The organism is uncultured Thiothrix sp. (assembly GCF_937876535.1).
GTDB lineage: Bacteria > Pseudomonadota > Gammaproteobacteria > Thiotrichales > Thiotrichaceae > Thiolinea.
In genome coordinates this window covers 403,699-461,369 of record NZ_CALFHZ010000020.1, presented here as the reverse complement: position 1 = coordinate 461,369, position 57,671 = coordinate 403,699, and the positions used below count along the sequence as shown (strand labels likewise).

Sequence of the window (57,671 nt, the reverse complement as noted above, 5' to 3'; positions counted from 1 at the left end):
AGCCGCCAATAGCCCCACATACTCACCTTCTGCAGCCGCGCCTTGCCAATCACTATGCCCATTCACGCTACCCGCCACATAACGATGGGGTTTATCGCAAGCAGGCATAAAGGCTTGATAATCTTTTGAGAACCAAGGCTTAGACCCCGTATGGCAATCTAAATGTACTAAGGGACTAAAACCACCGGAGCAAGCAATTAAGTCGCAAGCAATCGTTTCCGGAGCATCACCCACGACCCAGCCGTGACTATCGCTATACGCCGTCTTAGCAATCAACGCGCGCTCAACACTCGTACGCCCTTCAGCTTTAACAATCGTGTAGCCTTGCTTAACAAGCACACCCAGTTTAGTTAAATCACTGGCATCATAACCCATGCGGCAATCCACCACCGTGGGGCGCGTACCTGCTTTCACTAAATCACGAGCCACCTCATAAATACTATCGTTATTACCAACGACTAGTGGCTTACTGCCGCACAGTACCGAATACTCATACTGATAACGGCTCACTGCACTCGCAAGCATCACGCCGGGCAAGTCATTATTGGCAAACATTAAAGGACGTTCGTGGCTGCCGGTAGCCAACACGACTTTATTCGCCCGAATCCGATGTAAACGCTGCCGAGATTGATGCGGATTACGTGCACCTATCGTCACATGATCTTGGCGGCGCTCTAAAGCTAACACTAAGTTGTAATCGTGCAGTGCATAGGCCGTGGTGCGTACCAGAATTTTCACATTCGCATGTGCTTCTAAAGCAGCATAAGTTTGATTAAACCATGCTTGTGCAGCAGGATCGCGCCCTGCATCCACAACTAATTCGCCACCTAACTGCGCACGCTCATCCAACAATAAGACTTTCGAGCCGGCATTGGCCGCTGCTAATGCCGCCGCTAAACCCGCAGCACCGCCACCAATCACCGCCACATCGGTATGCTGGTTATAATGATCATAAGTTTCCGCATCAGGCTTATTCGGTGCAGTCGCAAAGCCTGCTAATTTACGCAGTTGCTCTTCGTATTTCGGCCATAATAAAGCAGGGGACATGAAGGTTTTATAATAAAAACCTGCTGCCATAAAACGATGAAAAGGCTTGAGCCAAGCACGCAAATCCTCATTAATGGAGGGAATACCACTAGCTGCTTTAGCTACTAGATCAGGGTAAATTTCAACTTCGGTGGCACGTGCATTCGGCACATGGTAGCCCGTCTCCGGCTCGAGAATGACTAAAGCATTCGGCTCTTCCACACCCGCCGCCATAATCCCACGTTGACGACCGTATTTAAAACTCCGCCCTACCAACTTCACCCCATTGGCTAATAAGGCTGAAGCTAAGGTATCGCCTGCATAGCCGGTGTAATGCGCACCTTGCCAAGAGAAATGGATTTCTTTCGAGCGGTCAATGCGCTCATTAGCTTGTTTATATAAGCGCTTCATGCTTGCTCCTTGTAGGATTCAAAGGTGCGCACAGCGTAAATCTCATTCGTCACATTATTGCGCTCAACCACAAATAACTTACGGCAACCAGCAGCATGCGCCCATTGCTCTACCGTTTTACCTTTAGGATTGGTGCGATTAAATACATAATCCCCCCATTGCTCATCCGTACAATCTAGGCTAGGGCGTTGAATAAATGCCTCCCCCGCATAGCGATATTCCTGTTCATCACGCAGCTCGCCACAATAGGGGCAATGAATTAAAAACATAAAAAGCCTCCTTAGTGTGCAACGCCTGCAGCGCCATGCTCGTCGATCAAAGCGCCGGTAGTGAAACGATCAATGTGGAAAGGTAAAGCCAAAGGATGCGGCTGATCTTGACCAATCGTATGCGCAAATACATTGCCAGAACCTGGTGTTGCCTTGAAGCCACCCGTACCCCAACCACAATTGAAATACAAACCCTTCACTTGTGGAATCGGACTAATAATCGGGCAAGCATCGGGGCAAACATCTACAATCCCGCCCCATTGGCGATTCAAACGCACTCTGGAGAAAATCGGGAACAGCTCAATCATGGCCGAAGCACAATGATCGAGTAAATGCGGGCTACCGCGCTGTGAGTAGCCTGTATAGGAATCAATCCCCGCACCAATCACCAAATCACCTTTATCGGATTGACTGACATAGCCATGCACTGCATTTGACATGACGACAGTGTGCAGGACGGGTTTCATCGGCTCTGAAACGAAGGCTTGTAATGGATGACTTTCAACTGGCAAACGAATACCCGCCATTGCAGCCAACACAGAGGAATGTCCTGCAGTCACACAGCCCACCCGATCCGCTTTAATATAACCGCGTGAAGTCTGTAAGCCTTTAATCCGCCCTGCTTCAATGTCCATCGCTTGCACTTCACAGTTTTGGATAATATCCACGCCATGTTTAGCAGCCGCACGTGCAAAGCCCCAAGCCACCGCATCATGGCGCGCCACACCCGCACGCGGTTGGCAAGAAGCACCCATCACTGGATAACGCACATGCTTACCTGTTTCTAGAATAGGAATTCGCTCTTTTAATTCAGCCGCACTAACGACTTCGGCATCAACACCATTCAGCATATTCGCATTCACGCGCCGCTCAATGTCGCGCATGTCTTGGAGGGTATGGCCTAAGTTATACACGCCACGTTGACTAAACATCACATTGAAGTTCAGGTCAGCGCTTAAACCTTCCCATAATTTCAGAGAATGCTCATATAGATTGGTCGCTTCGTCCCATAGGTAATTAGAACGCACAATCGTGGTATTCCGCCCCGTGTTCCCGCCACCAATCCAACCCTTTTCCACCACCGCAACTCGCGTACCCGGAAAGTCACGCGCCAAATAATAAGCCGTTGCTAAGCCATGTCCGCCACCGCCAACGATGACCACATCGTAAGCTGCTTTAGGACTCACTTCCGGCCAAGCTGCTGGCCATTGTTTTTGTCCGCTGAGGCCAGCTTTAAAGACCTCCAGCCAAGAATACTTCATGAATGCCACTCCGATTCGTGCGAATGAGCTAGATTAGAGCTGATTGACTGGTCAGTCAATTGTGCTTTATCAAACATATTGAGGAAAAAAACTCAACCGCTTGGATATTTTGTTTCTCTACCTAAGTTTTTACTGTATTAAGCTAATTTTATCCCCAGCTATTTTCGTAGAAACTCGATGAATAATTCAAACACTATTAAAAATATTTGCGTTTATTGTGGCTCCAGTTTTGGTCGCCAAGCTATTTATACTGAAACTGCTCAAGCCCTCGGTGAACTACTCGCGGAGCGTGGGATACGCTTGATTTACGGTGGGGCAAAAGTCGGCTTAATGGGGGTGGTTGCCGATGCGGCTTTAAGTAAAGGGGGCGAAGTCATTGGCGTAATCCCTGATTCTTTAGTCACGCACGAAGTTGCGCACGGAGGTCTTACTGATTTAATCGTTACCGACTCTATGCACACCCGTAAAATGCGCATGGCTGAGCTTGCGGATGCTTTTATTGCTTTACCCGGTGGCTGGGGCACTTTAGATGAAATGTTTGAAGTACTCACTTGGGCGCAATTAGGCTTTCATAAAAAACCTTGTGGGCTCTTAAATGTAGCTGGCTATTACGAGGGACTTAAACAATTTTTCAAACATACCGTCGACGAAGCCTTTGTGCGTAGCTCTAACTACGACCTATTATTAATTGAAACTGAGCCAAAAATGCTGCTAGATCGGTTGTTACAGCATGAAAGCACACATACATCTAAATGGATTAAGCCTGCTGAAGAGCTTTAAAACCAAACCGTATCACCGTTCAATCTAGCAGTATTTTCCTCAATGCTTGGCCTGCGCTATTCTGAGTTAATTTAGGTTTTGAATTCCATGCAAAGCAAAGACTCAGAAAGTACAGGTCTACATCGTATTGTGATTGTAGGCGGCGGTGCAGGTGGCTTAGAGTTAGCCACCCTGCTTGGCGATAAGCTAGGTAAACAGAAACTCGCACAGATCACGCTGATTGATAAAAATCGCACCCATATCTGGAAGCCGATGCTGCATGAAATTGCTTCAGGTAGTATGGATTACACCTTGCACGAAATTGACTATCTAGCCCAAGCTCATTGGCATCATTTCCGCTATCGGATTGGGGCGATGACCGGTATTGATCGAGCACAGCGCCGTGTGCATATTGATGCATATAGGGATAATGAAGGCGAGCTGGTCACTCCGCAACGGAGTATTCCTTATGACACTTTAGTACTGGCGCTTGGTAGTCGCACTAATGACTTTAATATCCCTGGTGTCGCTGAACATGCCATCGAAATGGATACTGCCGCTCAAGCTGAGCATTTCCATCAGAAGTTGGTAAACGCTTGCATTCGTGCCCATGCGCAAACTGAAGCCTTGCAGCCTTATCAATTGCAAGTAGCGATTATTGGTGCTGGGGCAACTGGCGTGGAATTAGCCGCTGAGCTACATAAAAGCATTCGTACTCTCGTCAAATACGGCTTAGACAGTATTGAAGCTGATCGCGATGTGACTTTAACCTTAATTGAAGCAGCACCACGTATTCTGCCCGGCTTACCCGAGCGTATTTCTAAGGATGCAGCCAGGATTCTTGCGCGCCTTAAAGTCAATACTCGGACTAATGCACGGGTAGCAGCAGTACATGAACATAGTGTAGAACTAAGCACGGGCGAACAGATTCCAGCCGAGTTAATTGTTTGGGCTGCAGGCATTCGTGCCCCTGAGGTACTCAAAACCTTGGATGGTTTGGAAACCAATAACATCAATCAACTGCTGGTGAAAACCACCTTACAAACCACTTATGATGAAACTATTTTCGCCTTTGGTGATTGCGCTTCAGCCGATTGGCTTGAACATGAGCCACCTACTAAAGTTCCACCACGCGCCCAAGCCGCCCATCAACAAGCGGTACATTTAGCTAAACAACTGCAAAGACGTTTGGAAGGAAAAAGCGTGGAAGCCTTTCATTATCAAGATTTTGGCTCTTTAGTTTCACTTGGAGAAAATTGGGCAGTTGGCGGCTTGATGGGTAATATTGCGCGGGGTACTTTGTTTGTGGAAGGTTATCTCGCCCGCTTTATGTACAATATGCTGTATAAAAAGCATCAATTAAGCTTACACGGTTTTTGGAAAACCGCAGTAGAAACCGTTTCAGGTATTTTAAGACGCACGACAACACCGAGTATTAAATTGCATTAAGCGCCGTAAGAAATTTGCCTACTTTAATTAACTAAGTAGGCAAATCTAGAGAATTTAAGACTTAAAATAATACATTTGGTATTACTTATTGCTACTTAGCATAATTAAACTTGGTTATTGGAACTGCTGTCCTTAGTCTTGGTCTATGCTTGATCAAGTTTATAACAAGGAAGCTATTCTAATGCTAACAACTGCCTCAGTAACTAACCCTAGCAACCCTTATCCGGGTCTGCGCCCTTATCAACCCACTGAACAAACTAAATTCTATGGGCGCGATGCAGACACCCAAGCTTTACTCACTAAAATTCTCAACCAGCGTTTAACTTTATTATTTGCCGCAACCGGCGTCGGTAAAAGCTCTTTATTACAAGCCTCGATTCTGCCGCAATTGAGCGCTAAAGACGGTTTGAACCTCGATGTAATTTATTATAATGACTGGGTTGCGCCACCGATTAAAGGCATCCAACAAGCTGTGCGCCAAGCTTTGGCTAAACATTATGGCAATATCCCAGCTGACCCACAAAACCTTAGTTTAGAAGCCTTTTTTCGCCTGATTACCCCTAACACTAGCCAGCCTTTAGTGCTCATTTTGGATCAATTTGAAGAATTTTTCCGGTATCGTTTTATTCATCATGCAGCTGACTTTCAGCCTTTCATTGATCAATTAGCTGAAGTAATTTTAGCGCCTGAGTTGAATATCTCTTTGGTCTTTTCCATGCGTGAAGACTTTGCTTTAGAGTTAAATGCTTTCAAGCCGCATTTACCTAACCCTTTATTTAGCAATTACTATCGCTTAGAAAAATTAGGCATTGAGGCCGCTAAAGCTGCGATCACTGAACCATTAATTCAAGCAGAGTATCACTACGAACCAGGATTATTAGATGAACTCCTGAAAGATTTATTAAGTCGTGATCTAACTCGCGATGCTTCGAGCTTGGCTAAAGGCACCCAAGCGGATAGTGTGGAACCACCCTATTTGCAGATCGTGTGCTCACAACTATGGGAATTAGATAAAAATGATTCAGCTAAAACCTTACGTTTAGCCACTTACCGCAAAGCCGGTGGGGCGAAAGGTTTATTAGAAAACTATGTCAATTATGTCCTAAAAAGCTTTTCAGATAGCGAAAAACAAGTCACCTCCAAAGCCTTCGATCATTTGATTAGTCGCCGTGGCACTAAGATGGCGCATACCCCCGAAGACTTAGCAGAACTAGTCAATCTTAAGCCTTCGGAGCTGGCGAATGTGATGGATAAGCTTGAAAAAGCTCGTATTCTACGTCGCCAACAACGCGATCAACAGGTGTGGTATGAACTTTATCACGATATGTTTTCCGGCGGGATTGAAGCTTGGAATACCGCTTGGAAAAACCATATGCGGGTACGGCGCACACTACTAGCTACTGCTGCTTCCTTAGCAGCTTTAGCAGCGATTTACTTTGGAGTAGTCGGCTATTTACAAGCCACTAGCAAGCATTTGCGTTTAGGTAATAGCACTAATGACCGAGTGGAAATTTATACAGGCTCTAGCAAATTTCCTGACCCCTTTGGCCAGCAACATTATCTGAGTGAAACAGGCGTCGAACGTAGCCAGTTGGAATTAGATAAGCGCTACCCTAAGCGGGATATTCCTGATTATCCACTAGTTGTGCGTGATTTAATTGCCAGTCAACCGCTTCAAAGTCGTATTAATACTTATATTGGCAATGGTGAATTCTGCCAGTTTTCTGATTTACTCACCCAAGTTTTCCCTGTAGAAAAACCTGTACCTGGTTGCAAACTACCTACGACACGCCTACATCCTGCACAGGCTAACTCCCAAGCGACTGACTCTAAAGCCCCCACTTTTGGCACTAATCTAGAAATGGATGGGATGATGCAGGTTATGTTGCAGCAATTGGGTAACATGAAAACTGCTTGGTCTTTTGAACAAACAAACACGATTACAAAGCTGTTTGAAAACAACCCAAATGGCATGCCAGTTCCCACGACTGGCCCTTTTTATACTCAACCCTTGCAGTACACGTCTGAGGAACTACTTAATCAAGGGTTTGTGCAAAGAGTATTTGACTTTTTTGATCCACGTTACTCAGAAGCTATTATAAATTGGGCACTTAACCCTGAACAAAGTCAGGTCGAAGCACCTGCGCGCCCTACCGAAATAGTAAATATGTTGGTGGAAAATGGTAATCCAGAAATGAATGCCATCCTCACCAATGTGATCCAAGCAATGCAGCTGAAACCCCGTTTATTAGCAGCTCTCAGTGATGAGAACCCGCAAGTTCGAGAAGTAGCAGCTATCTTAATCGGCCAAACTAAAGATGCTAATTTCGCTAGTGCTCTCAGCAAGCTCTTGCTAGATAAGACCCCTAGTATTCGTCAAGTAGCTCTGAAAAGCTTATTCCAGATTGATTTTGACCAAGCCTTATCGGTAGCGGCAGAACTAATCACTGCCCGGAATCAGCCTTTGGAAACACGGATGCTGCTGATTAATTACTTAGGCAACAGCAACTCACTTAAGGCAGCTCCATTGTTAATTGCGCGCTTCCAAGACCCAAATGAACGCGAGGAAATCCGCCAGATGACTGCCTACGCTTTAGGCAACTTAGGTGCTACTGAGGCTATCCCTGTTTTTCGCGCCGTACTGAATGATCAAACTGAGCGTACTGAAGCACGTACTGGTGCGATTGAAGGGCTTAAATCTTTAAATGACATGGCTAGTATTGATCTGCTACTCAGTCATCTACAAGACTCTGAGGAACGCAGCGATGTACGCAGTAGTTGCGCTATGGCTTTAGGTTTATTGTCTGCCAATCAAGCCGTCCCGCTGTTATTGAAGCTAATTGAGGATCCTTATACTGATAGAACGCTTAAAGATGTCTCTTTGAATGCTTTAGAAAATTTAGAAGATCCCAGCATTATTCCTCGACTAAGCGCTTATTTGAAAACACTATCAACCGGAACTAGCCTAGCTATTCAAGTCACCATTACTTTAGGGAATATCCAACCAATAGATAATGCCAAGAGTTTAGCAGTCTCATCCTTCATGACTGCTACTAACCCTGAATTGCTCAGCGGCTTTAGTACAGAGTCATCCATACCTACCTATCTACCTATACATGCGTCTACCCCTGGGATAGACCCTAATTTGAATAGCCTTGTGTTAGGTAGTTATGCACAACGCCAAGCCTTGCTAACAGCCTTGAATCTGAGTGATGACAATCGTAACCCTGCTTTACTGCGGCTTGCTGTAGATACCAGTATGAGTACGAGTATTCGGATACAAGCACTGGCTGCTATGCAAGCTGCCAAGCAAAACCAAGCCATCGGTCAAGCTTTAGTGCCGCTCACTAAAGACTCTGCCAAGCCTATTCGCAAGCAAAGCATTGATACCCTTTTAAAAATCTTAGAAGGTGAGGATTTATTGCCTTGGTTGAAAACCAAAGATATTCCTTCTATAAGTCTAGCCAATGGCTTAAGTCGCTATGTTGCAACTAGCCCACGCCCTAAAGCAATTGCTACCTTGTTAGCATTGGCTCAAGATGACCAAAGCCCCCTACAAGCTTCAGCTTATAAGCTGTTAGCTGAACTAAAAGCCACTGAGGCCTTAACTTTAGTTACCCGCAATTTAGAACGCTTAGAGGAGGAATATCGGCAATGGCGCAAACTACGTGACCAACAACCTGCCGATTTAAGCGATCTCACTGCGTATAAACAATGGCAAACCAGCTTTGAAGCCGCTAAACCTAAACATGCTTATTTGGCAATCTACTATGGCTATGTTTTGGCACAAATGGGCTTTGAACAAGCGCTCACTGCCTTGAATCATGATTTAGCGGATGTGCGCTTAGGTGCTAGTTTTAGCTTAGGCAAATACGCTAGCGCTAAAGACCTACAAGCTTTAGCTCAAGAACGGACTAAACATACGACTGAGCCACTCTTTCAACAAGCGAGCTATATGGCGCTTAATCAAGGTTTGCTGCGTTTAGAACTAACGACTGATCCAGAGCAAATCCAAGCCTTAAAAACTTGGCAAACTCAGACTAAAACGCAAACCACTGATCCAGTGGTTCAGCGTTTAGACTGGACTTTAACTCTAATCAAACACTATCAAAGCATTGATCAAGAGTTTGCAGCGAAATATCAATTGAAGCGCAAGTTATAAAATCTTGCGCTAACTTCAAGCCTGCTGAGTTTAAGACTGAGTAGGCTTTAAACCACTGGCGACTTTAAAATCTTTCGCGGTGTAATAGATTTCCTCATCCGCCATCCGCTGATCCAAATCAATGCTAATCGAGCTAGGAAAACCATAACTTGGATCGTAAGTCACCTTGACACTAGCAGCGGGTCGATTGATAGCATCACGAATCACTTTAAATAAATCGTCGACCGTTTTAGCATCTGCTTTACGGTCGGCAGGTAATGGCTTGTTCGAACTGACTAAATCAGCTTGCTGCACTACCCCTTTAAACACCCGAATCGCAATCGGTTGGGTATATTCCGGCGGGCAGAAACAACTAGGCTGTAATTGATAAGCATAATGCTCGGGGCGCTTCTGTTTCCAAAGCGCTTCAGCTGCATCTAAAGCGGCTAAAGCTTTCAAATCTTTCTTTGGCGTTTGGATAGAATTTGCAGCTTCCTGTACAGCACTTAAAGCTGGCTGTGAGCCTTTGATTTCGTATTGCGCAGGGAAGGATTCCATCACTTTTAGGACTTTGAGTTGTCCAGCTACCTCTAATTCACGAATTTTAGTCTCAACAGGATCAGGTTGCTGGGTGGTGCCGGTAATATTTAAAACAGTCCAGGTAGACTGCTCAACACTCGGTTTGGCTTTAGGAGCTTGGACAGATTCAGAGGCTGTGGTACAAGCCACTAAACTGGCTAATAAGAGCGTGGGCAATAGCAATACTTTCATAAAACTTATCCTCTTAGTTGTTAATACAATGTCAGCTTTAGCTTGATAACCCTTTGACCACAGAGTCTCCTATCTGCTGCATTCTCTTGTTAAAATAATATAAACCTAATAACACCCGATGAGGAACAAAACCACTACCGCAATGCAGCAAAACTAAGCTTGTCTGAGCCAGTCGGTATATACTCTCAACACAAAATAACAGCGAATCCTTAAGGTCAAATCATGAAAATTGCAGTTGCTGGCACTGGTTATGTAGGTTTATCGAATGCCCTACTCTTAGCTCAACATCACGAAGTCATCGCTCTGGATATCGTCCCTGAAAAAGTTGCCTTATTAAATCAAGGTCAAGCGCCGATCATTGATACCGAAGTCGAAGCTTTTTTAAAACGCTCTGACTTAAACTTTCGTGCCACCTTGAATAAGGAAGAGGCTTATCTGAATGCAGATTTTGTGATTATCGCGACGCCCACGGATTACGATACTCAAACTAACTACTTCAACACCCGCTCAGTTGAAGCAGTGGTTAAAGATGTAATGGCGTTGAATCCCACTGCGGTGATGGTGATCAAATCGACTATTCCTGTTGGTTATACAGAGCGCTTACGGCAAGAAACGGGTAGCCCCAATCTCATCTTCTCCCCCGAGTTTTTACGTGAAGGCAAAGCACTTTATGACAATCTTTACCCCTCACGGATTGTGGTGGGTGAACGCTCTGAGCGTGCTGAAAGATTTGCTAAATTATTACAAGAAGGCGCGCGCAAAGAGAATATTCCGGTGCTTTTCACTGACTCTACTGAAGCGGAAGCGATTAAATTATTTGCCAATACGTATCTAGCCATGCGAGTCGCTTATTTCAATGAATTAGATACTTATGCGGCTACACATGGGTTAGATACGCGCCAGATTATTGAAGGGGTGTGTTTAGATCCACGCATTGGTGCACATTACAATAACCCCTCGTTCGGCTATGGCGGTTACTGTTTACCGAAAGATACTAAACAGTTACTTGCCAATTACAACCAAGTACCACAAAACTTGATTCAAGCCATCGTGGCCTCTAACTCCACGCGCAAAGACTTTGTGGCCGATAGCATTATTCAGCAACAGCCTAAAGTGGTAGGTGTATACCGCCTCATTATGAAAGCTGGCTCAGACAATTTCCGCGCCTCCTCGATTCAAGGGATTATGAAGCGCATTAAGGCTAAAGGGATTCAAGTAGTTTTGTATGAACCTGAATTGCATGAAGCTAGCTTTTTTAATTCAAAAGTGATTCATGACTTAAATGAATTCAAAGCTTTAAGTGATGTAATTATTGCTAATCGGATGCACCCTGATTTGCAGGAAGTAGAGACTAAAGTGTATACACGCGATCTGTTTGGTAGTGATTAGTACCGTCCAAATTTTAGATTAATGGTAGGGCAGTTGCTCTTGACAGAACTGCCCTGCTCCCACTACGCTAATACTCCTTATCAACCTAACTATGGAGACCCAATACATGCTCGTTCAATCCACCAATGGAAATTCAATGCAATTCTAGTCTCCCGCATTTCGCCGGGAGACTGCTCAAGCGGTTATCCGGCCAAGTGCGACACCATGGTGTTGGCATGTATTCAAAAACCCGGATGACGCAAGTCTCCGGGTTTTTTTATGCCCGGACGTTTTAAGCTAAAGGATATTTATGCCTATTAAGTTAGTCCTCAATAAGGGCACAGTTCCAGTCAAAGTTTTTACTGAAGATATCGATCAAGGTTCGATCAATCAGCTCGGCAATATGGCGCAGCTGCCCTTCATTCACTCCCATATTGCGGCAATGCCTGATGTGCATCATGGGATTGGAGCCACGGTTGGCTCGGTGATCCCGAGCAAAGGGGCGATTATTCCTGCTGCAGTAGGAGTGGATATTGGCTGTGGGATGAATGCGATTCGCTTGTCCTTAAAGGCCAGTAACCTACCCGATAATCTGCATGCTGTACGTAGTGCAATTGAAAAACGAGTGCCAGTTGGTTTTGAAGAACATGCTCAAGCCACCGTACAAGGCGCCACTTTAAATAATATCGGTAAGCATCTGAAAGTCATTACTGATAAGCACCCTGGTCTAATCAAAATGCAACGTAATTTTGAGCGTACTTGGGGTAAGCAACTGGGTAGCTTGGGTGGTGGTAATCACTTTATCGAACTTTGCCTTGATGAAGCGGACGATGTGTGGGTAATGCTGCACTCCGGTAGTCGTGGAATTGGTAATGTGATTGGACGCTACTTCATTGAAAAAGCGAAGAAAGATGTCGGTAAAACTTTGGGACAATTACCCGACAAAGATCTCGCGTATTTTACCGAAGGTGCTCAGCATTTCGATGATTATGTACAAGCGGTGAGCTGGGCGCAGGATTACGCGATGCTCAATCGGCGCGAAATGATGCGTTTAGTTTTAGAGGCTTTGCAGAGCCAATTCAAACCTTTCACTACTACCCGTGAAGCTATCAATTGCCATCACAACTATGTACGAAAAGAAACGCATTTTGGTGCAGAAGTCTATCTCACGCGCAAAGGTGCGATTAGTGCCTATGAGGGTGAATTAGGCATTATCCCGGGCAGTATGGGCGCAAAATCTTATATTGTGCGTGGTTTAGGCAATGCCCAATCCTTCTGCTCTTGCTCGCATGGCGCAGGACGACGCATGAGTCGCACTGAAGCCAAACGGCGCTTTAATACTCGGGATTTAGCCGAACAAACCACTGGTATTGAATGTCGTAAAGACAAAGGGGTGGTGGATGAAATTCCTGGCGCTTACAAAGATATTGATGTGGTTATGCAAAACCAAAGTGATTTAGTCGAAGTCGTGCACACTTTAAAACAAGTCGTTTGCATTAAAGGCTAAACCCCAGTTAATTCATTTAGGAGAATTGATCATGAAAACTCAAAAGTTTACCTCGTATCGGGGCGCTCAGCCCCGAAGTCAACAATCGATAGTGCATCCTTGTGATGTGCTTGACCAATCTGATGACCACTCGCCAAAAGCTAGTTCTTTTGGCTTATTACGAGGATATTTTCATGGAGCTAACTCAACTTGAAGAAATTTTGAGTTGTCTAAAAGGTGAACGTACTCTGTTCCGTTATTCACGCGATACTTATGCACTGCAACTCTTGCGTGACTATATCGGTGCAGGAATGAAGCCTGCAGAACTACGCCAATCACCTTATGCGAACTTATTGCACAAGCCTTTGGTAAAATCGGTTTTAGCACTAGCTGGTAAAGGAGCGTTGAAGCCACAGCATTTAGATTGGATTGAAGCTGAGCAGACCGCTTTAAACTTTGTACTGACTTTGGATCAATGGGGCACTGAACGGAATAGTCAGCGCCATTATCGGCAATTGAGTCGTACAGGTTATCAGTTGGTACTACAGTTGAATTTTGCTAATGACCATCAGCAACAATATCAGCAATGGATTAAACAGGCCGATTGTGCTGAGTTTTCCTACTGGAGTCATCCGGTAGTTAAAACTGGACGTTATGAAACTTTAGCTTGGGTACGAATTGATTTGGATTTTGCTGCGAACCAAGCACTGATTGAAGAAGCCCAATCCGATTGGATACGGCGGGTGAAGTCAGCCTATTTGCAACGCTACCATCCGCAACTTACTGAGTATCGGGAGCGGGTGCTGAAACCGTATGCTCAAATCTGGGATGAAGCTGCTTTAGCTGCGGCTATTCGCTTGATTCGCCATGATTTGGGGATTAAGGAAATTTTTTACAATAGTTTTGAAACCGGCAATCTAATGAAAGGGATTAGCGACAACCTGCCACCACGCTCGTTGTATAGCGACTTACCACAGAAGTTTGCTTTTAAACTCACTGACGAAATACCGAAATTTTTGCAAGACTTACGCCACACTCAGCAAGTCTTGCGTAAACAAAAACAAGGTGCGCGTTGGTACAAACTACCTAACAAGGAGTTCATTGATGTCGAAGAAAAAGCAGCGGCTTAAATTACCCAGCCGCAGCAATCCCGTTGCACGTGCCCCGATTATGAGTAAAGGCGGTGCACATCAGAAAACCCGTTCGGCTGAACGCCAAGCGGATAAACGTCAATTACGCAAATTAGTTGCTAAGGCAGGGGCCGACTACGGCCCCGCCGACTTAGCAGCCTAAGATTGTAGGCTTCAACTTATTCCACTAGTTTTCCTCGGCATCTCCACCAATCCTGCAATTTTTCGCTGTATCGTCATGACACATGAAAAATAATTGCTGGAGCAAAAATGGCTCACTTTGAAGTGCTTCACCTACCTAAATTAGCTAAACACCCTTTGATGCTTTTACTAGCCCTTATCTTAGCACTCGGCTTAGGCTGGTCAGCCTCGGTAGTTAATTTAGCAGTGTCTATGGGTGGCCCAATGGCACTTGGAGGTTTTTTTATAGATTTTTTAGGCGTTGTTGGTGGACTCATTAGCCTAAGCGGCTTATATCTAATTTTAAGAAATTCCTCACTGCTATTTGGAGTTTACCTACTCATTGCTGCCTATCTAGCATTGAGCTTAATCCTCTGGCAGATTTGGGAATATCCGAGTGTAGATGGAGCCTTTTACATGCTTAGAGGTAAAGTAGAGGCTCTAGATTATATGCCACCTGAACCCTCTGCTCATGTCTTAGCCATCCTGCTTAGCTCTATCCTGTTTTATCTGGGGATTGAATACGCCATTTTGCCAACGACATCTATCTTTAAAAGCAGTTGGTGCGGTAAATTAACTATTTGTATTTTAATAGTATTGGTCTTAGGTTTGACCCTTCCCAGCTATTCTTACTTCTCCCCAGAACCAAAACTGGCATACTTAAGTCTACCTTTTCTGTTTGGGGTTTTAGCCCTGACACTACAAGGTTTTAATTCAGTTGCAGTATTATTAGGTATTTTTTCAATCAACTTTACAGCGCTTTTTTTCTTAACTTATCTCGCAAACTGGCTAGCTATTGACTAATTCAATCTGCTAACACCAGCAATTCTTCTGGCGAAAAACTCACAATAACTTGAGCGCCCGCTTTAGGTGGAGCTACCAAAGGCTGATTAAACCCATCTAAAGACAGTACACTCTCTCCCACTTTTACTCGCACCCGAATCACTGAACCTAAGAAATTTACATCCTGCACAATGCCCTGCAATTGCCCCGCTTTCCGTGCAACTTGCCCTAAACTCGCTGCTTCTGGGCGTAGTGCTAAAGCGATTGAATCACCCATTTTAAGCTTGGATAAGCTTCGCCCAAGGCTCAGCTCCGTTCCATTCAGCTTAAAACTGCCCGTCTGTGGATTGGTAACGACTCCTTCTAAAACATTGATCGTACCCACAAATGAAGCGACAAATCTTGTTTTTGGCTGGTTGTAAATTTCAAAAGGTGTACCTAACTGATCCGCTTTGCCCTTGTGCATCACCACAATGCGGTCTGACATGGATAAAGCTTCTTCTTGATCATGCGTCACGAAAATCGTGGTGATTTGGAGTTTACGCTGAATTGAGCGAATCTCTTCGCGCAAAGAAACACGGATTTTTGCATCCAAAGCAGAGAGTGGCTCATCTAATAACAGAAGCTTAGGTTTAACTGCTAAAGCACGTGCTAAAGCCACCCGTTGTTGCTGCCCACCGGACAATTGAAAAGGATAACGCTGCCCTAATTCTTCCAACTTAATCAGTGCTAACATTTCTTGTACGGTGGATTCTATTTCTGCTTTAGATTTACCCGCCACTTTTAGACCAAAGGCTAGGTTCTGCGCCACGGTCATATTAGGAAACAGTGCATAAGCTTGGAACACCATGCCAATATTGCGTTGGTTCGGTTTGAGATTAACCACATCCTTGCCATCAATCCGAATACTACCTGCACTAGGTGTTTCAAAGCCTGCGACCATCCGCAGCACCGTAGTCTTACCGCAACCACTAGGGCCTAAAAAGGAAATAAACTCGCCCTGCTCGACGGCTAGATTGAAGTTTTCAACCACACGATTACCCGCGTAGTCTTTTTGCAAATTGCTAATTTCAAGGAAAGCCATAAGCACTGCTCTTATCTAAATTGTTTGACTTGGGTATGTTGCTGTAAACGGGTGACTAATTGCATCAAGCCCATACATAACCAAGTAATACTAAAAGCGATTACTGCCAAAGCAGCGGGTTCGTAAGCGCGATTCGCACCAATCAACTGCATAAAAGGGCCAAACGCAGGACGATTGAGCAGTGCTGCAAACACAAACTCACCAATCACAATTGCAAAGGTCAAGAACGCACCTGACAAAATCGCTACTAGCACATTCGGCAGAATAATCTTGGCAAGAATTGTGATTTTATTAGCACCCAAGCTCTCCGCCGCTTCCGTTAAAGTGGTGATGTCTAAAGTACGCAAACCCGTATCCACTGCGCGGTACATATAGGGCAAAGCCAGTACCGTATAGCCTGCAACCATTAAAATATCCGTCCCAAAGGCTGATCCGGTTAAAGGTAAAGCGGAGGAGGTGTTATACATACGGATATAGCCAAACACGATGACAATCGCGGGGATAATCAAAGGCAAGAGTGTGATGAACTCCACCACTGGCCGCCAACGCGGTAATTTCAAGCGCACCCAATAAGCAGTGGGTACGACCAAAAGCACACCGACCACAATCGTGAGTAAAGCCATCATGACTGAATACAGGAAAGTAGCTTGAAAGCGTGGATCACCTAAAATAACTCGATAGGCTTCAAGGCTATATTCGCCCCGCTTCATGCGTAGTGAAAATTCAAACGTACCGATCAGTGGTAAAGCGAAATATAAAATCCCGAAGCTGAGAGCGATCCATGCCCAAAACCGATTTGACCGCCAAAAGTTCATGATTTCACCCACTTTTCGCTACGCGCTCGCATCCACAGGTAAATTGTATTGGCAATAATCGTCACCACTATCATGCCAAAGGCTAAGGCATAGCCTAGATGAGGGTCTTGTAGAACATCGCCTCGAATTTGTGCAAATAACACAATCGGCACAATCGATAAGGAACTACCCGTTAAAGCATAAGCGGTTGCTACTGCACCAAAGGCATTTGCAAACAGGAGAGCAAACGTCCCTAATAAAGCAGGCCAAAGAATCGGTAAAGCAACCATCGTCCAATATTGAAAACCATTCGCACCCAAAATCGCGGCAGCCTCACGCCATTCACGCTTCAAGCCATCCAAGGCAGGGGTGATAATCAAAATCATCAGTGGGATTTGGAAAAATAAATAAGTGAGGGTTAGTCCCCAAAAACTTAAGATATTGAAACCGTGCGCGTAGATATTGATCCCAAACCATTCGCGCAATAATACAGTGACTAAACCAAGTCGCCCTAAAGTCGCTAAGAACGCGAAAGCTAAAGGCACACCGGCAAAATTCGAAGCGACCCCCGAAAAAGTCATGATGGGGGAACGTATCCAAGCGGGTAACCCACCCAAAACAATCGCAGCAGCAATCGCAAAACCAATCAAACAACCCAGTAAGGCGGAAGCAACACTAACTTTAATACTGATCCAATAGGAAGCAAGAATCGACGGCTGAAACAGCTTTTGGATATTCGCTAAAGTGAATTCGCCAGCAGGATTTTGGAAAGCACCAATCACAATATTCAGCGTTGGCAGAATCAAAAATAACAAAGCAAAAATTAAAAAAGGTAAAATCCCCAACCAAGCCATCGAACGGCGGGGTTTAGCGATTACGGTAGCGGTGGCATCAACCGGCTCAGAAATAACAGACATAAATTAAGACTCAAGTTAGGCTGTCGAAGGTTAAGTCATTAGACTTAACCTGCATCATGCAATAGCCCCACTAGTTTGAGAGGCCGTACAGCTCAAACTGTCCGCTTATTTTACGTTTGCACCCACCACTGCATCCCATTTAGCCGTTACCACTGCTTTAGAAGCATCTTGGTCTTCAACCGTTGGGAATACCGCTTTTTCATACGCCGCAGCCGGTGGTAGTGCATCTAATAATTCTTTTGGAATCTTCTTCTCTGCAGCCATACTATTGAAACGAATTGGATGGCAGTAACCTTTCAACCAACCCAATTGGCCTTCATCAGAATAGAGATGCTCCATCCACAACTTCGCTGCATTGGGATGCGGAGCATACGCACTAATGCCTTGTACATAGACACCAGCTACCACCCCAGTTTTTGGTACCACGACATCGACCGGCGGGTTACCTTTCAAGGTTTCACGCGCTGACAAACCATTGTAATCCCACATAATAACGATAGGAGTAGCCCCTTGAGCAATCGTCCCGGCCTTACCGATGGTGGGAACAAAATTACCCGCTTTATTCATTTTGGCGAAATAATCTAAACCTGCTTGGCCAATCGCTTCAGCCCCTGTAGCTCCAGCTGATACACCTGCTGCATACACTGCTAAAATTGCTTGGTTGGAAGCGCGAGGGTCACCTGCTAAGGCCACACTATTGGCATATTCAGGTTTTAGTAAATCAGCCCAATCTTCAGGCGCAGTTTTCACTAAATCTTTATTGACCGCAAAAGAAAGCACCCCATAGTAGTCACCATAGAAATAACCTTCTGGGTCTTTTACATTCTCGGGGATCGAATCCCAGTTAGAAACTTTATAGGGTTGTAACAAACCTTCTTTCTTAGCCGCTGGGCCGAAGGAGAAGCCAACATCAATCACATCAGGCGCTTGAGGACCTTTGTTATCCTTATTAGCACGAATGGCTTCAACCTCATCGGCTGAACCTGCATCAGGGTTTAGCTCATTAATTTTTATATCCGGATACTTTTTCTGGAAGCTTTCAATAATCCCACCATAACCGCACCAATCATGCGGCAAAGCGATCGTCGTCAACATCCCCTCTGCTTTAGCTGCTTTTTCAATCGCGGCTAAATCTTCAGCCGATGCTGTGCTAGCAAACAAAGCGCTTGCAATCGCAACAGGCAACAGGGCAACACGTAGATTTGATTTCATCATAGTCAGTCTCTCCCATCATTGAGGTAGTTATGTATATGGAGCTAAATGCTAGCAATGGTTTGTGACAAGCCAATTAATTGAATATACGTCAGAGGTTTAGCACTTGCCAACTGGAAACTGTAGATTTATTTCAAGTGCAAAACTAAAAGCTTAGAAAACTATATGAACTGCTGATAATTTTTGCAAAACGCTCAGCTCCTTGTGAAGACTGCTATACTGCAGGCTTTTCTACTTGGTTAATCAATTTTTATCTTGTGAGCATTCAATCTTCGAAAAATCCTATAGTTAAGCTGACTACTATACTATTTACTTTAAGTTTAGGTTATCTCGGTGCGGGTTTGGCTCAAGTGGTTCATCTGCCTGTTCCGGCCTTATTAGGCAGTGGCATTCTCCTATCCTTAGTGGCTTTTACACGTCTGCCACTCAGCATGCCAACTCTGATGCGGAATATTGGCTTCACTATTTTAGGTTGCTCTATGGGCAGCAGCATAACCCCCGAAATGCTTGCCAAAATCAGCCAATGGCCTTTGAGCCTGCTAGGTTTAGCACTAACCGTTATTGCAATGATGGCTTTAAGCACTTGGGTACTTTCACACTATTTTCAGCAGCCTAAAAATACTGCTTTACTGGCTTCAACTCCGGGCGCTTTATCAACCGTAGTTGCTTTAGCCAGTGATGGCAAAGGTGATTTGGGGACTGTGGTGGTATTTCAAAGTTTGCGCTTAATTTTAGTCATGGCCAGCTTTCCACTGATTATTCATGCGCTCGGTTTACAAGGTAGTATGCCTATTGATGTAAAGCAGCCAGCAGCTTTAGCTTGGCATACTGTGCCGGCTGTTTTGCTGACCGCTTTTGCGACTGCATTGATGCTGGATAAAATCAAACTACCTGCAGCTTATATTCTTTCAGGTTTAATTTTGAGCGGTACAGGACATGTAGGGGGCTGGTTGAGCGGAAATTTACCCAGCAGCTTGGTGACTTTAGGTTTTGTAATTATTGGTTGTGTAGTTGGAACTCGTTTAAAAGGGATGAAATTATCTGAATTACGCTCACTTTCTTTAGCCGCTACCATTAGTGTGATACTTAGCAGCCTCATAGCTGCTGTCGGTGCAGCTATGATGGCTAGTGCCTTAGACTTACCCTTTGGACAAGTTTGGATTGCCTATGCACCTGGTGGCATTGAAGCGATGGCTGCTTTAGCCCTAGCTTTACATTATGATCCGGCATATATCGCTGCTCATCACTTATCACGCATTGTTGCGATTACTTTACTGATGCCCCTTGTTGCACGCTTGCTGATCGAAAAAGGAGAGCCTTTATGAAATCTAACCAAGACTTAGCCAGCTTAGCTCAGGCCTATCGTGACTTTATTGCAGGCTTTAAAACGGTATTGATGGCTAGTACTAGCGCTGCTAACCAGCCTGAAGCTAGTTATGCTCCTTATGTTCAATATAATGGCAATTATTTTATTTTTATCAGTGAATTAGCACTACATACTAAGAATTTACTTCAGACTAAAAACTGCAGCTTACTCTTTATTGAAGATGAAGATAAAACCACCAATCTTTTTGCCCGTAAACGTGTAAGTCTCCAATGCAGTGCTGAACTTGTCCAAAAAGATGCGGACAGCTATGCAATCGCTTTAGCTTTATTTCACGAACGCTTTGGCAAATTTATGCAGCTATTACAAAGCTTACCGGACTTTCATTTATTTTGTTTAAAGCTAGAAGCTGGGAACTATGTGGCTGGCTTTGGTCAAGCTTATACCTTAAGTGGTAATGACTTAAGTGAACTACAACACCGTAATCCTGAAGCTGGCACTGTGCGTCCTAGCTAAGATTTAACCCCATATTAAACACTGCAATGTAACCACGGCGATCTTTCTCAGGCTTGAGTAGAAGTTGCTTACCATTGCCTGATCGATAAATACCATCCTGCTCATTACGGTCAAAGCCTATGGCACGCTCCAGATAAGGTTGTTGTTGATATACTTCTTGGGTTACAGCTTCAGCAAAATACAGCTGTGAAGTCAGTAATTCTGCCTTGCCTGAACGGGTCGGTGTGCGTACTTTAAAATGAATATGTACAGCGCGCCCTGGATACCAACCTGGATAAATAGTGACAAAATTGACCTTACCCGTTTGACTTGTAATTTGATAACCGCGTAAGAATTGTTGTTGAGCATTAGTAGAACCGCTGTCACCTACCCCAGAATAAATCCCCATTGCATCACAATGCCAAATATCGACAATAGCGCCTTGCAAGGCTTGGCACTGCCCATTTTGCACCGCTGTTACTTGCAGTTGTAAATATAAAGGCACTCCCGCACTGGTGCGTCCTGTATAAGGATCAGAGCGAATATCTGAGCGTTCTAACTTAGTATCAAGGAAATACGGCCCTTCGGTTTGCTCAGGTGTCAAAATGCAAGTCGGAGTCATTCGCGCCCACGCACTGCCGGTACTTAAAGCCATACTGCTTGCTGCTAATTTTACTAAAGCTCGGCGACGACTCTGATCAATATCATTCATACTGAATCCCTCCCTAGGACTTGAAATACGAGTTGCTTACTCACCACGACTGCGTTGCTCTAATAATTGTAGTAATTGCAGCTTTTGCTCACGAGTCATAATCATCCAATCACGGATTTCGTCACCACTACGTAAGCACCCCTCACATAAACCGGTTGCATCATTCAACCAACACACACCCATGCAAGGCGATGGCACTGTATTATCCAGTAACGGGCGTGGTGAACTACGGCGGCGCGAACGTCCAGTTTCCATAACAAATCTCTATTAAAATTTTTTAGCAGTTTAAGACAAGTTATTAGGAAAAACGAAAAGCCTCAAATAAAAAAAGCCGCTGGGATTAAGCAGCGGCCTTTTCCTTGGAGCTTGAAGTTTAATGCCCCAAAATCTGACTCAAGAACAGTTTTGAACGCTCATGTTGTGGATGATTAAAGAACTCATCCGGTGTATTCATTTCAATAATCTGTCCTGCATCCATGAAAATCACCGAATCAGCCACCGTTTTAGCGAAACCCATTTCGTGCGTGACGCAGAGCATAGTCATACCGCTTTCCGCCAATTCAATCATGGTATCCAATACTTCCTTAATCATTTCAGGGTCCAGTGCTGAGGTCGGCTCATCAAACAACATAATACGCGGCTTCATGCACAAACTGCGTGCAATCGCCACACGCTGCTGTTGACCACCAGACAATTGACCCGGAAATTTCTTAGCTTGGTGTGGAATTTTGACACGTTCTAAATATTCCATCGCCGTAGCTTCTGCTTCTTTACGTGGAATTTTACGCACCCACATCGGCGCTAAGCAGCAGTTTTCCAATACAGTCAAATGCGGGAATAAATTAAAGTGCTGAAACACCATGCCCACTTCGCGACGAATCTGGTCAATGTTTTTCAAGTCATTATTTAATTCAATGCCATCAACAATAATTTGCCCTGCTTGATGCTCTTCTAAACGATTAATACAGCGAATCATAGTAGACTTACCTGAACCCGAAGGGCCGCAGATAACAATCCGTTGGCCACGTTCAACATCCAGATTTACATTTTTCAATACGTGAAATTCGCCATACCATTTATTGACGTCACGCAGGCTTACCGCAATTTCAGGTTTAGTTTGGGTAGCAGTTTCCATACAAATCCTCAATCTTCTCTAAGCTGTTTAATGAGTGGTTTTTAGACTGCGCTCTACATGTTGGCTATAACGAGACATGCTAAAGCAGAAGATCCAGTAAACCAAAGCGGCGAATAAATAACCTTCAATTGCATAACCTAGCCATTTTGGACTAGCAAATGCGCCTTGAATGGTAGCTAACAGATCAAACAAGCCGATAATTAATACTAACGAGGTATCTTTAAATAAGGAGATGAACGAATTCACGATACCTGGAATAACGATTTTTAAAGCCTGTGGCAGAATAACTTTATACATACCTTGCCAATAAGTTAAACCTAAAGCATTCGCCGCTTCATATTGCCCTTTTGGAATCGCTTGTAAACCACTTCGCACCACCTCCGCTAAATAAGCGGATTGGAATAAGGTAATCCCAACTAAAGCACGTAATAATTTATTAATTTCCATTCCTTCAGGTAAAAACAGCGGTAGCATGACTGAAGACATGAATAACACGGTAATTAAAGGAACACCCCGCCACACTTCAATAAAGACCACACAGATTGCTTTCACAATTGGCATTGAAGAGCGTCGACCTAAAGCCAATAAAATACCCAAAGGAAAAGCTGCGACAATCCCAACAATCGCAATCACTAACGTGAGTAATAAGCCCCCCCAGAAATTAGTTTCTACATGGGGTAAACCGAATGAGTCACCTGAAAGCAATATGAAAGCAATAACTGGGAAGACAATGATGGCAAAGATCTGAATGTACTTTTTAAACGGCACAGCTTTAATCATTAAGCCGGCCAAAGTAACCACTAGAATCGCCCCCACCAGTAAGGTACGCCATACTTCTGACTCAGGATAAAGCCCAACCATGAACAGTTTTAAGTGCACATAGACGAAAACCCAACAAGCACCACCACTAGTGCAATCCTCACGACTAGTACCAATCCAATCAGCTTTAATAAAAGCCCAGTTAATGAAGGGAATTAAAGCTGATAAAATTGCCAGAACGATGACTACAGTGACAATCGTATTGCCAACGCTGGAAAAGAGGTTTTGCCGCATCCACGCCATAGGCCCTTTTATGGTGTTAGGGGGTGGTAAGCTAGGCAAAGTTTCACGCGTAATAAAAGCTTGCATCTTAACGCTCCACCAACGCCATGCGTTTGTTGTACCAGTTCATAAACATTGAAATCGTCAAGCTAATAGCTAAGTAAACCAGCATTGTCATGAAGATAATTTCAACTGCTTGACCAGTTTGATTCAAGGTTGTCCCTGCGAAAACGTTCACTAAATCTGGATAGCCAATCGCTACTCCTAAAGATGTATTTTTAGTCAGGTTTAAGTACTGGCTAGTGAGCTGGGGGATAATTACCCGCATCGCTTGTGGGATAACGACTAACTGCAAAGTACGATTAGGCCGCAAACCTAGAGAAGCCGCAGCCTCTGATTGCCCCTTACTCACAGACTGAATCCCTGAACGTACAATTTCAGCGATAAAAGCCGCAGTATAAATAGAGAGTGCTAATAAGAGTGCCGTTAACTCTGGAATAACGGTTAAACCGCCACGAAAGTTAAAACCACTTAAGGCTGGTACATCCCAATTTAGGGGGCTACCTGTTAAAAAGAAGGTAATTAAGGGTACACCAATAATAACTCCTACAGCAGTCCATAATACTGGGAATTGCTCACCCGTTTTTTCACGACGGGCTTTTGCCCAACGTCCTATAATAAAGGCCAAGACTAATGCTGCAATAAATGCCCAAAATGTCCAAATAAAAGCCGGTTCAAATAAAGGCGATGGAAGGGTTAAGCCTCGCTTATGCAAATAAAATAATTCTGCCAGTGAGATACTGTCTTTAGGTCCAGGTAATAAAGGCAGTATCGCACGATACCAGAATAAAATTTGTAATAAGGGTGGAATATTCCGAATAGTTTCAATAAAAACTAAAGCTATGCGCGAAATTAACCAGTTTTTGGATAAGCGCGCTACACCTACTGAAAAACCTAGCATAGTAGCAAAGATAATGCCTAAACCCGCTACTAATAAGGTATTTAATAAGCCTACTAAGAAAGTACGTCCAAAAGTACTTGCTTCAGTATAAGGAATTAAAGTTTGGGTAATACCAAAACCAGCAGGACGATCTAAGAAGTCGAAACCTGTTTTAATGCCGCGCTTATCAAGATTGTGTAAGGTGTTACTAAATATAAACCACAATAAGAGACCAATACCGATGACTAACAAAATTTGAAAAACGAGCGCACGCTTTTGAGGATCGTTCCAAAAAGAAGGTTTGCTAGGCACGGTAGAGAGAGTCTGTGGTGGTGTTGCAGAGAGGTTTGGATCTGCCATAAGCCAGCCTTTCTATCGAGTTTGCTAAGGTGGTGGACAGTTGAGAGTAAAACCCTCAACTGCCTAAGAACGATAGCTATCTAAATTGAACAGATAGCGATTTTAAGAACTAAGTTCTCGGTTTAACGGAAAGGTGGAGAATATTGAAGACCACCATTTTTCCATAAAGCATTCAAGCCGCGATTGATTTTCAAAGGCGATCCTTGACCAACACTACGTTCAAATGATTCGGAATAATTCCCTACCATTTTAACAATGTTATAAGCCCACTTCTTATCCAATGGTAAGTTAGCATCGCCGCCCTCTTCCATGCCTAAGAAGCGTTTAATGTTAGGATCTGCACTTTTGGTCATTTCATCAGCATTTGCGGAAGTTATACCTAAGTCTTCTGCTTCAACCATTGCATAATAAGACCAGCGCACAATTTTCAACCATTCATCATCACCTTGGCGCACAAAAGGTCCTAAAGGCTCTTTAGAAATAACTTCCGGTAACACTACAGCCCCTTCTGGGTCTTTCAGAGTGATACGATTGGAATAAAGCTGAGATTGGTCAGAGGTTAAAACGTCACAACGACCTTCATCAAAAGCCTTAGTCACCTCGTCTAATTTTTCATAAGTAATTGGCTCAAACTTCATGTTATTAGCACGGAAATAGTCAGCCAAGTTCAACTCAGTCGTAGTACCAGACTGAATACAAACCGAAGCACCATCTAATTCCTTCGCACTTTTCACATTCAAAGACTTCTTAACTAAGAAACCTTGACCATCATAATAGTTAGGTGCAACGAAAGTTAAACCCATCCCCGTATCACGGCTTAGCGTGCCGGTCGAGTTACGTGATAGAAGATCAACTTCCCCAGATTGCAGAGCCGTGAAGCGCTCTTTAGCAGTCAAGGAAGTAAATTTAACTTTATTGGGATCGCCGAAAATAGCTGCAGCGACTGCACGACAAACATCGATATCTAAACCTGACCAGTTACCTTTTTCATCTTGGTTAGCAAAACCTGGAAATGGAGTATTAATACCGCATTTCACAGCATCGTTTTTCTTAACCGCATCTAAAGTAGCGCCCGCATGCGCTGCTGGCATCGCAAAGCTGGCTGATAATAAGCCTGCAACTGCCAATGTTTTTGCAGATTTCATGGATTCTCCTCTTCTCTCAAATGTTGTTATGCACAACGCTTAGTTAAAACCGAGCTTTAAGTTAGCTTAAAGTCGATCACTTAAACCTATCCTAATAAACAGAAAAATACAACTATTCCTTTAAGAGTCAAAAAAAATAAACTCTAATATAAACATAAGCATATAAAAATAAAACTTCAGAAACCGACAAAAAAATATTAGATAATTGACTTATTCATACCAGAAATTGCTTGTCATTTCCCTAAATTGAAGCTCATTGTATTATCTGGCTTTTTATCGAGATTTTACGGATGCCTACCACACCAGAAAGCAAATCCAAACTAGATCGAATTGATAAAAAAATTCTGCGCGAATTGCAAAATGATGGCCGAATTTCTTTTGTCGATTTAGCTGAAAAAGTCGGTTTAAGTACCTCCCCTTGTCTTGAACGCGTACGTCGCTTAGAACGCGCAGGTTACATTAAAGGCTATACAGCCTTACTTTGTCCTGCGCAAATGGACGCTAGCTTGTTAGTGTTTGTCGAAATTAGTTTGAATTACCTCTCAGGTGATATCTTCGAACAATTCCGTGAAGCCGTTCGACAGTGGCCTCAGATCCTTGAATGCCACCTAGTAGCCGGTGATTTTGATTACTTATTAAAAATACGTATCAAAAACATGGCATCCTATCGCACGTTGCTGGGGGATATTTTGCATACCTTACCCGGCATTCGTGACTCACGTACTCTAGTTGCGATGGAAACCGTTTACGAATCTTCACAACTCTACATCGATTAGATTGCCCCTTAACCGATATAGGTCAAAGGAACTCGCCGTGTTACCCCTGTAAACAGAGTGTAAGGAATCGTATAACTTGCTGCAGCGACTTCAGTTGCTAGCACTTGATCCCCCCAACATTGCACTCGATCACCGATCTTGCAGTTAAGGTTGGTAATATCAATGGTCAACATGTCCATTGATACCCGCCCAATTAAGCGAGTACGTATCCCATTTATTGCAATTGGCGTGCCATCTATTGCGTGCCGCGGATAACCATCTGCATAGCCCATGGCAACTACACCTACTGTGGTGGCTTGCTCACAACGGAAACGTGCTCCATAACCAATTGGCTCACCGGCCGCTAACTCACGAATCGCGATTAAAGCTGACTCTAAGTGCATCGCGGGTTTCAGCTGGGCAGCAAGCTCATGTGGTTCTGTAAACGGTGAAGCCCCATACAGCATTAAACCAGGACGTACATACTCTGTATGTGTGGCTGGCCACGCTAAAATAGCAGGTGAGTTCGCCAAACAATGCGCTACCTCCAAGCCTGCTGCTGCAACCTTAAATTGCTGTAATTGCTGCAAAGTGTAATCACTATTAAGTTCATCTGCCCTTGCGAAGTGCGTCATCAGGGTGATGGACTCAATATGCTTGCACGCTTGCAGTGTTAGCCAAAGCGCTTTGACCTCAGATGGTGCAAAGCCTAGACGATGCATACCTGTATCAATTTTTAAAAAGATTTTAAACTTATTTTTGGGTTTGGCAACTAGCACATTATCGAGTTGTTGTTGATTGTGAACCACAAATGATAAAGATTCACGATCGGCGAGTATTAATTCATCCGCTGTAAACATGCCTTCTAAGAGCAAAATAGGGGCTTTGATCCCTGATTCACGTAACTCTAAAGCTTCCTCAATACAGGCAACACCAAAGCCATCGACTTCAGGCTCTAAAGCTTGAGCCACTCTGACTGCACCATGCCCATAAGCATTCGCCTTAATGATGGCAAATGCGTGCGCGTTTTTGGTTAATTTTTTAGCTAATTGGTAATTATGCCGGATTGCTTCTAAATCAATCACGGCAACTGCTGGGCGAGCCATTAGGAAGCAAGCACCAAAACGCCTTCCACTTCCACCATAACACCTAAGGGTAGAGAGGCAACACCGACTGCCGCACGAGCTGGAAAGGGTTCAGAGAAATAAAGTTTCATCACTTCATTCACCGCAGCAAAATTACTGAGGTCGGTTAAATAAATGTTTAACTTCACAAAATCCCTGCAAGACCCACCCGCTGCCACAGCAACAGCTTGTAAGTTTTTAAAAACTTGCTCAGCTTGACCTGCAAAATCAGTCGCTTCAACTTTCATCGTATTCGGATTTAAAGGAATCTGCCCAGAGCAATAAACGGTGTTCCCTGCACGTACCGCTTGTGAATAAGGGCCAATCGCGGCAGGTGCAGAAGTGGTAGCAATAATAGTTTTCTCAGTCACGATAACAACATCCTTATAAATTAGTAATTTAAATAGAACCTAGGTGCTTGCTTTGACGCGATTAGCAAAGCTATAACGCTGCATGCTTAAACCTTCTAAATCAATGCCCGGTTTTTGCCCTGCCATAATATCAGCTAATAAGCGTCCAGAACCACAAGCCATCGTCCAACCTAGAGTGCCATGTCCCGTGTTAATGAATAAATTAGGGTAAGGTGAAGCCCCTAAAACTGGAGTCCCGTCTGGTGTCATTGGGCGTAAACCTGTCCAGAAATTATCCTCTTTCAGATCAGCCGCTTTTGGAAACATATCGGACACTACAAAACGCACCGTTTGGCGCCGCTCTTCGTGCAGACTCAAATCATGCCCTGTTAATTCAGCCGTACCTGCTACCCGCACGCGATCACCCAATCGCGTAATCGCCACTTTATAAGTTTCATCCATCACCGTAGATACGGGTGCATCATCAGGGCTAACAATAGGCACTGTAATCGAATAGCCTTTTACTGGGTAAACCGGAATATCAATCCCAATCGGTTTGAGTAATTGTGGCGAATAACTCCCTAAAGCCATTACATATTGATCGGCCGTGATGACACCTTGATCAGTTTTAATCCCGCTGATCTTGCCATTACTGGTCAAAATCTCCTCAATATTTACGCCATAACGGAACATTACACCTTTAGCGATGCAATTTACCGCTAAGTTTTGGGTGAACATCAAGCAATCGCCAGTTTCATCCAAAGGTAAACGCAAGCCGCCCCTGATTTTTTCCCGCACATGCTTTAAACCTGGCTCAGCAGCAATACAACCATCCACATCTAACACTTCATAGGGGACTTTGCACTCATCTAGAATATCCGTGTCTTTTTTCGCGCCCTCTACTTGTGCATCAGTGCGAAAAACTTGCAAAGTTCCAAGGGTACGCTCGTCATAATTAATACCCGTTTCGGTACGCAATTCATCAATCGCCTGACGGCTGTACTCCGCCACTCTAAGCATCCGTGCTTTATTGACGTGATAGCGTGCCGTAGTGCAATTGCGCAGCATCATCACAATAAAACGGAACATAGCCGCATCCATACGGCTAGGGCGAATCACTAAAGGTGAATGCTCACTCAACATCCATTTAATTGCTTTCATGGGAATCCCAGGGCCTGCCCAAGGGGCAGAATACCCAGGTGAGATCTGCCCCGCATTCGCGAAACTAGTCTCTAACCCAGAACGTGGCTGACGATCTAAAACAGTGACTTGATAGCCTAAACGATTCAAATAGTAAGCAGTTGTAGTGCCAATCACTCCACTGCCGATCACGATAGCGTGCATGATATTGAGATGCTCCTTATGTGGCTTAACGCCTTGGTAGTAGCACCATTTTAAGCGAGACTTTACAAAATATTTTTCTATATTTCATAGTTATTTCAGAATTTTTTTCTGTTTTTAGCTAAGCTGTCCGAGATTAAAAGATTTTCTGTGGAAGTTAAATTTCCATCTAATTGACACCTTGAATCCTTTTATATCCTAGCTCCGAGCTAGTTAAGAATAGATTCCCGTTTACTAGAATGGCACCAAAATTTATATAGTAAAGCAAAATTTCTGCTGCATACTCTGCGCAGGTGCAGCAAATGTTGCTGAGCAGCATTAAGTTAATAAAAATAGAGTCAGCATTTACACAAAATAACCGATAAAAGGCAGATATACCTCCTTAGCAATATGATTATTTTATAAGCAAAAACATTACTATCTTACGGATTATTCAGAGAATACCACTCAGCTGTTTTATTGTAATTTTTCCGATAAACTACTGATAATCTCAGAAGTACCTGATAGTATCTGCTTAAAACAATAACAAATGCATCTAAACCGCTGGAACCCATGTAGTGCATAGAGCAACCCCACTTTATGGCTCCCCCTCACTACATCCAAGTCGAGGATTTAGCTAATGACCATGACAATGAATGCTGTATTTGCCAAGACACCCAAGGGTCGTGAGGAGATTGATTCAAAAGCGGGTGGGTTGTCCTTAATTATGCGCCGCGTACTAATTTTTCTAGACGGTAAACGCACCCTCAGTGAAGTCAAAGCCTTACCCAAAATCGATGATGTCGAGCAAATTATTAGTAGTTTAGAGAAACAAGGCTATATTCAACTTCTTTCAGGTGAAGCAGGAACGACTCCCACACCTAACGCTAACCATGTCAATCATCTGTTAGTCAATCGGGTCGATAGTAATACCGTTCCAGCCTTTATTTCGCCAGCGCGCAATGGTCAATTTCGCCCCTTACCAGCACGTCTTGATGCCGCACAACTCAAGATGGCTAAAAACTTTATGGCCAATACCTTAAATGCTTTCGTAGGTACGTTTGGTTCTAGTGCACTCATTAATCGCATTGAACGCTGTGATGATCATGAGTCTTTACGTGCCATTTATGACGACTGGCTCAATGCGATTATTGGCACGAAACAAGGTAGAAAAGATGCCGAAAATCTCAAGTCTAAGTTATTGGAAGTTTTGTAAATTATCCCCTCACTTCACTACTCATCGTGGGTGTAGTTGGTAAGGCATCCAAATACACCCAACGACCTTTCTCCCGCACAAACCGACTCAGTTCATGTAGTTGTTGAGCTTGTCCCTGTTCAGAAAAATAAGCAATAAACTCAACCAAGCCCTCTTGATCTATGCTTTGCCCGGCTTCGGTACGAATAATTTCTAATTTTTCCCATCGCAGCTGTTGAGGTTGCACCAAACTTTTTTTACTTAAGCGAGTACTACTATGCCAACTTCGATGAATATAGGCTGCATCGGCTAATACATAAGCACTATAGCGTGAACGCATTAAAGCTTCAGCCGTTGATGCTGCTGCTTTACCGTCATGAAAAGGCCGACAGCATTGGTTGTAGGGCAAAGCTGAGCAACAAGGACACAGATTATTAAGACTCATCACTCTTCAGCCTTTAATAACCATTGCTGGATAAATTTTGCCAAATCCTTAACTTCTGCAGCATTCACACTATGTTCCATCGCATAGGTGAAATACTCAGGTGCATAGCCCAAGGCTTGCAAACGTTGCTGAGCTTTTTTACCTAAGCTTTCAGGAACAACCGAATCTTGTAGCCCATGAAAAATCGCTATGGGTAATTTCTGATTAGCCGAATTCAATTGAATAGTCTCAGCAGTCGCAAAATAGGTCGACATTGCGAGTAAGCCACCTAAAGGTTTGGGATAGCTCAGTGCCGTTTGATAAGCGACTGCACCGCCTTGAGAAAAGCCGGCTAACACAATGCGTTCGCTGGGGATACCTTTCGCTAACTCCCGGTCAATCAATTTAGCGACTGCTTGGGCTGAAGCCTCCAATTGTTTCACATCAACTTTACGATCAATATCCATCGCCAGAATGTCATACCAAGCTGGCATCACATAGCCACCATTAATCGTGACAGGCATAACTGGCGCATGAGGAAAAATAAAACGGATCGCCGCACTAGTAGGTAGCGCTAACTCAGGAACAATTGGCTCGAAATCATGGCCATCGGCACCTAAACCATGCAACCAAATGACACTAGCAGTTGCAGCTTGGGGTGGTTCAATAATAAGGGCTGGCAAATAATCCATGTACTGATCCTTCATCTCTATAATTTTAAGCTGGGCTTATTTTACAGTTTTCGGAACAGTTCAGAACTAGTTTAAACAGGAGAAAAATTCTGCGTGGGTAATGCGTCGCGGCGTGTGCCTAGCAGAATTCAAAACTGATTACAGTTGGCTTTGCAGATAATTTTGTAAACCAATTTTGTCGATCAAGCCTAATTGTTTTTCCAACCAATAAGCATGATCCTCTTCGGTGTCACTCAATTGTACGCGTAACATCTCACGACTAACATAATCTTGTTGAGTTTCACAGATTTGAATCGCCGCCTTGAGTGCAGCTTGTACATGGTACTCAAGCTGTAAATCATTTTTAAGCATACTGACCACATCAGTACCTAAATTGATTTGATCTTGCTGGTTTAAATCCGGAATCGCATCCAACAAAAGTAAGCGTTTAATAATTGCATCAGCATGCCCGCTTTCTTCTTGGCGCTCATGCTCATAATGTTCGGCTAATTTCTCTAAGCCCCAATCAGCACATAGGCGTGAATGGGCAAAATATTGATCACGAGCAGCGAGCTCACCGGCGAGCAATTGCTTTAAAACTTCAATAACTTGCTGACTTCCTTGCATAATTATCTCCTAATTAGCAGCTAATGACTGTAGATAGTTGGGTTCGCCCGTATTCGTTAATAACCATTGTTGGGACTCCAGCCAATCGATTTGCTCCTCTTCTTCCTCTAGAAGGTCTTGCAGCAATTCGCGGGAAACATAATCTTGGGCTTGCTCACAGACTAAAATAGCAGTTTTTAGTTCGTTTACGATCTCTAAACCTAATTGCATATCATTGGCTAAAATTTCTGGAATATCCTCGCCGATATACAGCTTGCCTAAATCTTGCAGATTCGGTAAGCCCTCTAAGAATAGAATGCGCTTGATAAGTTCATCGGCTTGCTTCATGGCTTTAATTGAGCGTTGGTATTCACGCTCATTAAACTTTTCCAAGCCCCAATTAGCGCTCATCCGTGCATGTAGAAAATACTGGTTAATGGCGACGAGTTGTCCACGTAACACCGTATTTAAAGCACGATTAATTGCTGGATTTCCTTGCATAGCGGCTCCTTCACTAAGCTGAATTAGAACCTTTGCATGATAAGGAAGATGAGTAGGAGCATGCAAATCTTTATGTCGATGCAATGAGGTAAAGCAAAAAAAATAAAGGGGCAGGAGCTACCCCTTAGACTGTGCCAAGACTGCCAGACCTTGCACGCCCACTCCGTTTTTTAAGATTCTATATACCTATGAGTGAGTGTCAGCTTTTTCAGCAATTTATCATTCAAGCTGAACGAGCACCTGTAAAAGCTAAAACATTAGGGGTGTAAGAACTGCCCTGCTTTATAGGTTTATAACCATTTATATAGTGATTAACCGTATGCTCTAGTTGTCCTTGTAAGCTCTGCAACCAATGCGTTAATAGTAAACAACGCACTAACTCTTGTTGAGTTGCTTGGTCAGCTCTACACAACTCTGTCAAACAAATATCACCTTGCTCTAAACAGCGTTTCAGTTGTTCACCTGCAAATAAAGCCATAATTTCGCCCGTCTTACTATTGCGCAACTCAATAAACGGATTCGTGCGATCTAACCAAGCATTAATTGAGAAAGTCATACTTGCTCCTGTGAGGCTGGTTGAGTTTATATTTTATAAATGAGAATCATTATTATTTAAGTTTAATCAATGATGATGAACTTTGCAAGACAAATGAGAACTACTTGCATTTGATTTTCATTCTTAATATGATGAATACATCAAGAATGATTCTTATTCAGGTGTGAATCAATGTACGTTTGTGTCTGTAATGCAGTGAGTGATAAGTCTATTAAACAAGCCGTACAACAAGGTCATGACAGCTTTGATGCGATCCAGCGTGAATTAGCAGTTGCGACTTGTTGCGGGCGCTGCAAACCCTTTGCGCAGGAAATCATCCGCCAATGCGTAGATCAGCAGCAGGAACGTGAGCAACGTATGCCTGCTTTCTTTACGCCTGCTTTCGCCTAACTGATGAGCCTGAACTATGCACTGCCTAGATTTACGTCGAATCAATGTAGAAGAATGGATGCAAGGCTGCAAGAAAGTTATTTTGCAGCATGGTGCACGCCCCTATGTACTCACAATTACCCGTAGAGGTAAGTTAATTCTAACGGCAGCAGAAACCCAGCTCGATACTGACCCTGCTACAGCCAAAACCACTAGTCCCTACAAATCGTGACTATTGTTCACGCTTCCATCTGATTAATTAGCTAAGTTAAATGCATCGCTTAAGCTTTGGAGTATTTGATTTTGAAACAATTACCTGCCTTAATCTTTAGCTGCTTAACCCTACTGTTTAGCGCTCCTACTCTACAAGCTGATACCGTCACGCCCAAGGCTGTAATAGAAAATTATGCGAATCTAGCTCATATCAAATTTAGCCATGCCCTAACCACAGCTAAAACACTACAAACTAAAATTGATGAGTTTATTGCTAAGCCTAGCGAAATAACTCATCAAGCCGCTAAACAAGCATGGATCACTGCCCGTGCACCTTACAGTCAAACTGAAGTTTTCCGCTTTGGTAATCCCAATGTGGATGAATGGGAAGGCGGTGTGAATTCTTGGCCTTTAGATGAAGGGCTGATTGATTACGTGAAAGCTGATACTTACGAACATGAGGAAGGCAATCAATTTGCAACGGCAAATATTATTGCAGGTAGCGAAACTATTACCCCAGACCTCTTAAAATCCTATCAGGAGAAAGGTGGCTCAGAGGCGAATGTCGCCACAGGCTATCATGCCATTGAATTTTTGCTTTGGGGACAAGACTTTAATACTGACCCAACGCTTGCGGGTACTCGTAGCTATACTGATTTTATTACAGGTACAGACTGTACTAATAAAAACTGTGAACGTCGTGCGCAATACTTAAAAACTGTGACCGATTTACTGGTCGCTGATTTAAATAAAATGGAGCAAGATTGGGCACCAGAGCAAACAAACTACCGTAAAACTTTTATCGGCTTAGAGGAAGCTGAAGCCTTACGTCGGATCTTATTTGGCATGGGCAGCTTAAGCTTAGGCGAATTAGCAGGGGAACGCATGAATGTCGCGTTACTTGCTCACTCACAAGAAGACGAGCACTCCTGCTTTAGTGACAACACGCACAACGATATTTGGAACAATATCCAAGGGATTAAAGATGTCTTTGAGGGTGCTTATCAAGCAGCTGACGGTAAAACCGTTAAAGGTGCAAGTTTAGCTGAGTTATTAGCGGCCAAAGATCCAAAACTGAGTACTGAATTAGAGACTAATCTAACAGCGACTAAAACCGCTGCAGCAACCCTTGTGCAAACAGCAAAAACAGAGCACTTTGATCAGCAAATCGCTGCTGAAAATAAAGAAGGTAATGCACGTGTGAAAGCCACCATTGCTGCCTTAAGAACTCAAACAGCCAGTATTGAGGCCGCGGCTAAAGCTTTAGGTGTGAGTAACTTAAATCCAGAAACTAGTACTTCTTTACAATAAATAACCATTTAACATCTAAAACTCCGAATGAAGCTAGCCAAAACCTTGTTACTAGCTGGGGTAATGCTCAGCCCAGTAGCTTACAGTACTGAGTCAACTCTGACCGATAAGCAATTATCTGGGGGTGCGACGACGGTACTAGACAAGAGTAGCAATGCCTTCTCTCTACCTGCGAATAATTTAAGTATTTTGCGGCGAGATAACTTTTTTATTGGCAATGCATTTTTTAAACAGCCTTGGGTAATAGCACCCTCTTCGACTTCTGCACGGGATGGCTTAGGCCCTCTGTTCAATAGCAATAGCTGCCAGGGTTGCCATGTTAAAGACGGGAAAGGTCACCCACCACTAACGCGTGAAGATAGCTTTCTGTCTACCTTAGTGCGAGTGAGTATTCCTGCAGAAACAACCACACAAAAAGCTCTTCTTACTACCACTGGAGTCGTACCAGAACCCACTTATGGGGATCAGATTCAGCCAACTGCTATCCCTGGAGTGAAAGGTGAAGCCACACCACGTTTTACCTATGAAGAAATCCAAGGTCAATTTAAAGATGGCGAAGCCTATACCTTACTTAAACCTAGTCTGAAATTAGATAAGCCCAATTACGGCGCACTACATCCACAAGTACAAATGTCGGTGCGTGTTGCACCGGTAATGATTGGTATGGGTTTATTAGAGGCCATTCCAGAAGCTGATTTAGTCGCTCTTGCTGATCCAGAAGATAAAAATAGGGATGGTATTTCAGGTCGACTCAATCAAGTCTGGGATGTCAAAGCACAAAAAACCGTACTAGGCCGTTTTGGCTGGAAAGCCAATCAACCGACTGTGGCGCAACAAAGCGCAGGGGCTTTTCATGGTGATTTAGGGATTACCTCCCCGATGTTTGCGAACGCGCCTTGCTCAAGCACCCAAGCTGATTGTTTAAAAGCACCTCATGGTGGCCAGCCAGAAATCAATCAAGAACTGATGGATATGGTGAGTTTCTATGCGTCTTTGCTCGCAGTGCCAGCACGGCGCGAAGTGGATACTCCCGAAGTGTTAAAAGGCGAGCGTTTATTCAAAGCCGCAAATTGTAGTGCTTGTCATTTGCCTGAACTCAAAACGGGGGTTAAGCCTGATTTCCCTGAGCTAGAACACCAGTCGATTCAGCCTTTTACTGACCTACTCCTACACGATATGGGTGAAGGCTTAGCCGATCAGCGCCCCGATTTTCTAGCAACGGGCAGTGAATGGCGTACCGCGCCTTTATGGGGGATTGGCCTGATTGAAACGGTAAATGGGCACACGCGTTTTTTACATGATGGGCGCGCCCGCAATTTAATGGAAGCGATTCTATGGCATGGAGGTGAGGCTAAACCCTCTCAAGAATATGTGTTGAATCTGAGCAAAGAAGAGCGGAGTGCACTCTTGCGCTTTTTAAATTCACTCTAATCGTTTTTAGGAAGACACCATGATCCTATTTCAGCGGCAACTGATGGGCTTAAGTTCAAGCAGTTTGCTGGTAGCTTTATGCTTAGTAAACCCCAGTTTTGCCGACACTAGTTCCGTTAGTTCAACACCAACTGCTAGCAACACGGCGACACTGAGCATGGCTAAGGATGAAACCTTCATTCAACAATTAATTACTACAGGAATTCAACCCCTTTACCGTGAATTAGAACAAGCTAGCCAGCAGCTTACTCGAACGAGTACTGAGTTTTGTAAAGAGTCTTCGCTCGATAATCTAAATACATTACGTGCAGCTTGGGGAACTACTCTATTGGCCTGGCAGCGTACCGATAGCTTGCTGTTCGGACCTGCTACTGCTGAGCAGATGGACTTCCAAATTAACTTTGCTCCACCCAAGAAGCAGATTATTAAAGGCTTATTCGCCAGCGACAAGCCCTTGACTGTTGAAGCGGTAGCTGCGGCGGGTGTAGGTGCTCAAGGCTTGAGCAGCTTAGAATATGTCTTATTTGATCGCGAGCAAACAACTGAGCAATTATTAACGAGCTTTAAAGAATCATCAGGGCAAATCCGCTGTAGTTATGTGCAAGCTGTCAGTCGCTTACTGGAGCAAAATATTAAAAAGCTCAACGCAGCTTGGAGCAGTCCCGATGCAAGTAAGCTCTTTACCAATAACCAAGAAATGGTCGATTTATTAATTGGTAAAGCCTATCAAAGCCTAGAGCGAATTACCTTAAAGAAACTGACGCAACCTTTAGGTACTTTGGACGAAAAAAAGCTTAGCCATCCTTACGATTTAGAAGCTTGGCGGAGTGGTTACTCCTTCAAAATTATTCAAGCCAATATTGAAGGCTTGCAGCGGGTTTTCGTAGAGGGCGGGTTCTTAGCTTGGATTGATAAAAACTTTCCAAGTGAAGCTACTAAAACTGCGGTCGTTTCTTTTGAGAAACAGCTCAATGAGCTGATACAAATGAAACTCCCCGAAGGTGCCCCCTTCACTTTGGTAGAACAGAAACAAGCCTCCAAAGAAATTGATGAGCTAGTGCAACGCACACGTGGCTTAGAAATGGGTGTTAAACGCCAATTAGCCATACTCGCCAAAGCACAACTGGGCTTCAATGATAATGATGGAGACTAATATGCAACGCCGCCAATTTCTAGGCTTAGCCACGCTAACGGTCTTTGGCAGTGCTTTAGCAGCGAATGAGCTTTTGGAGCGAGCTATTCCTAAGTCGGCCAAACTCTACTCAGCTAGTGATAATGCTTTAGGCGAACATTTTGTCAGTCAATTCGATCTAAGAACTCAGCAACTGCAGCAACAACAAACACCCATGCGCGGGCATGCTGCCTTAGCCTTAGATGAAAATACAGCTTTACTATTCGGACGCCGCCCTGCTTACACCTGTGTGCGTGTAAACTTTAAAACAGGTCTGGTAGAAAGTTTTAAGCCTAGCCCTGATAGGCATTTCAATGGACATGGTTGCCTGTCAACTGATCGCAAACTGCTGTTTACCACCGAAACAGATTATGCAAATAAACGGGGCATCATTGGTATTCGTGATCTAAGCACTCTCAAACCACTAGGCGAATATGAAAGTTATGGTTTAGACCCGCATGATGTACAGCTCATGCCTGACGGTAAAACCTTAGTCGTAGCGAATGGGGGCATCGAAACTCACCCCGATTTTGAGCGGCGTAAGCTCAATATCAATACCATGCAACCCTCGCTAGTTTATCTTGATCTAAGTACGGGTAAGAAGCTGGCCGAATATCGCTTACCCGATCATTTGTTGAGTATTCGCCACCTCCATGTCAGTACTCAAGGCGATGTCGCAGTGGCTTTACAATATGAAGGTAATCTATACAAACAACAGCCTAGCTCGCTAGTGGCTTGGCAAAAAGCTGGTGAGGGTCTAAATTTACTCAAGATTGCGCCCCAAGAGGTGGCTCAATTACGTGGCTATTTAGCTGATATTGTTTATGACCCTAAACAAGAACTCTTAGTCAGCGCCACTCCGCGCGGGCATTGTGTGTCTATTTGGAGCACTGCAACGCAAAGCTTTGTACAAGCCCTCCCCCTAGCTGAAGCAAGTGGCATCAGTCTTGGTTTAAAAGCAGGTAGTTTTCTGGTCTCAAATAGCCAAGGGGGTCTCTATCAATTGCAGACCGCTGGCAAGCAAACTAGCTTAAACGAACTAAAAATCTTCCCCGAGCTTGCTTGGGATAATCATCTCATGCTGTTAGCTTAGCTCACCTCTTTTAATGAGACCTATTTGCATTTAAAAACCACTACCTTTAATATTGATAATAGTTATTATTTACAGATGGCTCCGCTATGTTGAAAAAACTTGTTTTCGTTACAGCTCTATGTGCCGCTCCCCTGTATGCTTTTGCGGAAGGTGAAGTGAATGTCTACTCTTCACGTCAAGAACAACTGATTAAACCCTTATTAGATAAATTTACTACCGCTTCAGGCATTAAAGTCAACTTAGTGACTGGCAAAGATGATGCTTTGATTGAGCGCTTAAAACTCGAAGGTGAAAATAGTCCGGCTGATCTACTCATGACTGCCGATGCAGGCCGCTTGTATCGGGCTAAAGCTTTAGGTTTAAGCCAAACCATTGAATCCGAAACCTTAAAAACAGCTATCCCTGAGAACTTGCGCGACCCTGAAAATCAGTGGTTTGGTTTAACTTATCGTGCTCGCCCCATTTTCTATGTCAAAGAAAAAATTAAACCGGCTGACCTATCTACTTATGCCGATTTAGCTGATCCTAAATGGAAGGGTAAAATTTGTGTACGTAGCTCAGACAATATTTATAACCAGTCTTTGCTCGCCTCGATGATTAAGAGCCAAGGTACAGAGGCTACTACCAAATGGGCTGAAGGTTTTGTAAAGAATCTAGCGCGCCCACCTGAAGGTGGTGACCGTGATCAGCTCAAGGCAGCCGCAGCAGGTATCTGTGATCTAGCGCTTGCCAATACTTACTATTATGGGCAAATGCTAGCGGGCGACGCGGCTGAAGATAAGGCAGCCGCAGAGAAACTGGCCATTTTCTGGCCTGATCAAGGTGAGCAAGCACGCGGTACGCATATTAATATCAGCGGTGCAACGGTCACTAAAGCTGCGAAGAACAAAGAGCAGGCTGTCAAGCTGTTAGAATATTTAGTTGGGGATGAAGCACAAGCCTGGTATGCCGAACATAATCAAGAATATCCGGTCAAACCCAGTGTATCCGCCAGCAGTTTATTGAAAAGTTGGGGAGCCTTTAAGGCTGATAGCATTAACTTATCCGAGTTAGGTAAACATAATGCTGAAGCCGTTAAGATCATGGATACTGTGGGTTGGAAATAAAAAATTTCGTCTGGCGCGTCATGCTGTTAGGCATGGCGCTCCTCACTGCGTTGCCTATTTTAGCAGTTTTCGCTTATATCTTTATTCCCTCTGCAGCAGTTTGGCAGCATCTAGTGGCCACTGTCCTTACTGATTATCTGCTCAATACTTTTTATTTAAGCCTAGGCGTCGGTTTAGGTGTCCTACTCTTAGGTGTACCCCTTGCTTGGCTGTGTAGCATGTGTGAATTTCCAGGGCGAACATGGTTTGAGTGGTCTCTGCTTCTACCTTTGGCTATGCCAGCTTATATCATCGCCTACACCTATACCGGCATGTTAGACTTTGCAGGCCCTATACAAACCAGCCTACGCAGCTTAACCGGTTGGAGCTACGGTGATTATTGGTTCCCGAATATCCGCTCGCTCGCAGGCGCAATTTTAATGCTCGCTTTAGTGTTATTTCCTTATGTGTATTTGCTAGCACGTGCTGCTTTTTTAGAGCAATCGATTTGCGTGCTAGAGGTAAGCCGAACTTTAGGTTGTAATCAATGGCAAAGCTTTTTCCGAGTCGCCCTCCCCTTAGCACGCCCAGCGATTATCACTGGTCTGGCCTTAGCCTTGATGGAAACCCTAGCTGATTTTGGCACAGTCCAATATTTTGGGGTGACCACCTTCACCACCGGTATTTTCCGCACTTGGTATGGTTTGGGGGATCATGCCGCTGCTTCACAATTAGCCGCTCTCTTAATGAGTTTTGTGTTTATTCTGCTTTTGCTGGAACGGGCTTCACGCCGCTGTGCACGTTATTATCATAGCTCCAGCAAATATGCGCAGATCAAGCGTATTCGCCTAGCTGGTTGGCAAGCGACCGGAGCCATTTTATTTTGTAGTGTGACTTTGTTACTAGGTTTTCTAGTGCCGGTTACTCAGCTTGCTAGTTGGAGCTTAGCCAATTGGCAAACTCAATTCGATAGCAGTTTTTTAACTCTGATCCAACATAGCTTAGGCTTAGCCATTGCCGCTGCTATCTTTGCTTTGCTCATTGCGCTCATTTTAGGCTATGGGAAACGTCTGCATCCGGAACCTTTAGCCATTGTGGCGACACGTTTAGCCAGCATGGGCTATGCAATTCCAGGGACAGTGATCGCGATTGGCGTACTGATCCCCTTTGCTTGGTTAGATACACAGCTTAATCAGCTGAGCCAAACCCTGTTTCATACTAAAGTGGGACTCATCTTAAGCGGCAGCTTATTTATCTTGCTGTTTGCTTATAATGTGCGCTTCCTAGCGGTTTCCTTGCAAACTGTCGAAGCAGGTTTAGGTAAAATCAAACCCACCATCGACAATGCTGGGCGCTCTTTAGGCTTAAGCCCCAGCGCCGTCTTGTGGAAACTACATATGCCCTTGATGCAAGGTTCACTGTTAACAGCAGTGCTATTAGTTTTTGTGGATGTCTTAAAAGAACTACCGGCTACTTTGATTTTACGCCCTTTTAATTTTAATACTTTAGCAGTGCGTACTTACGAACTCGCATCGGATGAACGTTTAGCCGAAGCGGGCTTACCAGCTTTAATGATTGTTGCTACCGGCATTATTCCAGTGGTGTTATTGAGCCGCTCTATTTCCCGCTCACGTGCTGGAGGTTCATCTGTATGAGTCAACTCAAACTTGAGCAAGTGGAAATTCGTTATGGACTGACCACAGCAGTGCATGCCGTTGATTTCCAAGTTAATCAAGGGCAAATTGCTTGCCTCCTTGGTCCTAGTGGCTGTGGTAAAACGACTCTCCTGCGTGCGATTGCAGGTTTTGAGCAGTTGAGCCAAGGTAAGCTTAGCTTAAATGGTGAGATTATCAGTAGCGCCCAGCACACATTAGCTACTGAACAGCGCAAAATTGGCATGGTTTTCCAAGATTATGCACTTTTCCCCCATTTGAGCATTGCTGACAATATTCGTTTTGGTATTCGTAAGCAGCCACACAAAGCTCAAGAACAACGTATTCAAGAGCTTTTAGAGTTAGTGAGCTTAGTAGGTTACGAGCGACGCTATCCGCATGAATTATCGGGTGGACAGCAGCAACGCATTGCTTTAGCACGTGCTTTGGCACCTAAGCCTGCTCTCTTACTACTCGATGAGCCGTTTGGTAGCCAAGACACTGAACTACGCGAAAGCCTAGCACGAGAAGTACGTGAAATGCTCAAACAAGAAGGCATCACTGCTTTATTGGTCACCCATGACCAACATGAAGCTTTTGCAATGGCCGATGAGATTGGAGTCTTACAGGCTGGGCGTTTACAACAATGGGGAAGCGCGTATGCATTGTACCACCAACCGCAAAACGCATTTGTTGCCTCTTTTATCGGTCAAGGCAGTCTGTTGCCTGGCAAGCTCCAAGCGGGAAAACTACTAACCAGTTTAGGCGAATTGGAGTATTCAGCTTATGAGGCTTTGCTGGATACAGAAGAAGTAGCCGTATTGATTCGTCCAGAACATGTCAAACTCCATCCCAGCGCCACTCAATCCGCCTTCATTACCAGTAAGGTTTTTAGGGGTAATGAGTATCTATATAGCTTGCAATTAAATAAACAAGAACGCTTATTAGCTCTAGCTTCTAGTGAGAAATTTTATAGTGTTGGTGAGCAAATTGGCGTGGAATTAGTACCAAGAATTTACACGCTAGTGAGGCATAATTTTAATTAATCAGGGGAAAAAAGCTCCCGGAGAAGAATGGGCTATAAAATTATCCCCGGGAGATGAATTTGCCCGCCTTGTCTTCCTCAGTCAAGACAAGTGGTTTCCCTCGCGAGCATTTTAATCATAATATAAAGCTATGAAAATTGTAATCGTTTCGTAAAATAATGTTCAATTTTTAACCTATTCGCGCAAAAATTCTACTACTATCTGGCCTCGACCTAAATCTGCTAAGGCTTGTTGTAATTGAGTTTGAGCACTAATCGGGCAAAATCCATTAATTTGCAATTCAGCTGCATATTCAACACTAGCTAATTCACCATTCAAATCATTTAAGAGACGGCGAATAGAATCCTCTAATGCATACGGAGCTATTAAAATAAAACCCTGCCTAGCTACTTTTAAGCAGGTCGGTGTTTGCTTTAAAGCAGCAGTGACTGAACTTGAATAAGCGCGGACTAAGCCACCTGTACCTAATTTAATGCCTCCAAAATAGCGCACTACTACCGCTACTAGTTCGCCTATCTCACTATGCAATAAAACATTGAGCATCGGTTTACCAGCGGTTCCGGCAGGCTCCCCATCATCACTACAACTAACTTCAGTGGTTTGTTTAGGTTTACCCGCAACAAAAGCCCAGCATACATGCCGTGCATCAGGATATTCCTGTCTGATATGAGTAATAAAAGTATGAGCTGCGTGTGGGCTAGGAGCATGCGCAATATGACTAATGAAACGGCTATTTTTAATAGTCTGCTCGTAGCAAGTACTCCCTGCAGGTATTAGAAATGAACTCATAACTAGCCTATTTGTTTTTTGGATGCAAGCATAATTATTTTAAAACTCAACCGCTTATCGGAGATTTTGATCATTCAATGGCCAAATCCTTCAATGCTGCACATAATTTTTTATACTCACAACTGAGAAATAAAACCAGTTTTGTTGGAGAATATTCTATGTACCCCAAAGCTTTTATGTGGGTCGCTTTTGAGGTGCTGCTCTTAATTTTGCCGACGCAAACTTTTGCCGCACCCAGTCAACCTAACCGCCTTTTACCTGATCGAACTAATGTGACTCTTGTTCAAAACCCACCGCCTAGTCTCTTACAGCTTAGTAAAATAATCAGCGAATCAAGCTTATATGAGCGTGTATTGACCAGCCCAGACTTTATTAAAGTACAAAGCATAGCACAACGATGGTGGGACAATCAGACCGGGGCAAAACATAAGCTAAGGGCCGCTTATTCTAAACGCATCCCCAAAAGTAACTCCATTGATTGAAAGGTCAATTGCTAGTAGCCTTAAGAACCACAACCATAAGCTACTAAGCTAGCCCAATCTCCTGCTTCATCGTGCATAACACGAATCCGCGCTAATTCCCCTGATTCAATCGCTAAAGAAAAAAAGTGGCGACTAGGCATACCTAGGACTTGCATAATAATCAAACGAATTACACCTGGTTGAGCCACTAAAACGACTCGTTTGCCCTTGTTTTCATTAATTAGGCGTTCCCACACAGGCAAAATACGGGCTTGGAATTTATTAAAAGACTCACCCTCAGGCGGCGTTAAGCAGGCTGGATTACGCCACCAACGTGCTAGCACAGCAGGATTCTGCTCCATAATACTGGCCGGAGTTTGCCCCTCCCATTCACCGAAATGCATTTCGGCAAGCTCGGGATAACTATGCAGGGGCAAATGATTCTTAGCAGATAACCACTGTGCAAATGGCAAACAAGCCGCATGTTCAGAACTGAGAACGGCTTGCCAATCTTGACGGCGGCGTACAGTCTTTTTGAGCGTTTTTAAACCTTCTGCACTCAATGCAGAATGGAAAGAACCGCAAAAGACTTCGCCTGCTTCCACCGCTGAACTTGGAAGCAGGTCAATTAGCGTAATCGGAATGCTCACTATGTGTAGCGAACCTCTAGGATTTCGTATTCACGTACACCACCGGGCGCTTGCACCACAGCGACATCCCCTTCCTCTTTACCGATCAGAGCACGGGCAACGGGTGAAGAAACAGCAATCATACCTTGCTTTAAATCAGCTTCGACATCACCTACAATTTGATAAGTAATCGTGTCACCGGTTTTGATCTCTTCTAAGTCAACAGTAGCACCAAACACTACCTTGCCTGGGTTGGCTGCACCAACCGTAGTGACATCAATCACTTGTGCTAGCGATAAGACCGACTCCAACTCTTGGATACGGCCCTCACAAAAACCTTGTTGTTCACGCGCCGCATGGTATTCGGCATTTTCTTTCAAATCACCATGCTCACGAGCCTCAGCAATAGCTTGTACAATTTTTGGACGCTCAACCGTTTTTAAGCGATTTAACTCCGCTTTCAAACGCTCAGCACCCGTCGCAGTTAACGGCGGTCGACTCATTCTTATTCTCCCTCTTTTTTACATGATGCCTTGATGCAAATCTTGCAGGCGATAAACCTGCTCATCAGCGGTGTAACCCATCGCCATGCACAAGGCACGCGCTCCCTCAATGGTAGTGGTATAACTTAATTTATGCTGCAAAGCTTCACGGCGAATCTCAAAGGAATCACGTGTTGATTGCTCACCCTCAGTCGTATTGATGATCAAATTGACATCATCATTTTTGATCATATCGACAATATTCGGGCGACCTTCATGCATTTTATTCACAACCTCACAGGCAATCCCAGCAGCCTGCAATTCGCGTGCGGTTCCACGAGTAGCAATAATACGAAAACCTTGCTTTACCAGCATTTCACCTAAACCAGCCAAATGCCGACGATCTGCTTCACGCACACTGATAAATACAACCCCTGAAGTTGGGAAACTAGCCCCTGCAGCATGCTGTGATTTACCAAAGGCTTCCGCAAAGGTTTTGCCAACCCCCATCACTTCACCTGTAGACTTCATCTCAGGACTTAAAATCGGGTCAACTCCAGGGAATTTAATGAAGGGGAACACCGCTTCCTTCACCGAATAGTAGTCTGGAATCACTTCTTCAGTCGCTTTTTGCTCAACTAAACTTTGGCCAGCCATACAACGTGCCGCAATTTTTGCCAAGGGGCGACCAATGGCTTTAGACACATAAGGCACTGTACGTGAAGCGCGTGGATTCACTTCCAACACATACACTTCATTATTCTTAATAGCATACTGGGTATTCATTAAACCGATAACATTCAAGGCTTTAGCCATACGTGCCGTTTGTGCACGTAGCTCATCTTGAATCGCTGGGTCTAAAGAATACGGTGGCAATGAACAAGCAGAATCACCTGAATGAATCCCTGCTTGCTCAATATGCTGCATGATGCCACCAATTAATACATTCTGCCCGTCACAAATGGCATCCACATCCACTTCAATCGCATCATCTAAGAAACGATCCAAAAGTACCGGCGAGTCATTCGAAACTGAAACGGCGGTATTCATATAGCGCCGCAATTCATTCTCGTTATAGACAATTTCCATCGCCCGCCCACCCAAGACATAAGACGGACGTACCACGAGTGGATAACCAATCTCGACAGCTAAGCGCACGGCTTCTTCCATACTCCGTGCTGTACGATTTGGTGGTTGGCGCAAACCTAAACGATGAATTAATTGCTGAAACCGCTCACGATCTTCCGCTAAATCGATGGAATCGGGCGAAGTACCAATAATCGGTGCCCCTAAGTTTTCGAGATCACGCGCTAGTTTCAGTGGGGTTTGCCCACCGTATTGTACAATCACACCTAAAGGCTTCTCTAGATCAACAATCTCCATCACATCCTCAAGCGTTAGAGGCTCGAAATAGAGACGATCCGAGGTATCATAATCGGTAGAAACGGTTTCTGGGTTGCAGTTAACCATAATGGTTTCATAGCCATCTTCGCGCAAAGCTAAGGCAGCATGCACGCAGCAATAGTCAAACTCAATCCCCTGACCGATCCGATTTGGGCCACCACCTAAGACCATAATTTTCTTACGATCCGTTGGCTTAGATTCGCACTCTTCTTCATAAGTGGAATACATATAAGCGGTATTCGTAGCAAACTCAGCCGCACAGGTATCCACACGCTTGTACACTGGGCGCACATTCATATTTCGGCGTGCATTACGCACACTGCGCTCCGTGCTATGTAAGAGTTTGGCTAAGCGTCGATCAGAGAAACCTTTGCGCTTGAACATGCGCATTTCCTCGGCACTGATCTGATTGAGTAAACGACCCTCAAGACTTTTCTCAATCTCAATCAGCTCTTGCATCTGTACTAAGAACCAAGGATCAATGCTGGTTTGGGCATGCACTTGCTCAACCGTCATGCCATAGCGGAAAGCATCGGCCACATACAGAATCCGCTCTGCATGCGGTTCGGTAAGTTCACGGCGGAGAATATCGCGCGCTTCAGGAAGCTCACGATTTAAACGCTCATCTAGACCATCAATGCCTGTTTCTAAACCACGTAAGGCTTTCTGCAAGGACTCTTGGAAAGTACGACCAATCGCCATCACTTCACCCACTGACTTCATTTGCGTGGTTAAACGCGCATCCGCTTGTGGGAATTTTTCAAAGGTAAAGCGTGGAATTTTAGTAACGACATAATCGATACTTGGCTCGAAAGATGCTGGAGTCGCACCACCAGTAATATCATTCCGCAGCTCATCTAGGGTATAACCAATCGCTAATTTTGCTGCTACTTTCGCAATCGGGAAACCCGTAGCTTTTGAAGCCAAAGCCGAAGAACGCGACACTCGTGGATTCATCTCAATGACAATAATACGTCCGTCCTTAGGATTGATCGCGAACTGTACATTCGAACCACCCGTATCAACGCCGATTTTACGCAGTACTGCTAAGGAAGCATTGCGTAGCAGTTGATACTCTTTATCTGTCAGCGTCTGTGCAGGTGCTACGGTAATGGAATCACCCGTATGCACGCCCATTGGATCAAAGTTTTCAATCGAGCAGACGATGATGCAGTTATCTTTACGATCCCGCACCACCTCCATCTCATACTCTTTCCAACCAAGCAGTGACTCTTCGAGCAAAACTTCAGTAGTGGGCGACATATCTAAGCCGCGCGCAACAATCGTTTCAAATTCTTGCTTATTATAAGCAATGCCGCCACCAGTACCCCCTAAGGTAAAGGAAGGCCGAATAATGGTAGGGAAGCCAATATCAGACTGTGCAGCACGAGCTTCTTCCATCGTATGGGCGATCCGCGAACGTGCCGACTCTAGGCCAATATCATCCATCGCAATCCGGAATTTTTGCCGATCTTCAGCCATCTCGATGGCGACTTCATTCGCACCAATCATTTCAACTTGGTATTTTTCCAGAACACCATGGCGTGATAGATCCAGCGCACAGTTCAATGCCGTTTGCCCACCCATGGTTGGCAATAAAGCATTTGGGCGCTCTTTTGCAATGATCTTTTCGACCGTCTCCCACCGAATCGGCTCGATATAAATCGCATCTGCCGTGCCGGGATCAGTCATGATTGTGGCAGGGTTGGAGTTGACCAGAATGACTCGATAGCCTTCTTCGCGCAAAGCTTTACAAGCTTGTGCACCCGAATAGTCAAACTCACACGCTTGGCCAATTACAATAGGGCCAGCCCCAATAATCAATATACTTTTAATGTCCGTACGTTTCGGCATTTTCAATCGTCCACAGTAATTCGTTTTCCCTTACACAAGGGATTAAGGGAGTTAAGTCTAACACTTACCCCCGACCTCCATCATCTTTCAGGAGGAACAAAGCAAGATTTTTTAACGCGCAGCTCGCATTAAGTCGATAAAGCGGTCAAATACAGGTGCAACATCATGCGGCCCCGGACTCGCTTCTGGATGCCCTTGAAAACTAAAGGCAGGGCAATCGGTACGTTCAATACCTTGTAAGGTCTGATCAAATAAAGAACGATGGGTCGTCTTTAGATTAGCGGGTAAACTCGTTTCATCCACCGCAAAGCCGTGATTCTGGCTACTAATCATCACTTGGCCGGTTTGAGTATCCTGCACTGGATGATTCGCACCATGATGGCCGAATTTCATTTTTACTGTGCGTGCACCACTCGCTAACCCTAGCAATTGATGTCCCAAGCAAATCCCAAAAGTTGGTAGTTTGGTAGCTAAAATCTGCTGGATAGCCGTAATCGCATAATCACAAGGCTCAGGATCGCCAGGGCCATTGGATAGGAATACACCATCTGGCTTTAGTGCTAATACTTTATCTGCAGAGGTTTGCGCAGGTACTACGGTAACCTTGCAACCACGATCCACCAACATACGTAAGATATTTTTCTTCACGCCAAAGTCATAAGCAACTACATGATACTTCGCTTTTTCTGCAGTGGAAGCACGTGGGGTGGCTGGATTTAATTGCCAAGAACCTTCTGTCCAAACATAAGAACTTGAGCTACTGACTTCTTTAGCTAAATCCATCCCTTGCAAACCAGGGAAATCTAAAGCGGCGGCTTTAGCTTGCACTTCATCTAAGTTAGCACCCGCCATAATACAACCGCGTTGTGCACCTTTTTCGCGTAAAATACGCGTTAACCGACGTGTGTCAATATCTGCAATCGCGACAATTTTATTGCGCTCTAAATAAGCAGGTAGCGACTCTTCGCCACGCCAATTGCTATATACACTGGGTACATCCCGTACAATCAAACCTGCAGCATGAATCCGATCTGATTCACAATCTTCAGAATTAACACCAACATTGCCAATGTGGGGATAAGTTAAAGTCACGATCTGACGCGCATACGACGGGTCAGTTAAAATTTCTTGATAGCCAGTGAGAGCCGTATTGAATACAACTTCACCAACGGTTTGACCATCACAGCCAATGGAACGCCCCCGAAAAACGCTACCGTCTTCCAGTACTAGCAGTGCCAGCTTGCTCAAAGGAACCTCCAAGTTCTACATATAATAACGGGATGGGGGTTACCCATCCCGTGAACACGTAGGGGCATATTTTACCCGCTGCTGAACGAGGTGTCCACGACCAGATGTTGTGCACTGCAATAAATCACTGAATTTGTAACAAATTTCAGCACTAAGCCTTTTGATTTAACTGAGCTTAAGATTTTGATTTTTAATTAAAAAACTTTGCATTTAAGGAATTAAAAACTGCTGAGACCATTTTTTTGAAGCTGGCTCAAAAGTCCATACTTCATGCTCCGCAAAAGCCTTAGTACTTACAGAATAAAAGGCAATGCGCGTAATTGTTGCAAACTGATAGCCCATAAAACCAGCTGGTCTGACTAGTTCAGCCTCTACTGGCAAGTTTGCCAAAGCGTTTTCTAAAACATCAGCGGACTCTAAAACAGTTCCTGATGCATTACCGAAAATCATATAACTGCGCCGAAAGCTTGATTCCAATTTTAACCAATCGTTATCGAGCTGCTGAGCCGATAAAGCGACTAAACACCCTTCCAAAGAAACTGAGCGTAAACTAGTTTGAAAAGCAAAGGTTAAAGAGGCTTGTTGATTATGTGTTAGATCAACGACCTTGCGGCTAGTAGGTGAGGTATGAAAACGGGGGCAATAATTTTTATCAAAATGTACCCCCAACATTCGGGTATGTGGTTGCTCAAACTTATCTATCGTACCTAAAACAGCACCATGACTAAACCTATTCCCTGCTAAACGCTCTTCCGCAACCCATGCATACAGCTTTGCTAAAGGCGACATTTTAACTACTTAACGCCAAATGTTGATGAATACCCGCAATATTATCTTGAGTTCGGTGATTCACATACAAGACCGTCGTTTCAGTCCCTGTACAAATCTTTTCAATCAAGGCCAAGACCAATTGCCGATTGAGATCATCTAAACCAAGACAAGGCTCATCCAAAATCAATAAGGTAGGATGTTTAACCATGGCTCGGGCAATCAGCACTAAACGCTGATCCCCATAAGACAATTGCTGAAATGACTCCGCAGCACGCTCACTCATCCCTAATAAAGCTAACCATTCTTCAGCGATGACCCGCTCACGATCTGTGTATTTTTGATACAAGCCAATACTGTCGTAGAAACCTGAAATAATCACATTACGCACAGTAATACTCACGCGGTATTCCCATTGCAGATTGCTCGAAACATAACCAATGTACTGCTTAATCTGCCAAATACTTTCACCACTGCCACGCTGCATACCGAACACAAAAATATCATTGGTATAGCATTGCGGATGGTCGCCAGTAATAAGATTTAATAAACAGGTTTTACCGCTACCATTCGGACCCGTCACTTGCCAATGTTCACCCGCCTGAATCGTCCAATCCAAATCCGCAAAAACTAACTTCTCAGCGTAAGCAATACGCGCTTTACGCAAGCGTACCAAGGGATTACTAGGATCTAGTTTCGGCGGTAAATGTTCACGGGGTGCATGAGGAATCTTTAAATCAGTGGTTTTTAGATGCAAAAGCTGCTGCAAATCAGCACTAGCGATTGGATCATTCACCGCAACTTGATGCAAAAGCTGCCCCTGCTCCATATACGCCATATGCGTGATGAAACTGGGAATCTCATCAACTCGATTCAAGACCATGACAATACGAATGTGCTCGGCAACGGCCTGCAATAAATCAGTAAGTAACTGAGTGGAAGCAAGATCTAAACCTTCAAACGGCTCATCTAAAACTAATAAATCAGGGCGACAAGCTAAAGCACGCATTAACATGAGCTTACGAGTTTCACCGGTCGAAAGTTTGCGAAAACCACGCTCTAATAAAGGCTGAAACTTAAATAATTCAATCAACTCAGCTAAACGCTTCGCATCAGTTTCAGGCAGAGTGAGTAGTTCTTTAACCGGCGTGCCTTCAGGAATGACATCTACAATGTCGGCATCATCTTTTTTGAGTTCTTGCTCAATCAGCTTCGCTTGGGCTTCAAAAGAGACTAAAGCCGTTTTGTTAGGGAGACCTTGTATTGAGCCACTAAGCGGCTCCCCTACACCACATAAGATCGCCGCTAAGGCCGATTTGCCAGCACCATTTCCACCCAAAATCACCCAATGCTGCCCAGCACTCAGCTCCCAATTAAGCTGAGTTAAGCGGTAATGTTTATTGACTTGGACGCTGTAGTCTTGAAGGAGAATGCTGCTCATAAAAGGCTCTAAAACCGTGAAAAAGGTTTAGAGCCTAACGCAAGCTTAGGCTAAGCAGCAAGTAGCCTGCTGCTGAGGGGATTAATGCATCGTTGCAGACACGTCTTGCACCGGGGCTGATAGTTTTAAGCTAGTACCATCTTCAAAGCCCAAGGTTAACTCGACTGTGTCACTGACCTTTAAAGTTTTTTTCAAGCCAATCAGCATAATATGAAAACTACCCGGTTTGAGTGCTACGGTTTGACCCGCAGGTAAATCAATTTTTTCAACTTTGCGCATTTTCATCACACCGCCTTCATTGACATGATTATGCAGTTCTACTGCTGCAGCGACATCACTAGTCGCACTAACTAAAGCATGCGCTTTGCTATCTTTATTCTGCAACTGTAAGAAAACCGCACTATTAGGCTGGCCAGGTGCAACTGCACGTGCATAAGCAGCACTCGCTGTAAATTGACCTGCTACCGCTGCAGCAGTGGTTGGCATAGCAGCGGCTGGTTTATGTGCCGCTGTATTTTGCTTGTCACAAGCTGTAGCCATAACCGTTACAGACAATAAACTGAGAGCGCCCCATGCCAGTAGGGAAGCTTTAATTTTTTTCATATTTTTATACCTTTTAGAACGAACATAAAGAAATACTGATTGAACAAAACTTTAGATTTTTTAATTATATAAGTGATGTTCTTGAATATATTCATAAACCTCATCCGGTACTAAAAAGCGAATGCTCTTATTATTTTTACAAGCCTCCCGAATGTTAGTCGCGGAAATTTCTAAGGAGGTTACGGATAAAAAGGTCACCCGCCCAGCTGCAGTAGTGCTTAACTCACAAGTCGTTTGGGCGAGCAGTTCACCATACCAATCATTAGGATCAGGTACATAGCCCGGCCGATTCATTACTACTAAATGCGCAAGCCGCATAATATCTTGCCAACGATGCCAACTACGAAAGGCTAAGAACGCATCCATTCCTAAGATGAAAGCCAGCGGAATCTTCGAACCTAAATCATCACGTAAGGAGCTCAAAGTATCTACGGTATACGAATTACCTAACCGCTCTAATTCGCGCCGATCTGCTTGAAATAAGGGTTCACCTGCAATTGCTAAATTCACCATCTCCCAACGCTGTTCAGCACTGGCTTTAGGTTGCGGTCGATGCGGTGGAACACGACCGGGAATGATGCGGATTTGCTCCATTCCACAGCTTTCCGCAATTTCCAAAGCAGTACGTAAATGCCCGATATGAATGGGATCAAATGTCCCCCCCATAATCCCGATCATACGCGAATTTGCCCTTCGCCTAGGACAATGAATTTTTGCGAAGTCAAACCTTCTAAACCGACCGGGCCACGTGCATGGAGCTTATCGGTACTAATACCAATTTCTGCACCTAAACCAAACTCAAAGCCATCCGCAAAGCGGGTTGAAGCATTCACTATCACTGAACTAGAATCCACCACGCGCAGGAAATGGCGTGCTTTAGAATAATTCTGTGTCATGATCGTATCGGTATGATGCGAGCCGTATTGATTAATATGTTCAATCGCTTGCTGCATATCGTCTACTACGCGAATGGAAAGAATCGGCGCTAAATACTCGGTCACCCAATCCTCTTCGGTGGCTGGCTTAGCACTGGGTAAAATATCGCGCGTTTTAGCACAGCCACGTAGCTCCACACCTTTTTCAGCATATTTTTCAGCTAACAGCGGTAATACTCGTGCGGCAACGGAATCAGCCACTAATAAGGTTTCCATCGCATTACACACGCCATAGCGATGCGTTTTCGCATTCAGCGCAACATTCACCGCTTTTTCTAAATCCGCTTCATCATCAATATACACGTGGCAAATACCATCTAGGTGTTTGATGACTGGAATTAAAGATTCTTGGCTGACACGCTCAATTAAACTTTTCCCGCCGCGTGGAATAATGACATCGACATAATCTTTTGCGCGTAGTAATTTACCGACCGCAGCGCGATCAGTGGTTTCAATCACTTGCACACAAGCCGCTGGCAAACCTACTGCACTTAGACCTTCTTGCACACAAGCAGCAATCGCTCGATTAGAATGAATCGCTTCCGAGCCACCCCGTAAAATCGTCGCATTGCCTGATTTTAAGCATAAGCTTGCAGCATCAACCGTCACATTCGGGCGCGACTCATAGATAATGCCAATCACTCCAAGGGGTACACGCATTTTCCCTACTTGAATGCCGGTAGGACGATAACTTAGATCCGTAATCGCCCCAACCGGATCAGCTAAAGCCGCTACTTGGCGCAAACCTTCCACCATGGTATGCAGTGCTTTCTCATTTAAAGTTAAACGATCTAGCATCGCGCTATCTAAGCCCTTGTCACGGCCTGCCGCTAAATCTTTAGCATTTTCAGCTTTTAACCAAGCTGTTTTTGCAATAATCGCATCGGCCATTGCATGCAAAGCCTGATTTTTGACTGCAGTTTCAGCACCTGCTAAAACCGCTGCCGCTGCACGCGCTTGTTGACCAACGGTTTGCATGTAATCTGTGATATTCAACATCTTAATCCTCAAATTCTTTGTTAACAAGAATATCACGATTAGCTTATATGCACAGCTATCCAGAGCTGAGTAGTTTTACCCAAACAACTAACACAGGCTAAAAAGTTTGCTACCATTGAAAGCAGATGCAACTCAATTAACAACCCCAATAAAACTGGAAGGCTCGCTATGCTTGCAGATATTTTCTGGTATTTAATTATTCCGCTTGCAGCTTTATGGCTAGCCTATAGCGTTGGTTGGCAGCGTGGTTATGATAGTGGCTTTTTGGTTGGCAAAGATGAGGGTATCAAAGAGGGAAAGGTTGCTGGTGAAAAGATTGGTATTGAAAAGGGAGTTAAAGAACGCATTCTCAATAATTTGAAAGGCGCCAAAGGTGGTGTTTTAGATGAAACTGAAATGCTAATCCGCGAAAAGCTATATTCTGATTTAACCAAAAAACCAACACCTGCCCCGCCGCCACCTGAGAAGAGTTACACAATGTACTGGTGGACAGCTGCCAGCTTAGCTGGCGCACTGTTGGTATTTTGGTTCACTTAATGGCGCTTACATAATAGCCACTGGATAAGAACCTAAGACTTTTAGTAAATCCACTTCATCGCGCAAAATTTCTAAAGCTTTTTGTACATTAGAATTGGTTTCATGGCCTTGTATATCCACAAAAAATACATATTCCCAATTCATGTTACGTGAGGGCCGCGATTCAATCCGTGACATATCCACGCCATTTTCTGCCAGCGGCTGTAATAAATGATAGAGCGAACCAGGGCGATTCGGTGCAGAGACCAAAATCGAGGTTTTATCCTTACCACTCGGTGCTACGACTTGATCACCAATCACTAAAAAGCGGGTGGTATTATTTGGCTGATCTTCAATATTCTGCTGTACAACTTCTAAGCCATAAATCGCCGCTGCTTGCTGGCTACCAATTGAAACTGACTGCGGATCTAAAGCAGATAAACGTGCTGCCTCCGCATTACTACTGACGGCAATACGCTCAGCCTGTGGCAAGTTTTTATCTAACCAATAGCGACATTGAGCCAGCGATTGTTGATGCGAATAGATTTTTGCAGCAGTTTTCCAATCGGTATGTTTACACATTAAAGTCTGATTGATCCGCAGCATAATCTCGCCACAAATACGTAGCGGTGATTGCATAAACATATCCAGCGTATGCGTAATCACACCTTCAGTCGAGTTTTCAATTGGCACAACACCATAACGCACCCGCCCCGCTTCTACTTCACGAAAAACTTGGCCAATTGAATCCACAGAGAAGGTTGCAATCCCATTACCGAAATGCTTGAAACTTGCCTCTTGGGTAAAGGTTCCAGCGGGGCCTAAATAGGCAATCTTCATGGACTCTTCTAGAGCTAAACAGGCAGAAATAATCTCGCGATACAGACGACTGACTTGTTCATTTCTTAGCGGCCCCGGATTATTTGCTTGCATACGCCGTAAAATCTGCGCCTCACGTTCAGGGCGATAAAAGACAGCATTAGGGTCTTCGGCCAGTTTGGCATGTGCCACTTGTTCGGCACAACGGGCGCGTTCACTGAGTAGCTGCAAGACTTGATCGTCCAGTGCATCAATCCGCTCCCGCAAAGCTTTTAAATCAGTATTTCCTGCCATAACCTTTTGCTCCCCTCAACCGTTTTTCGCCTCGAACTCACGCATAAATGCAATCAGTGCATCTACGCCTTCTTCGGGCATGGCATTATAAATGCTGGCACGCATGCCGCCTACTAAGCGATGACCTTTTAGCGTGACTAAACCTGCTTGCGCTGCTTCATCCAAGAAGCGTTTTTCTAGGCTTGCATTCGCTAAAGTGAAAGGCACATTCATCCACGACCGGCAATCAGGATCAACAGGATTATTATAAAAATCGCTGGCATCAATCGCTGCATATAACTTCTCAGCTTTGCGCTGATTAAGCTTAGCCATCGCCTCTAAGCCACCTTGTTTTATTAGCCACTGAAACACTAAACCCGACAAATACCACGCATAGGTAGGTGGCGTGTTATACATGGACTCAGTTTCTGCATAGATCTGGTAATTGAACATGCTCGGTGTGCGTTCAAGCACTTGGCCTAATAAATCCTCACGCACAATGACTAAAGTTAAACCCGCTGGGCCAATATTCTTTTGTGCTCCCGCATAGATCAACCCAAAGCGATTAACATCCAGCGGACGCGCCAGAATGTCAGAAGACATATCCACTACCAGCGGAACGTTCTCAACTTCCGGAATCCAATCAAACTCGACACCACGGATGGTCTCATTTGAGGTGTAATGCAAATAGGCTGCATGGGGATTGCATTGCCAATTAGCAAAAGGTGGAATGGTGGTATAATGGCTATCGGCACTTGAGGCAATTACATTAATATCAATATAACGCTTACCCTCTTCAATCGCTTTGAGCGACCAATCACCGGTATCTAAGTAATCAGCTTGTTGCTTGCCACGCGCCAGATTCATCGGAATCATGGCGAATTGGCTATGCGCCCCACCCTGCAAAAACAGGACTTTATAGTTGTTTGGAATCGCCATTAGGGTACGCAAATCTGCTTCGGCTTGCGCTGCAATCGACATAAATTCTTTGCCCCGATGACTCATTTCCATCACCGACATACCGGAACCTTGCCAATCTAAGAGTTCAGCTTGTGCTTGTTCGAGTACCGCGTGTGGAAGCACGGCTGGGCCGGGGCTAAAGTTGAAGACAGGCTGCTTCATATGCCGCATTTATCCTATGGCTAAAAACGAAGGCGCTATGTTCCCATATTGCAGGCTGCTATGGCAAACCTAGACGTAGGATTGGAATATGCGTTTTGAAATTGGTTTTCGCTAGGATTATAGATTCATGTTTTAATTTTACATAACATAAATTAAAAGAATAAAAACATTTCTTACAAACTTTTTTACTTACCCACATTACTGTAGAAAATTCAAATATCACATCGATCGAAACTTTTACGCTGGTTAAATCGTTGCGTC

General features: G+C 44.3%; 58 protein-coding genes (2 of these 58 only partly in view). 23 read left to right on the top strand and 35 right to left on the bottom strand.

All coding sequences use genetic code 11. The features are described 5' to 3' along the window. The 3 genes in view from Q0230_RS14070 to Q0230_RS14060 are tightly spaced (at most 11 nt apart) and all read right to left on the bottom strand, a layout consistent with a single transcriptional unit that may run on beyond the window. Positions 1-1,437, bottom strand: partial view of a sarcosine oxidase subunit alpha family protein gene (locus tag Q0230_RS14070; RefSeq protein WP_298610797.1) — the beginning only. 1,530 nt of this gene lie to the left of the window's left edge; the window shows 1,437 of its 2,967 coding nt (coding positions 1-1,437); it begins with the start codon at positions 1,435-1,437; its stop codon lies off the left edge, out of view. Further along, the gene (locus Q0230_RS14065; protein WP_298610796.1) at positions 1,434-1,706 is read right to left on the bottom strand and encodes a sarcosine oxidase subunit delta; all 273 of its coding nucleotides are present in this window, start codon (positions 1,704-1,706) and stop codon (positions 1,434-1,436) included. Before Q0230_RS14065 ends, Q0230_RS14070 begins: the two co-directional genes overlap by 4 nt. A gap of 11 nt (positions 1,707-1,717) precedes the next feature. Further along, the gene (locus Q0230_RS14060) at positions 1,718-2,968 is read right to left on the bottom strand and encodes a sarcosine oxidase subunit beta family protein (RefSeq protein ID WP_298610795.1); all 1,251 of its coding nucleotides are present in this window, start codon (positions 2,966-2,968) and stop codon (positions 1,718-1,720) included. A gap of 177 nt (positions 2,969-3,145) precedes the next feature. On the opposite strand from Q0230_RS14060, the gene Q0230_RS14055 reads away from it, so the two are divergent. From Q0230_RS14055 to Q0230_RS14045, 3 genes are all read left to right on the top strand, one after another. Next, a complete protein-coding gene (locus Q0230_RS14055) occupies positions 3,146-3,748 on the top strand; it encodes a TIGR00730 family Rossman fold protein (RefSeq protein WP_298610794.1) in 603 nt (200 codons plus the stop codon). Between the two features lie 87 nt (positions 3,749-3,835). Beyond that, a complete protein-coding gene (locus Q0230_RS14050) occupies positions 3,836-5,176 on the top strand; it encodes an NAD(P)/FAD-dependent oxidoreductase (protein WP_298610793.1) in 1,341 nt (446 codons plus the stop codon). A 181-nt stretch (positions 5,177-5,357) separates the two neighbouring features. Next, complete coding sequence (locus Q0230_RS14045) at positions 5,358-9,338, top strand: HEAT repeat domain-containing protein (RefSeq protein WP_298610792.1); 3,981 nt, start codon at positions 5,358-5,360, stop codon at positions 9,336-9,338. 30 nt (positions 9,339-9,368) lie between these two features. On the opposite strand, the gene Q0230_RS14040 is transcribed toward Q0230_RS14045, so the two are convergent. Further along, a complete protein-coding gene (locus Q0230_RS14040; RefSeq protein WP_298610791.1) occupies positions 9,369-10,088 on the bottom strand; it encodes a DUF6174 domain-containing protein in 720 nt (239 codons plus the stop codon). 222 nt (positions 10,089-10,310) lie between these two features. Between Q0230_RS14040 and Q0230_RS14035 the strand changes: the two genes are divergently transcribed. The 5 genes from Q0230_RS14035 to Q0230_RS14015 all read left to right on the top strand — a co-directional run bounded on the left by Q0230_RS14035 (position 10,311) and on the right by Q0230_RS14015 (position 15,056). Then, positions 10,311-11,477: a nucleotide sugar dehydrogenase gene (locus Q0230_RS14035; protein ID WP_298610790.1), complete on the top strand. Its 1,167-nt coding sequence runs from the start codon at positions 10,311-10,313 to the stop codon at positions 11,475-11,477. Positions 11,478-11,766: 289 nt separating this feature from the next. After that, entirely contained in the window at positions 11,767-12,963 is a 1,197-nt protein-coding gene (locus Q0230_RS14030; RefSeq protein ID WP_298610789.1) for an RtcB family protein, read from the top strand. A gap of 173 nt (positions 12,964-13,136) precedes the next feature. Beyond that, positions 13,137-14,072, top strand: a complete 936-nt coding sequence (locus Q0230_RS14025; protein WP_298610788.1) for a hypothetical protein — start codon at positions 13,137-13,139, stop codon at positions 14,070-14,072. Further along, a complete protein-coding gene (locus Q0230_RS14020) occupies positions 14,047-14,235 on the top strand; it encodes a hypothetical protein (protein WP_298610787.1) in 189 nt (62 codons plus the stop codon). Before Q0230_RS14025 ends, Q0230_RS14020 begins: the two co-directional genes overlap by 26 nt. Before the next feature lie 107 nt (positions 14,236-14,342). Continuing rightward, a complete protein-coding gene (locus tag Q0230_RS14015) occupies positions 14,343-15,056 on the top strand; it encodes a hypothetical protein (protein ID WP_298610786.1) in 714 nt (237 codons plus the stop codon). A 1-nt stretch (position 15,057) separates the two neighbouring features. Here Q0230_RS14015 and Q0230_RS14010 read toward each other — a convergent pair whose 3' ends face one another. The 4 genes from Q0230_RS14010 to Q0230_RS13995 form a co-directional block, all read right to left on the bottom strand. Beyond that, positions 15,058-16,119, bottom strand: a complete 1,062-nt coding sequence (locus Q0230_RS14010) for an ABC transporter ATP-binding protein (RefSeq protein WP_298610785.1) — start codon at positions 16,117-16,119, stop codon at positions 15,058-15,060. 11 nt (positions 16,120-16,130) lie between these two features. After that, a complete protein-coding gene (locus Q0230_RS14005; RefSeq protein ID WP_298610784.1) occupies positions 16,131-16,934 on the bottom strand; it encodes an ABC transporter permease in 804 nt (267 codons plus the stop codon). Continuing rightward, a complete protein-coding gene (locus Q0230_RS14000; RefSeq protein WP_298610783.1) occupies positions 16,931-17,830 on the bottom strand; it encodes an ABC transporter permease subunit in 900 nt (299 codons plus the stop codon). The genes Q0230_RS14005 and Q0230_RS14000 overlap by 4 nt, the downstream gene beginning before the upstream one ends. Positions 17,831-17,935: 105 nt before the next feature. After that, positions 17,936-19,045, bottom strand: a complete 1,110-nt coding sequence (locus tag Q0230_RS13995; protein WP_298610782.1) for an ABC transporter substrate-binding protein — start codon at positions 19,043-19,045, stop codon at positions 17,936-17,938. A 254-nt stretch (positions 19,046-19,299) separates the two neighbouring features. Here Q0230_RS13995 and Q0230_RS13990 point away from each other — a divergent pair, with 254 nt between their 5' ends. Next, a complete protein-coding gene (locus Q0230_RS13990; RefSeq protein ID WP_298610781.1) occupies positions 19,300-20,367 on the top strand; it encodes an AbrB family transcriptional regulator in 1,068 nt (355 codons plus the stop codon). Further along, positions 20,364-20,882 (top strand): HugZ family protein, encoded by a 519-nt coding sequence (locus Q0230_RS13985; RefSeq protein ID WP_298610780.1) that lies wholly within the window; start codon positions 20,364-20,366, stop codon positions 20,880-20,882. Before Q0230_RS13990 ends, Q0230_RS13985 begins: the two co-directional genes overlap by 4 nt. Here Q0230_RS13985 and Q0230_RS13980 read toward each other — a convergent pair. The 6 genes from Q0230_RS13980 to Q0230_RS13955 form a co-directional block, all read right to left on the bottom strand. Beyond that, positions 20,875-21,573, bottom strand: coding sequence for an intradiol ring-cleavage dioxygenase (locus tag Q0230_RS13980; RefSeq protein WP_298610779.1), 699 nt, complete (start codon positions 21,571-21,573; stop codon positions 20,875-20,877). The genes Q0230_RS13985 and Q0230_RS13980 overlap by 8 nt on opposite strands. A gap of 36 nt (positions 21,574-21,609) precedes the next feature. Continuing rightward, positions 21,610-21,828, bottom strand: coding sequence for a DUF1289 domain-containing protein (locus tag Q0230_RS13975; RefSeq protein WP_298610778.1), 219 nt, complete (start codon positions 21,826-21,828; stop codon positions 21,610-21,612). 118 nt (positions 21,829-21,946) lie between these two features. Continuing rightward, on the bottom strand, positions 21,947-22,708 hold the full coding sequence (locus Q0230_RS13970; RefSeq protein WP_298610777.1) for an amino acid ABC transporter ATP-binding protein: 762 nt from the start codon (positions 22,706-22,708) through the stop codon (positions 21,947-21,949). 27 nt (positions 22,709-22,735) lie between these two features. After that, a complete protein-coding gene (locus Q0230_RS13965; protein ID WP_298610776.1) occupies positions 22,736-23,836 on the bottom strand; it encodes an amino acid ABC transporter permease in 1,101 nt (366 codons plus the stop codon). A 1-nt stretch (position 23,837) separates the two neighbouring features. Continuing rightward, on the bottom strand, positions 23,838-25,049 hold the full coding sequence (locus Q0230_RS13960) for an amino acid ABC transporter permease (protein WP_298610775.1): 1,212 nt from the start codon (positions 25,047-25,049) through the stop codon (positions 23,838-23,840). Positions 25,050-25,171: 122 nt separating this feature from the next. Beyond that, the gene (locus tag Q0230_RS13955) at positions 25,172-26,194 is read right to left on the bottom strand and encodes an amino acid ABC transporter substrate-binding protein (protein ID WP_298610774.1); all 1,023 of its coding nucleotides are present in this window, start codon (positions 26,192-26,194) and stop codon (positions 25,172-25,174) included. Between the two features lie 290 nt (positions 26,195-26,484). On the opposite strand from Q0230_RS13955, the gene Q0230_RS13950 reads away from it, so the two are divergent. Further along, the gene (locus Q0230_RS13950) at positions 26,485-26,970 is read left to right on the top strand and encodes an Lrp/AsnC ligand binding domain-containing protein (protein WP_298610773.1); all 486 of its coding nucleotides are present in this window, start codon (positions 26,485-26,487) and stop codon (positions 26,968-26,970) included. 8 nt (positions 26,971-26,978) lie between these two features. Here Q0230_RS13950 and alr read toward each other — a convergent pair whose 3' ends face one another. From alr to Q0230_RS13935, 3 genes are read right to left on the bottom strand one after another with little or no spacing between them, the layout of a single operon-like run. Further along, positions 26,979-28,055, bottom strand: a complete 1,077-nt coding sequence (gene alr / locus Q0230_RS13945) for an alanine racemase (RefSeq protein ID WP_298610772.1) — start codon at positions 28,053-28,055, stop codon at positions 26,979-26,981. Continuing rightward, entirely contained in the window at positions 28,055-28,444 is a 390-nt protein-coding gene (locus Q0230_RS13940) for a RidA family protein (protein WP_298610771.1), read from the bottom strand. The genes alr and Q0230_RS13940 overlap by 1 nt, the downstream gene beginning before the upstream one ends. 39 nt (positions 28,445-28,483) lie before the next feature. Next, complete coding sequence (locus Q0230_RS13935; RefSeq protein WP_298610770.1) at positions 28,484-29,767, bottom strand: D-amino acid dehydrogenase; 1,284 nt, start codon at positions 29,765-29,767, stop codon at positions 28,484-28,486. 616 nt (positions 29,768-30,383) lie between these two features. Here Q0230_RS13935 and Q0230_RS13930 point away from each other — a divergent pair. Beyond that, positions 30,384-30,959: a hypothetical protein gene (locus Q0230_RS13930; protein WP_298610769.1), complete on the top strand. Its 576-nt coding sequence runs from the start codon at positions 30,384-30,386 to the stop codon at positions 30,957-30,959. A 1-nt stretch (position 30,960) separates the two neighbouring features. Here the strand turns inward: Q0230_RS13930 and Q0230_RS13925 are convergent, their stop codons facing one another. The 5 genes from Q0230_RS13925 to Q0230_RS13905 all read right to left on the bottom strand — a co-directional run bounded on the left by Q0230_RS13925 (position 30,961) and on the right by Q0230_RS13905 (position 33,696). Then, positions 30,961-31,383: a YchJ family protein gene (locus Q0230_RS13925; protein ID WP_298610768.1), complete on the bottom strand. Its 423-nt coding sequence runs from the start codon at positions 31,381-31,383 to the stop codon at positions 30,961-30,963. Then, positions 31,383-32,054 (bottom strand): dienelactone hydrolase family protein, encoded by a 672-nt coding sequence (locus Q0230_RS13920; protein ID WP_298610767.1) that lies wholly within the window; start codon positions 32,052-32,054, stop codon positions 31,383-31,385. Before Q0230_RS13920 ends, Q0230_RS13925 begins: the two co-directional genes overlap by 1 nt. A 138-nt stretch (positions 32,055-32,192) precedes the next feature. Next, entirely contained in the window at positions 32,193-32,660 is a 468-nt protein-coding gene (gene bfr, locus Q0230_RS13915; RefSeq protein ID WP_298610766.1) for a bacterioferritin, read from the bottom strand. 9 nt (positions 32,661-32,669) lie between these two features. Continuing rightward, positions 32,670-33,140, bottom strand: coding sequence for a bacterioferritin (bfr, locus tag Q0230_RS13910; protein WP_298610765.1), 471 nt, complete (start codon positions 33,138-33,140; stop codon positions 32,670-32,672). A gap of 223 nt (positions 33,141-33,363) precedes the next feature. Further along, positions 33,364-33,696, bottom strand: coding sequence for a hypothetical protein (locus Q0230_RS13905; protein WP_298610764.1), 333 nt, complete (start codon positions 33,694-33,696; stop codon positions 33,364-33,366). 171 nt (positions 33,697-33,867) lie between these two features. Between Q0230_RS13905 and Q0230_RS13900 the strand changes: the two genes are divergently transcribed. From Q0230_RS13900 to Q0230_RS13860, 9 genes are all read left to right on the top strand, one after another. Beyond that, the gene (locus tag Q0230_RS13900; protein WP_298610763.1) at positions 33,868-34,086 is read left to right on the top strand and encodes a (2Fe-2S)-binding protein; all 219 of its coding nucleotides are present in this window, start codon (positions 33,868-33,870) and stop codon (positions 34,084-34,086) included. Between the two features lie 16 nt (positions 34,087-34,102). After that, positions 34,103-34,297 carry a hemin uptake protein HemP gene (gene hemP / locus Q0230_RS13895; protein WP_298610762.1) on the top strand — a complete coding sequence of 65 codons (195 nt, stop codon included), beginning with the start codon at positions 34,103-34,105 and terminating at the stop codon, positions 34,295-34,297. Positions 34,298-34,368: 71 nt separating this feature from the next. Then, entirely contained in the window at positions 34,369-35,589 is a 1,221-nt protein-coding gene (locus Q0230_RS13890; protein WP_298610761.1) for an imelysin family protein, read from the top strand. A 63-nt stretch (positions 35,590-35,652) separates the two neighbouring features. Beyond that, on the top strand, positions 35,653-37,020 hold the full coding sequence (locus Q0230_RS13885; protein WP_298610760.1) for a di-heme oxidoredictase family protein: 1,368 nt from the start codon (positions 35,653-35,655) through the stop codon (positions 37,018-37,020). A 19-nt stretch (positions 37,021-37,039) separates the two neighbouring features. Next, the gene (locus tag Q0230_RS13880) at positions 37,040-38,173 is read left to right on the top strand and encodes an imelysin family protein (protein ID WP_298610759.1); all 1,134 of its coding nucleotides are present in this window, start codon (positions 37,040-37,042) and stop codon (positions 38,171-38,173) included. A 1-nt stretch (position 38,174) separates the two neighbouring features. After that, on the top strand, positions 38,175-39,284 hold the full coding sequence (locus tag Q0230_RS13875; protein WP_298610758.1) for a DUF1513 domain-containing protein: 1,110 nt from the start codon (positions 38,175-38,177) through the stop codon (positions 39,282-39,284). 86 nt (positions 39,285-39,370) lie between these two features. Further along, on the top strand, positions 39,371-40,390 hold the full coding sequence (locus Q0230_RS13870; RefSeq protein WP_298610756.1) for a Fe(3+) ABC transporter substrate-binding protein: 1,020 nt from the start codon (positions 39,371-39,373) through the stop codon (positions 40,388-40,390). A gap of 20 nt (positions 40,391-40,410) precedes the next feature. After that, a complete protein-coding gene (locus Q0230_RS13865; RefSeq protein ID WP_298610865.1) occupies positions 40,411-42,024 on the top strand; it encodes an iron ABC transporter permease in 1,614 nt (537 codons plus the stop codon). Further along, entirely contained in the window at positions 42,021-43,067 is a 1,047-nt protein-coding gene (locus Q0230_RS13860) for an ABC transporter ATP-binding protein (RefSeq protein ID WP_298610755.1), read from the top strand. Before Q0230_RS13865 ends, Q0230_RS13860 begins: the two co-directional genes overlap by 4 nt. Before the next feature lie 174 nt (positions 43,068-43,241). On the opposite strand, the gene Q0230_RS13855 is transcribed toward Q0230_RS13860, so the two are convergent. Then, positions 43,242-43,856: a YigZ family protein gene (locus Q0230_RS13855; protein ID WP_298610754.1), complete on the bottom strand. Its 615-nt coding sequence runs from the start codon at positions 43,854-43,856 to the stop codon at positions 43,242-43,244. Positions 43,857-43,933: 77 nt separating this feature from the next. On the opposite strand from Q0230_RS13855, the gene Q0230_RS13850 reads away from it, so the two are divergent. Then, entirely contained in the window at positions 43,934-44,338 is a 405-nt protein-coding gene (locus Q0230_RS13850; protein WP_298610753.1) for a hypothetical protein, read from the top strand. 20 nt (positions 44,339-44,358) lie between these two features. On the opposite strand, the gene Q0230_RS13845 is transcribed toward Q0230_RS13850, so the two are convergent. From Q0230_RS13845 to Q0230_RS13805, 9 genes are all read right to left on the bottom strand, one after another. After that, positions 44,359-44,967, bottom strand: coding sequence for a histidine phosphatase family protein (locus Q0230_RS13845; protein ID WP_298610752.1), 609 nt, complete (start codon positions 44,965-44,967; stop codon positions 44,359-44,361). After that, positions 44,967-45,449 (bottom strand): transcription elongation factor GreA, encoded by a 483-nt coding sequence (gene greA / locus Q0230_RS13840; protein WP_298610751.1) that lies wholly within the window; start codon positions 45,447-45,449, stop codon positions 44,967-44,969. The genes Q0230_RS13845 and greA overlap by 1 nt, the downstream gene beginning before the upstream one ends. Before the next feature lie 18 nt (positions 45,450-45,467). Continuing rightward, positions 45,468-48,686, bottom strand: a complete 3,219-nt coding sequence (gene carB / locus Q0230_RS13835) for a carbamoyl-phosphate synthase large subunit (RefSeq protein WP_298610750.1) — start codon at positions 48,684-48,686, stop codon at positions 45,468-45,470. Positions 48,687-48,797: 111 nt separating this feature from the next. Further along, on the bottom strand, positions 48,798-49,934 hold the full coding sequence (gene carA / locus Q0230_RS13830) for a glutamine-hydrolyzing carbamoyl-phosphate synthase small subunit (RefSeq protein WP_298610749.1): 1,137 nt from the start codon (positions 49,932-49,934) through the stop codon (positions 48,798-48,800). 210 nt (positions 49,935-50,144) lie between these two features. Next, positions 50,145-50,723, bottom strand: a complete 579-nt coding sequence (locus Q0230_RS13825; protein ID WP_298610748.1) for a pyridoxamine 5'-phosphate oxidase family protein — start codon at positions 50,721-50,723, stop codon at positions 50,145-50,147. A 1-nt stretch (position 50,724) separates the two neighbouring features. Then, positions 50,725-52,143 carry a molybdate ABC transporter ATP-binding protein ModF gene (gene modF / locus Q0230_RS13820; protein ID WP_298610747.1) on the bottom strand — a complete coding sequence of 473 codons (1,419 nt, stop codon included), beginning with the start codon at positions 52,141-52,143 and terminating at the stop codon, positions 50,725-50,727. 81 nt (positions 52,144-52,224) lie between these two features. After that, positions 52,225-52,746, bottom strand: a complete 522-nt coding sequence (locus Q0230_RS13815; RefSeq protein ID WP_298610746.1) for a copper chaperone PCu(A)C — start codon at positions 52,744-52,746, stop codon at positions 52,225-52,227. Between the two features lie 60 nt (positions 52,747-52,806). After that, positions 52,807-53,412 carry a nicotinate-nucleotide adenylyltransferase gene (gene nadD / locus Q0230_RS13810; RefSeq protein ID WP_298610745.1) on the bottom strand — a complete coding sequence of 202 codons (606 nt, stop codon included), beginning with the start codon at positions 53,410-53,412 and terminating at the stop codon, positions 52,807-52,809. An 8-nt stretch (positions 53,413-53,420) separates the two neighbouring features. Next, positions 53,421-54,677: a glutamate-5-semialdehyde dehydrogenase gene (locus tag Q0230_RS13805; protein ID WP_298610864.1), complete on the bottom strand. Its 1,257-nt coding sequence runs from the start codon at positions 54,675-54,677 to the stop codon at positions 53,421-53,423. A gap of 171 nt (positions 54,678-54,848) precedes the next feature. Here Q0230_RS13805 and Q0230_RS13800 point away from each other — a divergent pair, with 171 nt between their 5' ends. After that, complete coding sequence (locus Q0230_RS13800) at positions 54,849-55,217, top strand: hypothetical protein (RefSeq protein WP_298610744.1); 369 nt, start codon at positions 54,849-54,851, stop codon at positions 55,215-55,217. A gap of 6 nt (positions 55,218-55,223) precedes the next feature. On the opposite strand, the gene pheA is transcribed toward Q0230_RS13800, so the two are convergent. The 3 genes from pheA to Q0230_RS13785 all read right to left on the bottom strand — a co-directional run. After that, positions 55,224-56,309: a prephenate dehydratase gene (gene pheA / locus Q0230_RS13795; RefSeq protein ID WP_298610743.1), complete on the bottom strand. Its 1,086-nt coding sequence runs from the start codon at positions 56,307-56,309 to the stop codon at positions 55,224-55,226. Between the two features lie 15 nt (positions 56,310-56,324). Further along, positions 56,325-57,410 carry a 3-phosphoserine/phosphohydroxythreonine transaminase gene (gene serC, locus Q0230_RS13790; RefSeq protein WP_298610742.1) on the bottom strand — a complete coding sequence of 362 codons (1,086 nt, stop codon included), beginning with the start codon at positions 57,408-57,410 and terminating at the stop codon, positions 56,325-56,327. 212 nt (positions 57,411-57,622) lie between these two features. Continuing rightward, positions 57,623-57,671 carry the final stretch of a hypothetical protein gene (locus Q0230_RS13785; protein ID WP_298610741.1) on the bottom strand. 341 nt of this gene lie beyond the right edge of the window, so the window shows 49 of its 390 coding nt (coding positions 342-390); the start codon falls outside the window, past its right edge; its stop codon occupies positions 57,623-57,625.

Excerpts from the sequence above, each read along its gene's own strand:
- Q0230_RS13995 (WP_298610782.1), bottom strand. The coding sequence starts at position 19,045 with ATGATGAAATCAAATCTACGTGTTGCCCTGTTGCCTGTTGCGATTGCA.
- Q0230_RS14035 (WP_298610790.1), top strand. The coding sequence starts at position 10,311 with ATGAAAATTGCAGTTGCTGGCACTGGTTATGTAGGTTTATCGAATGCC.
- Q0230_RS13885 (WP_298610760.1), top strand. The coding sequence starts at position 35,653 with ATGCTCAGCCCAGTAGCTTACAGTACTGAGTCAACTCTGACCGATAAG.
- Q0230_RS13800 (WP_298610744.1), top strand. The coding sequence starts at position 54,849 with ATGCTTGCAGATATTTTCTGGTATTTAATTATTCCGCTTGCAGCTTTA.
- Q0230_RS13925 (WP_298610768.1), bottom strand. The coding sequence starts at position 31,383 with ATGAGTCTTAATAATCTGTGTCCTTGTTGCTCAGCTTTGCCCTACAAC.
- Q0230_RS14015 (WP_298610786.1), top strand. The coding sequence starts at position 14,343 with ATGGCTCACTTTGAAGTGCTTCACCTACCTAAATTAGCTAAACACCCT.
- hemP (WP_298610762.1), top strand. The coding sequence starts at position 34,103 with ATGCACTGCCTAGATTTACGTCGAATCAATGTAGAAGAATGGATGCAA.
- Q0230_RS14000 (WP_298610783.1), bottom strand. The coding sequence starts at position 17,830 with ATGTCTGTTATTTCTGAGCCGGTTGATGCCACCGCTACCGTAATCGCT.
- Q0230_RS13875 (WP_298610758.1), top strand. The coding sequence starts at position 38,175 with ATGCAACGCCGCCAATTTCTAGGCTTAGCCACGCTAACGGTCTTTGGC.
- Q0230_RS14030 (WP_298610789.1), top strand. The coding sequence starts at position 11,767 with ATGCCTATTAAGTTAGTCCTCAATAAGGGCACAGTTCCAGTCAAAGTT.
- Q0230_RS13880 (WP_298610759.1), top strand. The coding sequence starts at position 37,040 with ATGATCCTATTTCAGCGGCAACTGATGGGCTTAAGTTCAAGCAGTTTG.
- Q0230_RS13970 (WP_298610777.1), bottom strand. The coding sequence starts at position 22,708 with ATGGAAACTGCTACCCAAACTAAACCTGAAATTGCGGTAAGCCTGCGT.
- nadD (WP_298610745.1), bottom strand. The coding sequence starts at position 53,412 with ATGGGGGGGACATTTGATCCCATTCATATCGGGCATTTACGTACTGCT.
- bfr (WP_298610766.1), bottom strand. The coding sequence starts at position 32,660 with ATGCAAGGAAGTCAGCAAGTTATTGAAGTTTTAAAGCAATTGCTCGCC.
- Q0230_RS14020 (WP_298610787.1), top strand. The coding sequence starts at position 14,047 with ATGTCGAAGAAAAAGCAGCGGCTTAAATTACCCAGCCGCAGCAATCCC.
- Q0230_RS13960 (WP_298610775.1), bottom strand. The coding sequence starts at position 25,049 with ATGGCAGATCCAAACCTCTCTGCAACACCACCACAGACTCTCTCTACC.
- Q0230_RS13825 (WP_298610748.1), bottom strand. The coding sequence starts at position 50,723 with ATGTCGCCTTTAGCAAAGCTGTATGCATGGGTTGCGGAAGAGCGTTTA.
- Q0230_RS14050 (WP_298610793.1), top strand. The coding sequence starts at position 3,836 with ATGCAAAGCAAAGACTCAGAAAGTACAGGTCTACATCGTATTGTGATT.
- Q0230_RS14040 (WP_298610791.1), bottom strand. The coding sequence starts at position 10,088 with ATGAAAGTATTGCTATTGCCCACGCTCTTATTAGCCAGTTTAGTGGCT.
- Q0230_RS14045 (WP_298610792.1), top strand. The coding sequence starts at position 5,358 with ATGCTAACAACTGCCTCAGTAACTAACCCTAGCAACCCTTATCCGGGT.
- Q0230_RS13975 (WP_298610778.1), bottom strand. The coding sequence starts at position 21,828 with ATGGAAACTGGACGTTCGCGCCGCCGTAGTTCACCACGCCCGTTACTG.
- Q0230_RS13900 (WP_298610763.1), top strand. The coding sequence starts at position 33,868 with ATGTACGTTTGTGTCTGTAATGCAGTGAGTGATAAGTCTATTAAACAA.
- Q0230_RS13850 (WP_298610753.1), top strand. The coding sequence starts at position 43,934 with ATGGCCAAATCCTTCAATGCTGCACATAATTTTTTATACTCACAACTG.
- Q0230_RS13855 (WP_298610754.1), bottom strand. The coding sequence starts at position 43,856 with ATGAGTTCATTTCTAATACCTGCAGGGAGTACTTGCTACGAGCAGACT.
- modF (WP_298610747.1), bottom strand. The coding sequence starts at position 52,143 with ATGAGCAGCATTCTCCTTCAAGACTACAGCGTCCAAGTCAATAAACAT.
- Q0230_RS13905 (WP_298610764.1), bottom strand. The coding sequence starts at position 33,696 with ATGACTTTCTCAATTAATGCTTGGTTAGATCGCACGAATCCGTTTATT.
- Q0230_RS13965 (WP_298610776.1), bottom strand. The coding sequence starts at position 23,836 with ATGCAAGCTTTTATTACGCGTGAAACTTTGCCTAGCTTACCACCCCCT.
- pheA (WP_298610743.1), bottom strand. The coding sequence starts at position 56,309 with ATGGCAGGAAATACTGATTTAAAAGCTTTGCGGGAGCGGATTGATGCA.
- greA (WP_298610751.1), bottom strand. The coding sequence starts at position 45,449 with ATGAGTCGACCGCCGTTAACTGCGACGGGTGCTGAGCGTTTGAAAGCG.
- Q0230_RS13930 (WP_298610769.1), top strand. The coding sequence starts at position 30,384 with ATGACCATGACAATGAATGCTGTATTTGCCAAGACACCCAAGGGTCGT.
- Q0230_RS13920 (WP_298610767.1), bottom strand. The coding sequence starts at position 32,054 with ATGGATTATTTGCCAGCCCTTATTATTGAACCACCCCAAGCTGCAACT.
- serC (WP_298610742.1), bottom strand. The coding sequence starts at position 57,410 with ATGAAGCAGCCTGTCTTCAACTTTAGCCCCGGCCCAGCCGTGCTTCCA.
- Q0230_RS14060 (WP_298610795.1), bottom strand. The coding sequence starts at position 2,968 with ATGAAGTATTCTTGGCTGGAGGTCTTTAAAGCTGGCCTCAGCGGACAA.
- Q0230_RS14065 (WP_298610796.1), bottom strand. The coding sequence starts at position 1,706 with ATGTTTTTAATTCATTGCCCCTATTGTGGCGAGCTGCGTGATGAACAG.
- Q0230_RS13955 (WP_298610774.1), bottom strand. The coding sequence starts at position 26,194 with ATGAAATCTGCAAAAACATTGGCAGTTGCAGGCTTATTATCAGCCAGC.
- carB (WP_298610750.1), bottom strand. The coding sequence starts at position 48,686 with ATGCCGAAACGTACGGACATTAAAAGTATATTGATTATTGGGGCTGGC.
- Q0230_RS13950 (WP_298610773.1), top strand. The coding sequence starts at position 26,485 with ATGCCTACCACACCAGAAAGCAAATCCAAACTAGATCGAATTGATAAA.
- Q0230_RS14055 (WP_298610794.1), top strand. The coding sequence starts at position 3,146 with ATGAATAATTCAAACACTATTAAAAATATTTGCGTTTATTGTGGCTCC.
- Q0230_RS13935 (WP_298610770.1), bottom strand. The coding sequence starts at position 29,767 with ATGCACGCTATCGTGATCGGCAGTGGAGTGATTGGCACTACAACTGCT.
- alr (WP_298610772.1), bottom strand. The coding sequence starts at position 28,055 with ATGGCTCGCCCAGCAGTTGCCGTGATTGATTTAGAAGCAATCCGGCAT.
- Q0230_RS13815 (WP_298610746.1), bottom strand. The coding sequence starts at position 52,746 with ATGAAAAAAATTAAAGCTTCCCTACTGGCATGGGGCGCTCTCAGTTTA.
- Q0230_RS13865 (WP_298610865.1), top strand. The coding sequence starts at position 40,411 with ATGCTGTTAGGCATGGCGCTCCTCACTGCGTTGCCTATTTTAGCAGTT.
- Q0230_RS13980 (WP_298610779.1), bottom strand. The coding sequence starts at position 21,573 with ATGAATGATATTGATCAGAGTCGTCGCCGAGCTTTAGTAAAATTAGCA.
- Q0230_RS14010 (WP_298610785.1), bottom strand. The coding sequence starts at position 16,119 with ATGGCTTTCCTTGAAATTAGCAATTTGCAAAAAGACTACGCGGGTAAT.
- Q0230_RS13985 (WP_298610780.1), top strand. The coding sequence starts at position 20,364 with ATGAAATCTAACCAAGACTTAGCCAGCTTAGCTCAGGCCTATCGTGAC.
- Q0230_RS14025 (WP_298610788.1), top strand. The coding sequence starts at position 13,137 with ATGGAGCTAACTCAACTTGAAGAAATTTTGAGTTGTCTAAAAGGTGAA.
- Q0230_RS13870 (WP_298610756.1), top strand. The coding sequence starts at position 39,371 with ATGTTGAAAAAACTTGTTTTCGTTACAGCTCTATGTGCCGCTCCCCTG.
- Q0230_RS14005 (WP_298610784.1), bottom strand. The coding sequence starts at position 16,934 with ATGAACTTTTGGCGGTCAAATCGGTTTTGGGCATGGATCGCTCTCAGC.
- bfr (WP_298610765.1), bottom strand. The coding sequence starts at position 33,140 with ATGCAAGGAAATCCAGCAATTAATCGTGCTTTAAATACGGTGTTACGT.
- Q0230_RS13860 (WP_298610755.1), top strand. The coding sequence starts at position 42,021 with ATGAGTCAACTCAAACTTGAGCAAGTGGAAATTCGTTATGGACTGACC.